The organism is Pseudonocardia sp. CA-142604, assembly GCF_050948475.1.
GTDB lineage: Bacteria > Actinomycetota > Actinomycetes > Mycobacteriales > Pseudonocardiaceae > Pseudonocardia > Pseudonocardia alaniniphila.
In genome coordinates this window covers 9,029,266-9,083,185 of sequence record NZ_CP192045.1, presented here as the reverse complement: position 1 = coordinate 9,083,185, position 53,920 = coordinate 9,029,266, and the positions used below count along the sequence as shown (strand labels likewise).

General features: G+C 69.9%; 60 protein-coding genes, 2 tRNA genes, 2 pseudogenes and 2 riboswitches (1 of these 66 cut by a window edge). Of the genes and pseudogenes, 33 read left to right on the top strand and 31 right to left on the bottom strand.

Annotated elements, in window-relative coordinates; translation table 11 throughout:
• The first annotated feature begins 206 nt into the window (after window positions 1-206).
• Window positions 207-1,283: an ABC transporter substrate-binding protein gene (locus ACQPZQ_RS41345; protein WP_433289935.1), complete on the top strand. Its 1,077-nt coding sequence runs from the start codon at window positions 207-209 to the stop codon at window positions 1,281-1,283.
• 61 nt (window positions 1,284-1,344) lie between these two features.
• Here ACQPZQ_RS41345 and ACQPZQ_RS41340 read toward each other — a convergent pair whose 3' ends face one another.
• A complete protein-coding gene (locus ACQPZQ_RS41340; protein ID WP_433289934.1) occupies window positions 1,345-2,124 on the bottom strand; it encodes a phosphotransferase enzyme family protein in 780 nt (259 codons plus the stop codon).
• 408 nt (window positions 2,125-2,532) lie between these two features.
• Between ACQPZQ_RS41340 and ACQPZQ_RS41335 the strand changes: the two genes are divergently transcribed.
• The 3 genes from ACQPZQ_RS41335 (at window position 2,533) to ACQPZQ_RS41325 (ending at window position 5,078) form a co-directional block, all read left to right on the top strand.
• Window positions 2,533-3,150, top strand: a complete 618-nt coding sequence (locus ACQPZQ_RS41335) for a GyrI-like domain-containing protein (protein WP_433289933.1) — start codon at window positions 2,533-2,535, stop codon at window positions 3,148-3,150.
• Between the two features lie 77 nt (window positions 3,151-3,227).
• Window positions 3,228-3,737 (top strand): hypothetical protein, encoded by a 510-nt coding sequence (locus ACQPZQ_RS41330; RefSeq protein WP_433289932.1) that lies wholly within the window; start codon window positions 3,228-3,230, stop codon window positions 3,735-3,737.
• Window positions 3,738-3,911: 174 nt separating this feature from the next.
• Entirely contained in the window at window positions 3,912-5,078 is a 1,167-nt protein-coding gene (locus ACQPZQ_RS41325) for a copper resistance D family protein (RefSeq protein WP_433289931.1), read from the top strand.
• 182 nt (window positions 5,079-5,260) lie between these two features.
• Here ACQPZQ_RS41325 and ACQPZQ_RS41320 read toward each other — a convergent pair whose 3' ends face one another.
• The 3 genes from ACQPZQ_RS41320 to ACQPZQ_RS41310 all read right to left on the bottom strand — a co-directional run bounded on the left by ACQPZQ_RS41320 (window position 5,261) and on the right by ACQPZQ_RS41310 (window position 8,720).
• A complete protein-coding gene (locus tag ACQPZQ_RS41320; RefSeq protein ID WP_433289930.1) occupies window positions 5,261-6,607 on the bottom strand; it encodes an amidase in 1,347 nt (448 codons plus the stop codon).
• Window positions 6,608-6,777: 170 nt separating this feature from the next.
• On the bottom strand, window positions 6,778-7,689 hold the full coding sequence (locus tag ACQPZQ_RS41315) for a helix-turn-helix domain-containing protein (RefSeq protein ID WP_433299631.1): 912 nt from the start codon (window positions 7,687-7,689) through the stop codon (window positions 6,778-6,780).
• 302 nt (window positions 7,690-7,991) lie between these two features.
• Entirely contained in the window at window positions 7,992-8,720 is a 729-nt protein-coding gene (locus ACQPZQ_RS41310; protein WP_433289929.1) for an SDR family oxidoreductase, read from the bottom strand.
• A gap of 163 nt (window positions 8,721-8,883) precedes the next feature.
• Window positions 8,884-8,965, top strand: a riboswitch (ZMP/ZTP riboswitch).
• A gap of 12 nt (window positions 8,966-8,977) precedes the next feature.
• On the opposite strand from ACQPZQ_RS41310, the gene ACQPZQ_RS41305 reads away from it, so the two are divergent.
• Window positions 8,978-9,859 (top strand): bifunctional 5,10-methylenetetrahydrofolate dehydrogenase/5,10-methenyltetrahydrofolate cyclohydrolase, encoded by an 882-nt coding sequence (locus tag ACQPZQ_RS41305; protein WP_433289928.1) that lies wholly within the window; start codon window positions 8,978-8,980, stop codon window positions 9,857-9,859.
• 25 nt (window positions 9,860-9,884) lie between these two features.
• On the opposite strand, the gene ACQPZQ_RS41300 is transcribed toward ACQPZQ_RS41305, so the two are convergent.
• From ACQPZQ_RS41300 to ACQPZQ_RS41280, 5 genes and pseudogenes are all read right to left on the bottom strand, one after another.
• Window positions 9,885-11,618, bottom strand: coding sequence for an amidohydrolase (locus ACQPZQ_RS41300; protein WP_433289927.1), 1,734 nt, complete (start codon window positions 11,616-11,618; stop codon window positions 9,885-9,887).
• 37 nt (window positions 11,619-11,655) lie between these two features.
• A pseudogene (locus tag ACQPZQ_RS41295) lies at window positions 11,656-12,945 on the bottom strand (MFS transporter); the annotation flags it as partial.
• A 275-nt stretch (window positions 12,946-13,220) separates the two neighbouring features.
• The gene (locus ACQPZQ_RS41290) at window positions 13,221-13,922 is read right to left on the bottom strand and encodes a class I SAM-dependent methyltransferase (protein ID WP_433289926.1); all 702 of its coding nucleotides are present in this window, start codon (window positions 13,920-13,922) and stop codon (window positions 13,221-13,223) included.
• A 64-nt stretch (window positions 13,923-13,986) separates the two neighbouring features.
• Window positions 13,987-14,532 (bottom strand): GNAT family N-acetyltransferase, encoded by a 546-nt coding sequence (locus ACQPZQ_RS41285; RefSeq protein WP_433289925.1) that lies wholly within the window; start codon window positions 14,530-14,532, stop codon window positions 13,987-13,989.
• 4 nt (window positions 14,533-14,536) lie between these two features.
• Window positions 14,537-16,105: an FAD-dependent oxidoreductase gene (locus tag ACQPZQ_RS41280; RefSeq protein ID WP_433289924.1), complete on the bottom strand. Its 1,569-nt coding sequence runs from the start codon at window positions 16,103-16,105 to the stop codon at window positions 14,537-14,539.
• A 278-nt stretch (window positions 16,106-16,383) separates the two neighbouring features.
• Here ACQPZQ_RS41280 and ACQPZQ_RS41275 point away from each other — a divergent pair, with 278 nt between their 5' ends.
• Window positions 16,384-16,878 (top strand): DinB family protein, encoded by a 495-nt coding sequence (locus ACQPZQ_RS41275; RefSeq protein WP_433289923.1) that lies wholly within the window; start codon window positions 16,384-16,386, stop codon window positions 16,876-16,878.
• Window positions 16,879-17,048: 170 nt separating this feature from the next.
• Here the strand turns inward: ACQPZQ_RS41275 and ACQPZQ_RS41270 are convergent, their stop codons facing one another.
• Complete coding sequence (locus ACQPZQ_RS41270) at window positions 17,049-17,450, bottom strand: YidB family protein (RefSeq protein ID WP_433289922.1); 402 nt, start codon at window positions 17,448-17,450, stop codon at window positions 17,049-17,051.
• A gap of 344 nt (window positions 17,451-17,794) precedes the next feature.
• Window positions 17,795-18,712, bottom strand: a complete 918-nt coding sequence (locus ACQPZQ_RS41265; RefSeq protein WP_433289921.1) for a GntR family transcriptional regulator — start codon at window positions 18,710-18,712, stop codon at window positions 17,795-17,797.
• Window positions 18,713-18,838: 126 nt separating this feature from the next.
• Here ACQPZQ_RS41265 and ACQPZQ_RS41260 point away from each other — a divergent pair, with 126 nt between their 5' ends.
• From ACQPZQ_RS41260 to ACQPZQ_RS41235, 6 genes are all read left to right on the top strand, one after another.
• Window positions 18,839-19,399, top strand: a complete 561-nt coding sequence (locus ACQPZQ_RS41260) for a GNAT family N-acetyltransferase (protein ID WP_433289920.1) — start codon at window positions 18,839-18,841, stop codon at window positions 19,397-19,399.
• Window positions 19,396-20,562 (top strand): C45 family autoproteolytic acyltransferase/hydolase, encoded by a 1,167-nt coding sequence (locus tag ACQPZQ_RS41255; RefSeq protein ID WP_433289919.1) that lies wholly within the window; start codon window positions 19,396-19,398, stop codon window positions 20,560-20,562. Before ACQPZQ_RS41260 ends, ACQPZQ_RS41255 begins: the two co-directional genes overlap by 4 nt.
• 222 nt (window positions 20,563-20,784) lie before the next feature.
• Entirely contained in the window at window positions 20,785-21,159 is a 375-nt protein-coding gene (locus ACQPZQ_RS41250) for a VOC family protein (protein WP_433289918.1), read from the top strand.
• A 159-nt stretch (window positions 21,160-21,318) separates the two neighbouring features.
• On the top strand, window positions 21,319-21,927 hold the full coding sequence (locus tag ACQPZQ_RS41245; RefSeq protein ID WP_433289917.1) for a GNAT family N-acetyltransferase: 609 nt from the start codon (window positions 21,319-21,321) through the stop codon (window positions 21,925-21,927).
• 39 nt (window positions 21,928-21,966) lie between these two features.
• A complete protein-coding gene (locus ACQPZQ_RS41240; RefSeq protein ID WP_433289916.1) occupies window positions 21,967-22,962 on the top strand; it encodes a methyltransferase in 996 nt (331 codons plus the stop codon).
• Between the two features lie 41 nt (window positions 22,963-23,003).
• Entirely contained in the window at window positions 23,004-23,621 is a 618-nt protein-coding gene (locus tag ACQPZQ_RS41235) for a class I SAM-dependent methyltransferase (RefSeq protein ID WP_433289915.1), read from the top strand.
• 11 nt (window positions 23,622-23,632) lie between these two features.
• Here the strand turns inward: ACQPZQ_RS41235 and trpD are convergent, their stop codons facing one another.
• The 6 genes and pseudogenes from trpD to ACQPZQ_RS41205 all read right to left on the bottom strand — a co-directional run.
• Window positions 23,633-24,745 (bottom strand): anthranilate phosphoribosyltransferase, encoded by a 1,113-nt coding sequence (trpD, locus tag ACQPZQ_RS41230; RefSeq protein WP_433289914.1) that lies wholly within the window; start codon window positions 24,743-24,745, stop codon window positions 23,633-23,635.
• A gap of 265 nt (window positions 24,746-25,010) precedes the next feature.
• Window positions 25,011-26,159: a methyltransferase gene (locus ACQPZQ_RS41225; RefSeq protein ID WP_433289913.1), complete on the bottom strand. Its 1,149-nt coding sequence runs from the start codon at window positions 26,157-26,159 to the stop codon at window positions 25,011-25,013.
• A 128-nt stretch (window positions 26,160-26,287) separates the two neighbouring features.
• Window positions 26,288-26,656 (bottom strand): fluoride efflux transporter CrcB, encoded by a 369-nt coding sequence (gene crcB, locus ACQPZQ_RS41220; protein ID WP_433299629.1) that lies wholly within the window; start codon window positions 26,654-26,656, stop codon window positions 26,288-26,290.
• A gap of 5 nt (window positions 26,657-26,661) precedes the next feature.
• Window positions 26,662-27,174, bottom strand: a complete 513-nt coding sequence (locus ACQPZQ_RS41215) for a fluoride efflux transporter FluC (RefSeq protein WP_433289912.1) — start codon at window positions 27,172-27,174, stop codon at window positions 26,662-26,664.
• A gap of 9 nt (window positions 27,175-27,183) precedes the next feature.
• Window positions 27,184-27,492 carry a DUF3040 domain-containing protein gene (locus ACQPZQ_RS41210; RefSeq protein WP_433289911.1) on the bottom strand — a complete coding sequence of 103 codons (309 nt, stop codon included), beginning with the start codon at window positions 27,490-27,492 and terminating at the stop codon, window positions 27,184-27,186.
• Between the two features lie 118 nt (window positions 27,493-27,610).
• Window positions 27,611-27,673, bottom strand: a riboswitch (Fluoride riboswitch).
• Window positions 27,674-27,865: 192 nt separating this feature from the next.
• Window positions 27,866-28,129: pseudogene (locus tag ACQPZQ_RS41205) on the bottom strand (SDR family NAD(P)-dependent oxidoreductase); the annotation flags it as partial.
• Between the two features lie 145 nt (window positions 28,130-28,274).
• Here ACQPZQ_RS41205 and ACQPZQ_RS41200 point away from each other — a divergent pair.
• Complete coding sequence (locus ACQPZQ_RS41200; protein WP_433289910.1) at window positions 28,275-28,895, top strand: TetR/AcrR family transcriptional regulator; 621 nt, start codon at window positions 28,275-28,277, stop codon at window positions 28,893-28,895.
• A gap of 21 nt (window positions 28,896-28,916) precedes the next feature.
• On the opposite strand, the gene ACQPZQ_RS41195 is transcribed toward ACQPZQ_RS41200, so the two are convergent.
• The gene (locus ACQPZQ_RS41195) at window positions 28,917-29,984 is read right to left on the bottom strand and encodes an NAD(P)/FAD-dependent oxidoreductase (protein WP_433289909.1); all 1,068 of its coding nucleotides are present in this window, start codon (window positions 29,982-29,984) and stop codon (window positions 28,917-28,919) included.
• 110 nt (window positions 29,985-30,094) lie between these two features.
• Here ACQPZQ_RS41195 and ACQPZQ_RS41190 point away from each other — a divergent pair, with 110 nt between their 5' ends.
• Window positions 30,095-30,688: a helix-turn-helix domain-containing protein gene (locus tag ACQPZQ_RS41190; RefSeq protein ID WP_433289908.1), complete on the top strand. Its 594-nt coding sequence runs from the start codon at window positions 30,095-30,097 to the stop codon at window positions 30,686-30,688.
• 9 nt (window positions 30,689-30,697) lie between these two features.
• Here the strand turns inward: ACQPZQ_RS41190 and ACQPZQ_RS41185 are convergent, their stop codons facing one another.
• A complete protein-coding gene (locus ACQPZQ_RS41185; RefSeq protein WP_433289907.1) occupies window positions 30,698-31,390 on the bottom strand; it encodes an alpha/beta hydrolase in 693 nt (230 codons plus the stop codon).
• Window positions 31,391-31,458: 68 nt separating this feature from the next.
• On the opposite strand from ACQPZQ_RS41185, the gene ACQPZQ_RS41180 reads away from it, so the two are divergent.
• The 5 genes from ACQPZQ_RS41180 to ACQPZQ_RS41160 all read left to right on the top strand — a co-directional run bounded on the left by ACQPZQ_RS41180 (window position 31,459) and on the right by ACQPZQ_RS41160 (window position 35,584).
• A complete protein-coding gene (locus ACQPZQ_RS41180) occupies window positions 31,459-32,013 on the top strand; it encodes an NUDIX hydrolase (protein WP_433289906.1) in 555 nt (184 codons plus the stop codon).
• Between the two features lie 250 nt (window positions 32,014-32,263).
• Entirely contained in the window at window positions 32,264-32,992 is a 729-nt protein-coding gene (locus tag ACQPZQ_RS41175) for a hypothetical protein (RefSeq protein WP_433289905.1), read from the top strand.
• A 41-nt stretch (window positions 32,993-33,033) separates the two neighbouring features.
• Entirely contained in the window at window positions 33,034-33,645 is a 612-nt protein-coding gene (locus tag ACQPZQ_RS41170; RefSeq protein ID WP_433289904.1) for a class F sortase, read from the top strand.
• A 116-nt stretch (window positions 33,646-33,761) separates the two neighbouring features.
• Window positions 33,762-34,322, top strand: a complete 561-nt coding sequence (locus ACQPZQ_RS41165; protein ID WP_433289903.1) for a helix-turn-helix domain-containing protein — start codon at window positions 33,762-33,764, stop codon at window positions 34,320-34,322.
• On the top strand, window positions 34,319-35,584 hold the full coding sequence (locus ACQPZQ_RS41160; RefSeq protein WP_433289902.1) for an MFS transporter: 1,266 nt from the start codon (window positions 34,319-34,321) through the stop codon (window positions 35,582-35,584). Before ACQPZQ_RS41165 ends, ACQPZQ_RS41160 begins: the two co-directional genes overlap by 4 nt.
• On the opposite strand, the gene ACQPZQ_RS41155 is transcribed toward ACQPZQ_RS41160, so the two are convergent.
• From ACQPZQ_RS41155 to ACQPZQ_RS41145, 3 genes are all read right to left on the bottom strand, one after another.
• Window positions 35,526-35,948: a hypothetical protein gene (locus tag ACQPZQ_RS41155; protein WP_433289901.1), complete on the bottom strand. Its 423-nt coding sequence runs from the start codon at window positions 35,946-35,948 to the stop codon at window positions 35,526-35,528. The genes ACQPZQ_RS41160 and ACQPZQ_RS41155 overlap by 59 nt on opposite strands.
• A 153-nt stretch (window positions 35,949-36,101) precedes the next feature.
• Entirely contained in the window at window positions 36,102-37,817 is a 1,716-nt protein-coding gene (locus ACQPZQ_RS41150; protein WP_433289900.1) for an FAD-binding dehydrogenase, read from the bottom strand.
• Between the two features lie 57 nt (window positions 37,818-37,874).
• Window positions 37,875-38,861 (bottom strand): patatin-like phospholipase family protein, encoded by a 987-nt coding sequence (locus tag ACQPZQ_RS41145; protein WP_433289899.1) that lies wholly within the window; start codon window positions 38,859-38,861, stop codon window positions 37,875-37,877.
• 171 nt (window positions 38,862-39,032) lie between these two features.
• Here ACQPZQ_RS41145 and ACQPZQ_RS41140 point away from each other — a divergent pair, with 171 nt between their 5' ends.
• Window positions 39,033-40,265, top strand: a complete 1,233-nt coding sequence (locus ACQPZQ_RS41140) for a serine hydrolase domain-containing protein (protein WP_433289898.1) — start codon at window positions 39,033-39,035, stop codon at window positions 40,263-40,265.
• Between the two features lie 6 nt (window positions 40,266-40,271).
• On the top strand, window positions 40,272-40,667 hold the full coding sequence (locus ACQPZQ_RS41135; protein WP_433289897.1) for a phage holin family protein: 396 nt from the start codon (window positions 40,272-40,274) through the stop codon (window positions 40,665-40,667).
• Window positions 40,668-40,671: 4 nt separating this feature from the next.
• Here the strand turns inward: ACQPZQ_RS41135 and tenA are convergent, their stop codons facing one another.
• Window positions 40,672-41,355: a thiaminase II gene (tenA, locus tag ACQPZQ_RS41130; RefSeq protein WP_433289896.1), complete on the bottom strand. Its 684-nt coding sequence runs from the start codon at window positions 41,353-41,355 to the stop codon at window positions 40,672-40,674.
• Between the two features lie 278 nt (window positions 41,356-41,633).
• On the opposite strand from tenA, the gene ACQPZQ_RS41125 reads away from it, so the two are divergent.
• The gene (locus tag ACQPZQ_RS41125; protein ID WP_241037276.1) at window positions 41,634-41,849 is read left to right on the top strand and encodes a hypothetical protein; all 216 of its coding nucleotides are present in this window, start codon (window positions 41,634-41,636) and stop codon (window positions 41,847-41,849) included.
• 6 nt (window positions 41,850-41,855) lie between these two features.
• On the opposite strand, the gene ACQPZQ_RS41120 is transcribed toward ACQPZQ_RS41125, so the two are convergent.
• The 7 genes from ACQPZQ_RS41120 to mrf all read right to left on the bottom strand — a co-directional run bounded on the left by ACQPZQ_RS41120 (window position 41,856) and on the right by mrf (window position 50,206).
• A complete protein-coding gene (locus tag ACQPZQ_RS41120) occupies window positions 41,856-42,110 on the bottom strand; it encodes a hypothetical protein (RefSeq protein ID WP_433289894.1) in 255 nt (84 codons plus the stop codon).
• A gap of 249 nt (window positions 42,111-42,359) precedes the next feature.
• Entirely contained in the window at window positions 42,360-44,054 is a 1,695-nt protein-coding gene (locus tag ACQPZQ_RS41115; protein ID WP_433289892.1) for a class I adenylate-forming enzyme family protein, read from the bottom strand.
• A complete protein-coding gene (locus ACQPZQ_RS41110) occupies window positions 44,051-45,340 on the bottom strand; it encodes a cytochrome P450 (protein WP_433289891.1) in 1,290 nt (429 codons plus the stop codon). The genes ACQPZQ_RS41115 and ACQPZQ_RS41110 overlap by 4 nt, the downstream gene beginning before the upstream one ends.
• 64 nt (window positions 45,341-45,404) lie before the next feature.
• Complete coding sequence (locus ACQPZQ_RS41105; protein WP_433289889.1) at window positions 45,405-48,470, bottom strand: helix-turn-helix transcriptional regulator; 3,066 nt, start codon at window positions 48,468-48,470, stop codon at window positions 45,405-45,407.
• On the bottom strand, window positions 48,467-48,715 hold the full coding sequence (locus ACQPZQ_RS41100; protein WP_433289888.1) for a hypothetical protein: 249 nt from the start codon (window positions 48,713-48,715) through the stop codon (window positions 48,467-48,469). Before ACQPZQ_RS41100 ends, ACQPZQ_RS41105 begins: the two co-directional genes overlap by 4 nt.
• A 100-nt stretch (window positions 48,716-48,815) precedes the next feature.
• Window positions 48,816-48,983 carry a 50S ribosomal protein L32 gene (gene rpmF / locus ACQPZQ_RS41095; protein ID WP_433289886.1) on the bottom strand — a complete coding sequence of 56 codons (168 nt, stop codon included), beginning with the start codon at window positions 48,981-48,983 and terminating at the stop codon, window positions 48,816-48,818.
• Complete coding sequence (gene mrf / locus ACQPZQ_RS41090) at window positions 48,983-50,206, bottom strand: ribosome hibernation factor-recruiting GTPase MRF (protein WP_433289885.1); 1,224 nt, start codon at window positions 50,204-50,206, stop codon at window positions 48,983-48,985. Before mrf ends, rpmF begins: the two co-directional genes overlap by 1 nt.
• A 90-nt stretch (window positions 50,207-50,296) precedes the next feature.
• Between mrf and rpmG (ACQPZQ_RS41085) the strand changes: the two genes are divergently transcribed.
• The 11 genes from rpmG (ACQPZQ_RS41085) to ACQPZQ_RS41035 all read left to right on the top strand — a co-directional run bounded on the left by rpmG (ACQPZQ_RS41085) (window position 50,297) and on the right by ACQPZQ_RS41035 (window position 53,213).
• Entirely contained in the window at window positions 50,297-50,461 is a 165-nt protein-coding gene (gene rpmG, locus ACQPZQ_RS41085) for a 50S ribosomal protein L33 (protein ID WP_433289883.1), read from the top strand.
• Between the two features lies 1 nt (window position 50,462).
• Window positions 50,463-50,702, top strand: a complete 240-nt coding sequence (gene rpsR / locus ACQPZQ_RS41080) for a 30S ribosomal protein S18 (RefSeq protein ID WP_433289881.1) — start codon at window positions 50,463-50,465, stop codon at window positions 50,700-50,702.
• A 5-nt stretch (window positions 50,703-50,707) separates the two neighbouring features.
• Window positions 50,708-50,944, top strand: coding sequence for a 50S ribosomal protein L28 (rpmB, locus tag ACQPZQ_RS41075; RefSeq protein WP_433289880.1), 237 nt, complete (start codon window positions 50,708-50,710; stop codon window positions 50,942-50,944).
• Window positions 50,944-51,249, top strand: a complete 306-nt coding sequence (rpsN, locus tag ACQPZQ_RS41070; protein ID WP_433289879.1) for a 30S ribosomal protein S14 — start codon at window positions 50,944-50,946, stop codon at window positions 51,247-51,249. Before rpmB ends, rpsN begins: the two co-directional genes overlap by 1 nt.
• 81 nt (window positions 51,250-51,330) lie before the next feature.
• Window positions 51,331-51,403 (top strand) — tRNA-Thr (locus tag ACQPZQ_RS41065).
• Window positions 51,404-51,431: 28 nt separating this feature from the next.
• Window positions 51,432-51,504: transfer RNA gene (locus ACQPZQ_RS41060), tRNA-Met, on the top strand.
• 34 nt (window positions 51,505-51,538) lie between these two features.
• Window positions 51,539-51,706, top strand: a complete 168-nt coding sequence (rpmG, locus tag ACQPZQ_RS41055; RefSeq protein WP_241037302.1) for a 50S ribosomal protein L33 — start codon at window positions 51,539-51,541, stop codon at window positions 51,704-51,706.
• Between the two features lie 2 nt (window positions 51,707-51,708).
• Window positions 51,709-52,155: an FAS1-like dehydratase domain-containing protein gene (locus ACQPZQ_RS41050; protein WP_433289878.1), complete on the top strand. Its 447-nt coding sequence runs from the start codon at window positions 51,709-51,711 to the stop codon at window positions 52,153-52,155.
• On the top strand, window positions 52,152-52,589 hold the full coding sequence (locus tag ACQPZQ_RS41045) for a MaoC/PaaZ C-terminal domain-containing protein (protein ID WP_433289876.1): 438 nt from the start codon (window positions 52,152-52,154) through the stop codon (window positions 52,587-52,589). The genes ACQPZQ_RS41050 and ACQPZQ_RS41045 overlap by 4 nt, the downstream gene beginning before the upstream one ends.
• 71 nt (window positions 52,590-52,660) lie before the next feature.
• Window positions 52,661-52,951: a DUF6400 family protein gene (locus ACQPZQ_RS41040; RefSeq protein WP_433289875.1), complete on the top strand. Its 291-nt coding sequence runs from the start codon at window positions 52,661-52,663 to the stop codon at window positions 52,949-52,951.
• The gene (locus ACQPZQ_RS41035; protein WP_433289874.1) at window positions 52,944-53,213 is read left to right on the top strand and encodes a hypothetical protein; all 270 of its coding nucleotides are present in this window, start codon (window positions 52,944-52,946) and stop codon (window positions 53,211-53,213) included. The genes ACQPZQ_RS41040 and ACQPZQ_RS41035 overlap by 8 nt, the downstream gene beginning before the upstream one ends.
• Before the next feature lie 25 nt (window positions 53,214-53,238).
• Here the strand turns inward: ACQPZQ_RS41035 and ACQPZQ_RS41030 are convergent, their stop codons facing one another.
• Window positions 53,239-53,920: the 3' portion of a pyridoxal phosphate-dependent aminotransferase gene (locus ACQPZQ_RS41030; protein ID WP_433289873.1), read on the bottom strand. Its footprint extends 539 nt past the window's final position; only the last 682 of its 1,221 coding nucleotides appear in the window; its start codon lies off the right edge, out of view — the gene reads right to left on this strand; it ends in the stop codon at window positions 53,239-53,241.

The following is a 53,920-nucleotide window of genomic DNA, read 5'->3' as shown; positions in this document are numbered from 1 at the left end:
GCTTGCGCCGTAGCGTCGAGACCGTGGCTCTGGCCGGCTCGGGCACGGCCCGACGCGTGTGGCCTGGGCAGAGGGTTGACGGCACTTGCCGGATCCTGCACCGAGACCCGAACCACCCTGTGCCGAGGGCCGCGAGCCGTCGGAACTCGTCGCCCTCTTGGCATCTCCGGTACCGGGTCCGCATCACACGACGAAGGGCTGAATGCATGCGCGAATCCCGTTTGCGCCGAGCCCGGCTTAGTGTCTGGCTGGGGCTGGCCATGGTGCTCGCCTGCTCAGCGTGCACCGCGACCGGACCGGGCCCGACGCCAGATCGCGCGCCCGGCGCCGCGCAGAATCTGACGCCAGTCAGCGTCTCGCTCGGTGATGTCTCCCTGAACAAGGTCGCGTTCCTGGTCGCCGCCGACAACGGCATCTACCAGAAATACGGGCTGGACGTGCATGAGTCCATTACGGCGGGCGCGGCCGACCGCATCCGGCGCAGCGGCATCACCGTGCCCGACGACTTCGTCGGCAAGACCAACGGGGACGACGCGCAGATCTCGGTCGGCGGTGGTAGTCCGTTGATCAACTCGATGACGACGGACCCTCTAGCGACACAGCGCGTCATTCTCGCCACCACCGACAGCGAGGCGGGCTTCCACGTCGTCAGCAACCCGGCCGTGGCGTCCATCGACGACCTCAAGGGTAAACGCCTCGGCTTCACCACTCCCGGCTCGGTGAGCAACCTGATCGCGCTTGCACTGGTGCGGCAGAAAGGCTGGACCCCGGGCCGCGACATCTCACTGATAAGTGACGGCGCGGACTACTCGGCCCTCAAAGCGGGCAAAGTCGACGCCTTCATAGGCAGCGAGATCTACTACACCATGGCCGAAAAGAACGGTGCAAAAGACCTGGCAGACCTGTCTGACTACCATATTCCGATCGCGGGCTCCGGCATCAACGCGAAGGCCGGTTGGTACGAGGCTCACAGGGACACTGCGGTGCGTTTCCTCAAGGCGACGATCGAGTCGTACGCCCTCATGAGGAAGAAACCGGACGTCGTCTACAGCGCGTTGGCCAAGTGGTACGGCGTCACCGACCCTCGGCAGCAGCGGGACATGTACAGCCAAGTCGCCCGGTTCCCGGAGAAGCCTTACCCCGCGGTCGATGGCATCAAGCTGGTCATGCAGCTGTTCCCCCACTACGGGCTGCAGCGCCATACCGCAGAGGACTTCTACGACAGCAGCGTGGTCGGCGAGCTCGACCGAAGCGGCTTCATCGACAAGGCGAACGCGACCTAGTGTCCTGCGTCGCAAGTTCGAGGGTTAATTCGTCGGAGCCTCGGGCGGCGGGACCGGTCCGCTACGTGTCGAGTAGAGCGGCACGCCACTGCTCGGCGTTGTTGGTGATGTAGTCGGTGTTGGCGCCCCAGGTTCGACCGTGGCCTTCGCGCCACAGCGTCGCCCACGGCTCGGTACCGATGTCGGCGCCGTGGGCAAGCAGGTCGTACATGGCACGTGTGCGCTGGGGGAGCAGGTCGAGCAGTCGGTGCCGCTGGCTCTCGTCCAGGTCGTAGGCGTCGACGAGAACGCGGAGACGGCGTGCTGGGTCCGGTCGTGTTGCCGATGGGTCGGCGGTGAGCGGGACGAAGCCGTGGGCGGCGTAGGCGAGATCCCAGAGCCGGGTGCCCGGCGCAGCGAAGTCCCAGTCGATCAGAGTCCAGGAGCGGTCGCCGGAGCTGATGAGGTTCCACGGGGCGATGTCGTGGTGGACGATCAGGTCGGCGCCGACATCGGGGATCGCAACCCGCCAACACGCGTCCGGAGGCGGAACGAACTCGGCGGCCGCGTCGTGGAAGGCGCGGATCAGCCTGCCGATCTCGCTGAGTGACCGATCGGAGTCGAGCAGGTCGAGCCGGTCGGGGTGCACAGGCGAACCGGGGATGTAGGAAAGGACTTCCCGCCCCAGATCGTCGACGCCGAGCGGTCGCGGTGCCCAGGTGAACCCTGCCTCGTGCAGATGTTCGAGAAGGGCGTGGACAGCTGGTGTGTGCGGGCCGGCTGGTCGGCGGACGGTGTTGCCGATGCGCACGACTCCGGCCGTCACGTTGCCGCCCGGCAGGCGCTCTTCCTGGTCGCTCACGCAGCAGTCGTCCATTCGCGTCGTCATGGGCCCGCATCTGCGAGCAGCATGCCAAGCGTCAGGCGCGGGAGCACGGCTACGACGACGCCCATCGCGCCGCACTCGCCCAACTCCAGCGCGCTCCTGGCGCATCGAGACGGCAGGGACGAGCCGATGCGCTGCCTCCGGCGGCTACTCCGGCCGAGGTGGCTCGCCTGCTACACCTCCCAGCCTCTCCGCGGCCGCCGGGTCCCGTAGACAGAGGGGCGTTGACCGGCCGAATGCGTCAGCGCGCAGACGAGCGCGGCCACGTTCGCGATCCTTCGACGACCGCCTGCCGCTCCTCGGTTCGACTCGTGACAGGCGTGCCGTGACACGGAAGGCTTCGAGGCCCCACTTCATCGTGACTCTGTCGATCCAGGAGAACTCGTGACAGCCAAGCTCGACTTCAAGCAGGAACTGGAGTGCTACAGGGCGAAGCGCAACTCACCGCAGGTCACCGATGTGCCGGACTTGCAGTACCTCATGATCGATGGCCACGGTGATCCGAACACGCCTGTCTACATGGACGCCGTCTCGGCGCTCTACCCGGTGGCCTACAAGCTCAAATTCGCCAGTAAGAAGGACCTTGACCGTGACTATGTCGTGATGCCGCTGGAGGGCCTGTGGTGGGCCGACGACATGGACACTTTCACCACCGTTCGGGACAAGACGAAGTGGGACTGGACCTTGATGATCATGGTCCCCGACTGGATCACGGCAGAGATGGTCACTGATGCGGTCGAGCAGGTCGGCATGAAAGATCGACCCATACGACTCGACGATCTCCGCTTGGAGGCCCTGTCGGAGGGACGCTGCGTCCAGGCTCTCCACGTCGGGGCCTACGACGATGAGACCGAACTGCTGCGGTACATGCACGAGGAGTTCATCCCTGATCAGGGCCTCAAGATGGTCGGAAAGCACCACGAGATCTACCTCAGCGATCCGCGGAGAGCGGAGCCCGCCAAGCTGCGCACGATCTTGCGACAGCCCGTAGCTGACGCATGAGCCATCTCATCTGAGCGTGTCGGCGCGGGGTAGACGCGAGGGCGCAGTTGACTCTCGACCTGGATGAGGCTGGACCCTTGAATGAGATCGACACCCGTCAGACAGGGGCGCAGATGAATGATGACGTGATGGCTCGCTTGACCGCTGCTGTCGAGCGTGGGCGCACGGGTGACAGGGCGGACGCTCGGGCTGCCCTCGAGGCCCTTTGGACCGAGATCGGGGAGGACGACGGCGATGCCTTCCACCGGTGCGTGATCGCACATTTCACAGCTGATCTCCAGGATGACGACCGTAGCGAGCTGCTATGGGACGAACGAGCGTTGGCTGCCGTTGCCGCGGTGACCGACGAACGCGCGCAGAAGTACGACGAGTCGTTGCAGGTCCGTAGCTTTATGCCGTCGCTCTACCTGAGTCTTGCCGACGACCACCGGCGCCTTGGCGACGCGGATCAGGCCGCCGATTTCCTTGCTCGGGCTCGGTCTGCAAGTGATGCACTCGGTGATGATCCCTACGGGGCGATGGTCAAGAACATAATGGAGAACATTGCGGCGGCGCTCGCCGCCGGGTCGACAGAACGTCTTTCCTAGTCCGTGAAGAAGGCGGCCAGGCAGTTACCGATCGTTGGCCAGGCGCGGACGGGCTCCAGGGGGAGTCGGAGCCTCCTCGCCGGCTTTCGTTTCAGGAAGATTGCGTGACACGTTCGGTTTGCGTGTGACCCAGTTCGCAGAGCGAATCGGGAAAGGTAAGGCTAACTTCACTACATGGTTGTCGTTTCAACGTTCGCGGCCGCAGCGCCTGCGCCCGCCGCTCCGCCGACCTGGCGAGTGCTCCCGGAGTTCCTCTACTTCGCCGCACTGAGCGGAGCCACCGGCGGCGCCGGGGCTTACGTGCTCGCCGTCGGTCCTGCGCTGCGACACGGCCCGGCCGCCGCGCCGACGATCGCCCGGAAGGCGGCGACCGGCCTCGGTGTGCTCGGCCCCGTGCTCGTCGTGGCGCTCTGGCTGCAGCTCGCGGTGACCGTCGCGGGCGCCGGCAAGGGGATGCCGTTCGGGTCGGCGCTCTCGCCCGGCGCGATCGCGACGTACATCGGCAAGCCGGCCGACGACGGCGAGTGGCTGGCCTCGGGCGTGCTGACAGCCGTGCAGTTCGCGTTTTACCTGGCGGCGGCGCTCGTGCTCGCCGCGCTGCTCGTTCCGGCCGCCTGTACGCGGGTGCGGAGACTCGCCGGCAGCGCCGCCGTCCTCGCCGTCGTCGGCACGGCGGCCGCGGCGGTCCCGACGAGCCCAAGCGGCGTCGCGAAGGAGCTCGGCGGCGTCTTCACCCAGCTACACGTGCTGGGCGGGACGACCTGGCTCGGCGGGCTCGTGATGCTGGCTGGGCTCGCCCTGGCCGCCCGGCACACCCCTGGCGCCGGGGATGTCTGGGCCGCGGTCTGGGCATCGTTCAGCACGCTGGCGATGGCCGCCGTCGGGCTGGTGCTCGTGTCCGGGCTCTGGCTGCTGTGGATGCATGTCGGCAGCCCGGCCCAGCTGCTCACCACCACCTACGGCCGGTTCCTGCTGATCAAGCTGGTGCTGGTGCTCGCGATGCTGATCGCAGGCGCGCTCAACCAGCTCTCGCTGCTGCCCCGCATCGCGAGGGTGCGCCGACTCGAACCCGACGACACATCGCTGCTCCGCCTCACACTGCGGCACTTCCCGCGGGTCGTCGCCCTGGAGGCGCTGCTCGGGCTGGCGGTCCTCGTCATCGTGCCGCTCCTCAGCGGATCGGCTCGCAAGCAGGCCGGCGAGACGGGCAGCCCTGAACTGGACGTCAGCGTGCTGCTGATCGGGGTGCTCTTCGCCGCAATGCTCGTCATGTCGTTCGTCGCGGCCGCCCGGCTGGGTGACCGTCTCGGGCGGCGGGTCCCGGTGGAGTCCGCGATCTGAGCTGCTGGGCTCGGCGGGACGGCGTCAGCCGACAAGGGCGTCGATGTTCGAGGCGTCGGAAATGGCGCTCACCCGGAGATCCTTCCCGGACTGCGCGTTGCGCTCGGTCGGCAGCTCCCGCCGACCGCGCGGTAGCGCCGGGGGCTACCAGCAGCTCCTCGGCCGGCAACTTGGTGATCACGTCACACCCGTCGGGCGAGCGCTGATGCCACGCACAGCACGCCGCGCTCGTCGAATCCGACGCCGACGACCTGTACCCCGGCCGGCAGGCCGCCGTCGGTGACGTCACCTGGCACCGAGACGGCCGGCCACCGTGTGAGGTTGAACGGCAGTGTGAGAGCGGACAGCGCAGCCCTGACCGGCACCGCAGTACCAGCGATGTCGACCTCAGGCATTCCGATGCGGGTGGCACGCAGCCGAGTGGTGGGCAGGACGAGGACGTCGACGTCTCCGACGGCCTGCCGCATCGCGCTCGCGAGCCGGCGGCACGTGCGCAGCGCATCGACGTACCCGCGAGCGGGATGTTCTTTCCACGGCAGGAGGCGCTCGCTGGTCACGCCCTGGTAGTCCGCCAGACGGTCGGCGAGCCACATCGCGTGGGTGGCGTATGCCTCCGTGCCGACGATCACGCTGTAGGTGGCAGCGAGTTCGTCGATCATCGGTGTCCGAACCTCGACGAGGGACGCACCGCGGGCGCGCAGCGATTCGAGTGCGGTGTCTACCGCAGCCGTCAGCACGGGGTCGAGGGGTCGCCAGTAGTCGTCCACGGGCACCCCGACGCGGACGCCGGCGACGTCGGGGGCCTGGACTCGGCCGCCGGTGCCGTGGGTCTTGCTGAGCACGTCCCAGGCCACGCCGGCGGCGTGCGTGTCCGCGGCGAGCACCCCGACGTGGTCGCAGGTCTCCGACAGCGGGAAGACCCGCTCCGTGGGCAGCGTGCCGAAGGCCGGTTTCAGCCCGACCACCCCGCACAGTGCGGCCGGCGTCCGTGAGCTCGCTCCGGTATCGGTGCCCAGTGCCAGCGTCAGATGCCCGGCGGCGATGGCTGCGGCAGAGCCCGACGACGACCCGCCGGTGATGCGGGTGTGGTCATGCGGGTTGAGTGCGGGGCCGGTCGCGGCGGCGTCCCCGGTGGAGCCGATGGCGAACTCGTGGGTGTGCAGCTTCGCCACCACCACCGCACCGGCCTCCCGGAGCCGGGTGACCATGGGTGCGTCGGCGTCGGCCGCCGGTGCGTCCGCGAGCACGTTCGAGCCCGCCCTCGTGGGTAACCCCACCACGTCGAACAGGTCCTTGACCCCCACCGCCACGCCGTGCAACGGCCCGCGCCACTCACCGCGCGCCAGCTCCTCTGTCAGCACCCGGGCCTGCTCGACGGCACGCTCGGCGTCGAGCGTGATCACGGCGTTGTGGGTGTCGGCGGCGAGACGGCTGAGGGTGTCGGTGACGTGCTCGACGGGCGAAAGCGCGCCCGAGCGCAGTTGCATCCCGAGCTCACGAAAGGAGACGATCACGCGTTCGCTCGTCATCAGGTCCTCTCCACTGGTGTCCGGTCCGCCGCCGTGACGAGCGGGGCCCCTCGGACCAGGGATCAAGCGTTGACGCGCCGAGCGGTCCCCGACCCCGATTCGCGTCTGCCTGACCCCTGGTCGGCTTGGACAGTCGACCAGCCCAGGGCTTTCACGATGTAGGGCGATTCCTACTCGGCATCATGCGTTTCCTCGAGCACGGTCACCGAAGGGGAGGAAAGGTGCTCACGTCGCCAGCCGGCCGGCGTCGTCCCGTATTGCCGCCGGAATGCCCGTTCGAACGTACTGAGGTCGTGGATTCCGACGGCAGCCGCGATGTTCGACATCGTGAGGCGGTGGTACCTCGGGTCGGACAGCATCGCCTGTGCTGCGAGCAGCCGCTGTTCGCGAAGGTAGGCACCGGGCGTGGTCCCGATCCGTTCGAACAGGGTGTACACACGGCCGACCGACACGTGGTGGCGCCGCGCCAGCTCCGTGACTCTCAAGCGCGGGTCGGCCAGGTGTTCGCGGACGTGCATCCGCATCATGTCGAGCAGCACCCCTTCTGGGCCGTCCCCGTGCGGTACGGACGGGGTGACGTCCCGCAGCGCCATCGCCAGCAGATCGATCGCGGCCTGCCCGGCGTCGAGCCGCTGGTCGCCGGTGAGGTCGTCGGCTGCCTCGAACAGCCGTCGCAGGTAGCTGGACAGCATCTGCATGGCCGGGTATGCGGGGCCCACGCTGCGTGCACAGGCGCCGGTGATCTCGACGGTACGGAGCGGAAGCAGCTCGCGGGAGAAGCACAGGTTCATGCACCGGACCTCGGTCGGCGTGACCCGCTCGTAGCGGCTACGGGCCTCGGCTAGCACTCCCGTACCGGCTCCCATCTCGACGAGGCGATCGTGCTGGCGAACGAGGCCCTGGCCAGACGTGTAGACGCAGAAGAGCATCACGTCGTCTGCGGACTCTTCCGCGGCCATCCGATCGGTCCGGAGCAGCGACATCGGCCCCCAATGCGTCCGGGAGAGTGTGAGGGCCTCGCCCAGCTCCTGAAGCATGGCGCATCCTCGGAAGTCGGGTTGCGGCCGGGCGATCACGGGCATGAACCACTCACTGGCGACTTCTCTCAGGTCCTCGCCGGAAAATTGGTGGATCCGCACGGCCCGAGGCTAGCTCCGAGCATTTGCCCAGCTGAGCGCATCGTCCGTCGACTGTGACGAAGCACCCAGTGCGTGGTGACACGGTGTGGCCGGGGCGAGGCTCTGGGCCCGATATGGCAAATGGATGTCCACGTGCAGCCAAGAGCGCATGTATTCGGTGCGCGCAATGCGCGCTGACGCCACTTCAGCTGAGACGTGGGCGGCCCGGGCCGTACGCCGGGGGAGACGAACCCGAAGCGACACGGTTACACGCGCGGGACGGGTGCTGCCGGTTGACTCCCGGCGACGGTCGCGCGGACCTGATCGACCACGGTCTCACGCCATTCCTCGGGCAGGATCGCGAACGTCCCGTCCTCAACGGTCCCCAGCGCCTCCTCGGCAACGAGAGCAGGCGAGACGCCTTCGGGTGACATCCCCGTGGCCACCAGAGCAGGGCAGACCATGCTGATGCTCACCGGAGTACCGGCCAACACCATCGCCGCGTGCTTCACGACAGCGGTCACCGCGTGCTTGGACGGTCCGTACGCGCCACCACCGGGAAACACCGCGAGGCCGGCAAGTGAGGCGGTGACCAGCACGTGGGCCGGTTTGTCCATCGCGAGCAGCCGCGGCACGAAGGCCCTCAGACCATTGACGACACCGGACACGTTCACCGCGAACACCCGGTCCCATTCCTCAGCAGGCACCTCCCATGGCGCACCGAGCGATGGTCCGACGATGCCGGCGTTGAGGCAGATCAGCCGGGCCTGCGGAGCGCGGTCCGCGAGGGCCTGCATCGCCACAGGATCGGCGACATCGCCGGTAACCGCGGTTGCACCGAGGCGCGTCGCCGCTGCCGTGACTCCGACCGCGTCGACATCGACCAGGACAAGCTCGACCCCCTTGGCATGGAGCGCCTCCGCCAAAGCCAGCCCGATGCCACCAGCGGCTCCAGTGACTACCGCTTCCAGAGGACCATCTCCCAGCCTCTTCATTCCGTGGGGGCTCCCGAGATCGCCGGCAAAAAGGTCATCCGCGGGACCCTAGAGACCTCGGCCCGAGGCCTGCACGCCGATATGGAAGCTCGCGCCCGGCGTCGCATAGGTTCGTTCGGTGAGCCGTGGGGCTCGACGGTGGACGGGCGCTGCGGGCATGCTGGTCGCAGCGCGCGACTGGCGGGACGAGGATGGAGCACCATCGGGAAGCCTGATCGCGGGAGCCGACCGCCTGGGCTCTCGCCCAAGGCGGTTCCATGTCGATCGCACAGACCTCCACCGCTCGCCTGCTCCCTGGAGCACCGGTCGCGGACGCAGTCCTGAACGACGTCCGGTCCCGGGCACAGGCTCTCCGCGACCGCGGAGTGACACCCTCGCTCGCGACCATCCTCGTCGGTGACGACGATGCGAGCGCCGGCTACATCAGGATCAAGCAGCGCCAGGCGGCCGAGCTGGGATTCCGGTCCCCGCATGTCCATCTTCCGGCCGATGCGACCCAAGAACAGCTCCACGACGTGATCCGCGCCTTCAACGGCGATCCCGCGGTGCACGGGCTGCTCATCCAGTTCCCGATCCCAGGACACCTGGACTACGGCGAGGCGCTGATGCTGGTCGATCCGGACAAGGACGTCGACGGCATGCATCCGATGAACCTCGGTCGTCTGGCCGCCGGCCTTCCTGCGCCCGTTCCGTGCACCCCGGCAGGGATCGAAGCCCTGCTCGCCCATTATGAGATCCCCGTCCGGGGTCGTCACGTCGTCGTCCTCGGCCGTGGTGCCACCCTCGGACGGCCGTTGTCGATCCTGCTCTCGCAGAAGCGCAGCACCGCCGACGCCGCGGTCACCGTCGTGCACACCGGAGTTCCGAACTGGGCCGATTACACGCGGAACGCCGACGTCCTCATCGCCGCAGCCGGGGTGCCCGGCATCGTCCGCCCCGAGCATGTCCGCCCGGGCAGCGTGGTGATCGGTGGCGGGGTGCGCTACCAGGGGCGGCGCCTGCTGCCCGACGTCGAGGAGTCGTGTGACCAGGTGGCCGGCGCCATCACTCCACGAGTCGGCGGAGTGGGGCCCACAACCGTGGCGATGCTCTTTCGGAACGCTGTTGCTGCCGCGGAGCGGACGGTGGAGAGAACCTGAGCGAGCCCTGCCCACACCCGCTTCATCACCCTGAGCGCGGTGAGCCGGGGAGCGCGCCGGTGACGGTGCGACCTGCGACGACGGTGGCCACCACGCGGGTGTCCGGCAGGTCGTCGAGCGCGCAGGTGACCGGATCACGATCCAGGAGGACCAGGTCGGCGTGGCTTCCCGGTCGCAGGTCGCCAACCTCGCGCCAGCCGAGTACCTCCGCTGCCTGGCGGCCCCACATCGCGTAGGCCTCTCGCCTGCTCACCACCTGCGCGGGGCCGTCGTTGCGCGACGGTCCCGCTCCGATCCGGTGCGTGGTCGCGAGCGCGATGCATTCGAACGGGTTCTTGGGACCCCAATCGCTGCTCCCGGCTACGGTGAGGCCGGAGTCGATCATTCGACGGAACGCGTTCAGATGGCCCATGACCTGCTCGCCCACGCGATGCCGGATGCGCGCTCCCTTGCCGGTGGTGAATCCGATGCTGACCGTGACCTGCAGGCCGTGCTCGGCATAGCGCGTAGCCTGACGTTCGTCGAGGAAATAGGCGTGCTGGAGGATCCAGCGCTCGTTCCCGTCGATGCTGCCTTCGGCCCGCATCTCGTCGAGGATTCCGAGGATCACGTCGTGCTCGCCGAGGCCGCTCGCACACAGGTTGACTCGCAGCCCCTCGCTTGCCGCCTGGCGTAGCGCTGTGCCGAGCAGGGACGGCGACGTGTGCCATTCGCCGGTCGTCCGCTCGCCGAAGGGCCCGATGTAGGGCTCCCGCATGACCATCTTGCCGTTGCTGAAGGGTCCTGCGGGCTTGATGGTGAAGCCGTCGACCCGCAGGAAGTCACCGTGATCGCCCTCGATCGCTTTGGCCAGAGCGAGTTGGTCTCCCAGCGTCGCTGCGTCGGCTAACCCGACTTGAAGAGCGGCGCCGAGCACCTCGGAGGCCGCGAGCACTCGGACGGTGAGTGCGCCCTCCTCGGCCAGTGTGCGGTAGACGGCGATGTGCTCGGGTTCCATCGCGTGGCCCTCATAGATGGTGGTGACGCCGAGTGCGTTCTGCGTCGCGAGGGCCTCACGTGCCGCCCCCGGGATCAACGCAGGGCGCACGAAGGGTATCTGCGCCCATTTCGCTGCCCAGAAATCGTCGTGGTTCAGGTTGTAGTAGTTGTTCACCGCGCCCCGCAGCCGCCCGGTCGGCCGACCGTGGTCGTCCTTCTCGACGACGACGTTGCCGTGATGATTCGGGGTGTCGCGACCGATCCCGAGAACGGCGAGCGCTGCCGTGTTGAAGGCGGCGTGGTTCGGCAGATTGGGTGCCCACGCCTGGATCACGACCGGGTGATCCCGCGTGCCCGCATCGAGCGTGACGGCGTCGGGTAGCACGCCTTCGGTGAGGTCGCGCCACGTCCGGCCGATGAAGTAGTGCGGTTCACCGACGGGAGTTGTCATCACCCATTCCCGGGCCGGCGTTCGCGCGGCCTGTCGGCGAATCGCGCCGATGATGTCGGCGTGGTCTCGAGCGTCGCTGACGTCGACGGTGGGCGCGGCGAAGGCGGCGAAGTGCAGAGCGCGCGGATGCGTGTCGACGAGACCAGGGGCCACGACGAGACCCGGCACGTCGACCTGCTCGGCGTCCGGACAGGCCCGGAGAACCTCCTCCAGCTCGCCCGCGGCGACGACACGGCCGTCGCGGATTCCCAGGGCGTCGACCACGAGTGTCTCGTCCACCCGGACGGTGCCGCCGGTCAGCACGACAGTGGCGCCTTCGGCTTCGGTCATCGCAGGCCCATTCAGTTGCAGCCGTCGTCGCTGGACCGGCGGCCTTGTCATGGCTGGTCTCCTGGAGCATCAGCACGCAGCCCAGACTGATCACCGCGGTCACGAATACGTACACCGCCACCGTCGTCGTTCCTCCGGTGAGAAGGAAGCTCGTGGCCAGCACGGGGGCCAAGCCACCTCCGATGGTCGCGCCGAGCTGGTAGCCGACCGACGATCCGCTGTAGCGGACCCGCGTCGGGAAGAGCTCCGCGATGCCTGCTCCCATGGGCCCCGCGAGCGGTGCCACGCCCGCGAACGCCACCGCCAGCATGACGGCCATGAGCAGCGGGTCTCTGATCTCCAGCACGGGGAACCACGCGAAGGCGAACAACGCTGTGAAGCCGGCACCACCGATCATGACCACACGCCGCCCGACCCGGTCGCTCAACGCCGCGAACAACGGCTCGCCCGCGGTCATGGCGAACGAGCCGACGACGGTCGCGATCAGGAACTGCTCGCGCGGCAGTCCGAGCTCGAGTGTCCAGTAGTAGAGCAAGAACGTCGCCAGCAGGTAGCTGGTCGTGTTCGCCCCGAGGCTCATCCCCGCCGTTACGAGGACCTCTCGCCAGTAGCCCCGCAACACCTCCACGATGGGCGGCCGGCTCGTCGCCCCCGTGGCTTCGGCCTCGGCGAGCTCGGGGGACTCCGCCAAGCGCAGACGGATGAACAGGCCGATGCACACCACCAGCGCGCTGGCGAGGAACGGGACGCGCCAGCCCCACGATAGGAACGCGTCCGGGCTGAGCGAGCTCAACGCCAGGAAGACGAGGGTGGCGAGCATGACTCCGGCCGGTGCGCCCGCCGCTGCCCACGATCCCATGAGGCCCCGGCGCCGCTTCGGCGCGTGTTCCATGCCGATGAGAACCGCGCCGCCCATCTCACCGCCCGCCGAGATGCCCTGCATGATGCGCAGGACGACCAGCAGGATCGGCGCCCAGATCCCGGCGGCGGCGTACGTCGGCAGAAGTCCGATGAGGACCGTCGCGGATCCCATCATGACGAGGGTGATGGACAGCGTGTTGCGCCGTCCGATCCGGTCCCCGAGGTGACCGAAGACCACGCTCCCGAGCGGGCGGGCCAGGAAGCCCGCAGCGAAGGTACCGAAAGCGAGAAGTGTGCCGACAGTGGGATCAGCGGCCGGAAAGAAGAGTTTGTTGAACACCAATGTCGCCGCAGTGGCGTAGATGAAGAAGTCATACCATTCGATTGCCGTGCCGATCAGTGCGGTGATCGCCAGTCTCGCTGTCGATGGGCGGGTAATGGGCGGCTGGTCACCGAAGTCGTTCATGTGTATCCCGATCGGCGAGCTCTGACCGTGGAACGGTAGGGCAGGCATTTCATACAGCTGTGCCTCTCGGGCGCATGTGGTCATCGATAGGACATGTGGGCCACCGCCCTGGGCGGTGTGACCTGCTTCCTTCGGTGAGGCAGCCGGCCGCTGCTGTCCTGGCAGCGCTCATCGCTGGATGATGCGGTCGCGGGCTTCAGCGACATCGTTCCGGAAATTCCTGCGGTCGGCAGGTGGTGTTGTGCTATCAGTCGTCTCGCGTCAGGTGCGGCGGCTCAGGCCGACCGCTCCGCACGGACGAAGAGGAACACGGGAGCCGTCTTCAGTGTCTGCATCAGATCGTCAGGTATGGGTGCGCCCTCGTCCGGCTGCGGTTCCTCCACCGCATCGATCGTGAACCCGGCCGCCCGGAGCGGGCCGAATACCTCGGAGAATGACCGGCGGTACATCGAGGCCGTGACCTCGTGGCCGTCGAGATCCCACCGTTCGCGGATCAGCTCCGTCCGGTGGTAGTCGGTCTGGTCCGACAGCCGCCACCCCGTGATCGGGTGGTGGAGAGAGAAGACGAGCGCGCCGCCCGGGACGAGACACCGATCCAGCTCCGCCAGAAGCGGGCGCCAGTCGGCGATGTAGTGCAGGACGAGCGAAGCGATCACGAGATCGACCGATGCGGTCGGAACCATGTCGAGCGGTTCTTCCAGGTCAGCGACCACAGCTCGGCCCCGTTGCCCGATCCGCTGCTGGGCCAGCTCCACCAGCCGTGGCTCACGATCCACGGCTGTCACGTCGGCTCCACGGTCGATGAGCATCTCGGTCAGTACGCCCCCCGCACAGCCCAGTTCCAGAACGCGCATGCCCGCCAGCTCGCCGGCCAGCCGCAGGATCGCCGGGCGCTCGTAGTAGGCATTCGGGCCGCTGTGTGTGGAGTGCTCGGCGTAGATCTCCGTGTGGTCGCTGAAGAGAGAGTTGCCCGGCACCACACGCACGCTACGACACCGCGAGGACCCCGTATGGGGCGCTGGAACCGGTCCGACGTGCTCATCACGAGTCGCCGGCGAGCACGCCCATGACGAGCTCGTCGTGCCACTCGCCTTCCCAGTACAGGGCGTCGCGCAGTCGGCCCTCCAGCACGAACCCGCACTTCTCGTACACCCGCCGCGCGCGGGGGTTGAAGTCGTACACACCCAGGCTCAGCCTGTGCAGGCCCACGCCCAGGGCGTAGTCCACGACGAGACGCGTGATCTCGGTGCCGTAGCCCTGGTTCAGGTGTGGGCCACCGAGGAGGATCCGGTAGTTGGCCGAGGCGTTGTGGGCGTCCAACTGGTTGATCACGGCTTCGCCGAGGAACACGCCGTCGGTGATGCGGATGGCGGCCCAGTCGGCCCGGTCGTGGTGATCTTGTCGGGTGGCGAGCCACTGCGCGATGTGGTCCGGTTCGTGATGCTCGTGGCTGCCGGTGAGCCGCTGCACCTCTCGGTCGTCCAATGTGGCGAGATAGTCGGTCAGGACCGCGGGGGTCAGCGGCTCGAGTCGTACGCGCTCGCCCGTGAGCGTCGGCTGGTTCCGGAAGACGTCCGCGTCGATCATCGGATCATGATGGTTGATCGATGAGCGGCACCGTCGTTGTCGTTCTCAGCGGTGCGCCGAACCAGCCGGAGAGTGCTTCTCGCAGCGTGGACGCGGCGGTGTCGGCGGGTTCGTTGATGGTTGCTGCCCAGGCGATGTGGCCGTCGGGGCGGATCAGTAGGGCGTCGGCCGGGCGTTGATCGGTTTCGGCGGTGTGGATGTCGACGCGATGTTGCCAATCTCGGGCGGTCTCGCGGAGGTCCAGGCGGTCGGCGAGGTCGACCAGGATGGGCCGTGCCGTGTGCATGAGCGCCGCGACGCTGGTTGTGCCCTGGTCGGTGCGCAGAGCGAGGTCGGGGGTGAAGGTGCCGGTCAAGGCGTGTCGGTCGGCGCCGGGTATCGGGTAGCGGATGTCGGTGCCGGCGACAAGAGATCCCAAGCGGCGCAACGGCTGCTCGTCGACGAGCAGTTCCCGGAAGACCTCCCGAAGTGCCTCGGCGGCTGGGTCCTGCCCGCGCCTCAGCGCCACCTGAGCTTGGGTGTGCAGCAGCGTACGTGCGCCGGCGAGGTGACGTTCGTCGTGATACGTGTCCAGCAGGCCGGCCGGCGCCCAGCCGTGGACGGCCGCGGCCAGCTTCCAGGCAAGGTTGACCGTGTCGAGCATGCCGGCGTTGAGTGCCACGCCCGTGGCGGGGAACAGGTGAGCCGCATCGCCGGCCAGCAGGATCTGTCCGTCGCGGTAGCGCTCGGCCTGCCGAGCCTTGAAGGTGAAGCGCGAGAGCCGGCGCGGTTCTCCCAGCGGTAGATCCGCGCCGAGCACGCGACGGATGCTGTTCTGGAACTCGGTCAGGGTCATCGGCTCGTCGTCGTCGTATTCGACGGACTCGTCCTCGGTGGTGAAGAGCATCAGAACCTCGGGGGTGAGCGACCCGAACGCGAACACCCCACGGTCCGTCCGTGTGAAACCGGCACGGATCCTGCCCAGCCCGGGAACGTCGAGGTCGCCGTTGTCGAGCCTGGTCACCGAATCGGGCATCGTGACCTGGGCCAACCGGTTGACCTCCGGGTACGTGGTGCCCGGGAACGGGATGCCGACCATGTCGCGGATCCGGCTGCGCCCACCGTCGCAGCCCACCAGGTATCGGGCGGTCACGTGGTACGGCCCGTCCGGGCCGTGCACCTCCGCGGTCACCGTGGCGTCGTCCTGGGCCAGCCCGACCACCTGGTGCCCCCGGCGTATGTCGGCGCCGAGTTCGCGGGCGCGTTCGTCGAGCACGCGCTCGAGCCGCGGTTGTGGGATCTGCAGGGCGTGAAGCGGGGGATCCGTCAGGTGCGTCAGGTCCAGATCCACTCCGCCGAACGGGAACCCGGGAGCCGGGTCGGGATCGGTACTGGCGGCTCTGAAACGTTCGAGCAGACCTCGGCAGCGCAGCAGTTGCAGGATCTGCCCACTGAGACCGTTGGCCTTCGAGGCCTCTCCAGGCCGCGGGCGCCGCTCCAGCACCAGCGGTCGCACTCCGGCCAGGCGCAGTTCACCGGCCAGCATCAGGCCTGTCGGGCCGGCGCCCACGATGATCACGTCGGCGTCCGTCACCGGCCATTCCCCGCGCAGTCTTTCGGTCGTCGACAACGGCACACGCACTCGTTACTCCTATTTCCGCAGGTCCTGGCCTCGACGGAGGATCTTGCTGCACGACCCGGGTCTTGCCACAAGCCCCCGGGTGCGCTATAGGTTGAGTACGGGAAAGGAGTAAGTGCTCTTTCCTCATGGCGTCCGCTGTGGACGGACCGCCTCCTCGGAAGCTCCGGCGCGCGCGTCGCGGCTTTCCCGCGTGCTCTTCAGTGGCCAACGAGCCCGTTACGGTGGCGACCGTGGCAGAGACGCAGCGCCAACCCGTCCCGCGGAACGACGGGGGTGAGCTTGATACGGCAGTCGCTTTCCTGACGTTCGTACGGCAGAGCGTCATCAAGAAGACCGATGGTTTGAGCGATGAGCAGCTTCGCCGTGCGCTGGTGCCGTCGGGTACCTCGCTCCTCGGACTCGTCCAGCATCTGACGGTCACGGAAAGATATTGGTTCGGCCATTATCTCGTCGGGTCGTTCAAGGACACGGCGTGGGACCTCAGCATGGCGATCCCGGCCGGACGAACCACCCGGCAGATCATGGACGACTATGTTGCGGCAATCGCTGAGAGCGACAAGGCCATCGAAGCCGTGGGTGATCCGAGTGCGCTCGCTGTCGGGTCTTTCGACGGCGAGAGTCGCACGCTGAGGTGGGTGCTCGCGCACATGACCGGAGAGACGGCGCGTCATGCCGGCCACGCAGACATTCTCAGAGAGCAGATCGACGGAACTACCGGTCGCTAGACGTTCGGCGATCACGACAAGAGGATGTGTTCGACGAAATGCCAAGAGCTTCGCCATCGGCGACCGCTAGGGAAACAACGCCTTCGACAGCGGAGGCGACCGGCTGAGCCGGGACAGGCCGGCGAACGGCGGCCTCCGCCATCGGAGTCGAGCCGAACGTTCAGGCGAACCTACTTCATGCTGCCCAGGAGCTTGGCGAGCATCTCCTGCAGGCTGCCCGTGTCGGGCAGCTCGCCTTGCGGCGTGACCTTGTCGACGACCTTCGGAAGGACTTCGGCCATCCCTTCTTTTGCCTCGTCATGGGATACGCCGGCCTTCTGCGCCAGCTCGTCGACCTTGTCGCTACCGAGGGCCTGCTCCACCTCGTCGCCGCTGATGGCTTCGTTCTTTCCGGTGCCGACCCACGATTCGGCCTTGTCCCCGAGGCCGGCGCCCATGAATTGATCGAGCAGGCCTGCGAGGCCGCCCTGTTTCGCGGAGCCTTCCTGGAACATCTGCAGCGCAGACTTGATGAGGTCGCCGCCCTTACCGCCGAGCAAGCTGCTCAGCATGCCACTCAGTCCTTCGGTCATGATTCCTCCTTAGGTCGAGGGGGCGCCCGTCATCGGCATCTGAGCGCCAATTGACCGTAGCTACCCGAGCCTAAGGTCACCAGGACGAACTGTTTGGATGTGCTCGGCCATTCGGGTTGGTGACACTCGGCTTACGGCTGAGCGGGGCGGCGGCTGTCGCGCGTTGTAGCTCGATCCACAAAGGTCTGTCCTGCATTCCTTGTTGCCGCGGAAGATCCGATTGTGGCCCACTCGTTCTGCAAGGTCCGGCTGAGTCTCGATGGCTGGCATGCGCGTTGCAGGTATATCGAACCCGCGCATTGCATCCAATGGGTGGACGCCTCTCGGGCTCGATCGGCGCTCGCCTACCGCGCCGCGGCGAGCCGCGCCGCCAGCCCGTCGAGATGCCGGGCGAGTCCGTGCTCGAACAGCCCGTCGAGGTCGTCGACGACCCCAGGGGCCACGGTCGCGAGGTGCGGGAACCGCCCGGAGCCGAGCTGTTCCTGCACCTCGTGGTCGATGGCTTGCCACCACTGCAGGTTGGTCATCCCGGTCTCGCGTTCGGCCTCGGCCTCGGCGCTCATCGTGAGCGCCATGCCCCGCACGAACGCGGGCAGCGTGATCGCCTCCCGGGCCATCTCCTCGGGCGAGAGCCCGAGCCCGTACAGGGCGCCCAGGACCCACTCTGAATGCGCCATCGCTTCCGGGAGGAGCAGGGGGCGGGTCATCGACATCACCCCGGCCAGCCAGTGGTGGGTCCTGTAGAGATCCCATTGCAGCCGGCACACCAGTGCGAGCGCGGCTCGCCAGTGCCCCGGCCCGGACGGGGGCAGCGGGCGGGCGGCCATCAGCTCCCGCACCATCCCGTGCACCAGTTCGTCCTTGCCCGCGAAATAGCGGTAGAGCGTCATCGGACCGACACCCAGTTCCGTGGAGAGGTGGCGCATGGACAGCGCCTCGATGCCCTCGGCGTCGGCTATCGCGATCGCTGTGGCGACGATCCGGCGCCGGTTGAGTGCCGGCGGGCGGCCGCCACGGCGGTGCGGCGCTCGGGTGTGCTCGCTCGCCCGCACCACCGTGCCCATGCCGGGCCGGGCCTCCACGAGTCCCTCGTGCTGTAGCACGCCGAGCGCCTTGGCGGCGGTCACCATCGCCACGCCCCACTCCTGCACGATCGCCCGCGTGGAGGGCACCCGATCGCCCGGCCGCAGTTCCCCGGCGCGGATGCGCTCCCGGATCGCGGTGGCGATGCGCTGGTAGGGCGGTTCGGCGGCTGAAGGCACGGTGTTAGCGTACTAGTACGCTGACGCTCGTTTGGTCTGGCGTACCGGATGGGCGCAGGTGGGGAATTCCCCCGTATTGCCCGAGTTTTGTTGCCTTGCTTGGCAGGTGATCCCTAGCCTCGAGGCATGACAGTCGTACAGTGTTCCGAAACAGATCGGGCGGTCGCGATCCTCACGGAGGCCTTCGCGGGCGACCCGGTGGGGCGCTGGCTCGTGCCCGGCGACGGAGCCGAGATCTTCTCTCGGCCGGCAGCGGAGTCGGCGGCGGCGGGTGAGCTGGCGTTCGCCGGGAACGACGCCGTGGCCGTCTGGCTGCCGGTGTCGGCCGAGCAGCGTGTGGTCGAGGAGTTCGACCCGCGCGAGGCCGTCCCTGAGCGGGTGCGGATCTTCGTCGAGCTGATCGCGGCCCGCCATCCGTCCGGCCGGGCGCACCTCTACCTGCCGTTCCTCGGCGTGCGCCCGCAGCAGCAGGGCCGCGGCCTCGGTGGACGGCTGCTGGCCGACCGGCTCGCCCGTGCCGACGCCGACGGCCTGCCCGCGTACCTGGAGGCCAGCTCTCCGCGCAACGTGCCGCTCTACGAACGCCACGGGTTCCGCCCCACCGGCGACCCGATCCACCTCCCCGACGGCCCATCGGTCCTGCCGATGTGGCGTGAACCCAACCCCTCACGAGGAGAACTCCGATGACAACAACAACCACCGGCTCCGTCCGCAGCGAGATCGTGGCCGGGAGTACCGCCGACTTCATGCTGGTGCGCCACGTCAGCGCCAGTGGTTCGCAAGCCGAGATCGGGCGAGCGCTCGCCGAGGAGGCCCGCTCCACATACGGCTGGTCGCCCGTGCCCACGGGCGACCGGCTGCTGGCCAGGGCGCGCAGGCGGTGGTTCGAGCGGAACTGGCCACAGCACCACGCGCGGCTGCAGGGCGTGGCCGAGGCGGCGGGCGTCGACTACGAGGCCGACGCGTTCCACCTCGACGGGCTCACCGGCGTGCCGGACGGCTCGGCCTGCTCGGCGGCCTACTGCCCGCCCGGCTCCACGGCCGAGGGCCACGCGCTGCTCGGGCGCAACTACGACTTCTTCACCACCAGCCAGGCGGCACTCTTCGCGATGCTTGCCGGCCATCAGGTGGAGGACTCGGGGCCGCCCATGGCCGCCCGCCCGTACGTGCTCGCGAGCGTGCCGGACGACGGTCCGGCCACCACCCTGATCACGATGAACGAGCTGGACGGGTGCATGGAGGGCGTCAACGAGCACGGGCTGGCCGTCGCCCTGCTCATCGCCGACGGCGAGAACGCGAGCGCGCCGATCGACGCCTGGCCGCAGGTCGGCCTGGCCAGCGCTCAGCTACCGCGGTTCCTGCTCGACACGTGTGCCTCCGTCGAGGACGCCAAGGCCGCACTGCTCGACGCCAAGCAGTACGACCTCGGCACCCCGCTGCACTACCTGGTCGGTGACGCGAGCGGCGCGGCGTTCGTCTGGGAGCGCGGGCCGGGCGGCGACGAGCACATCACCGAGTCGGACGGGGCGCTCTGCGTGACGAACCATCTGCTGCACCGCAACCCGGACGTGGCCGCGCTGCCGGAGGACAACGAGGAGTCGATGCTCTCCTACCAGCGCTACCGCACCCTGCACGGAAGTACCGGCGGTGCGATGTCGGCCGTGCGGCTGCGGGAGTCGCTCGACGAGATCCGCTTCGACGCGGCCATCGCCGAGCCGTATCCGGTGCGCACGCTCTGGCGCACGGTCTTCGACCTGCAAGAACGCTCGATGTCCACGCACTTCTTCCTCGGCGAGGACGAGTCGGGCCTGCGCTACAGCGAGGAACTGGTGTTCACGGCCGTCCACTGAGGCCGGACGGGCGGCGTGAGCGCTTCGACAAGCTCTACGAGACCGGGTAGCTTGCGCGAGGTGATCACCGGGACGGCTTCGAGCCACGCACGGATCGGCGACCCGGTGGGGGGCTGATCGCACCGCGGGTGCCGGCAGGGCGCCCGTCAGGTTCGACGCGGGGACCCCCGGGTGTGCGTAGCACCGCACACCCACCCCACGTACGAACGCGAGGACAGCCGAATGAGCGTCACCTTCAACCACACCATCATCGCCGCCACGGATCGAAACGAGTCCGCTCGGTTCTTCCGTGAGCTGTTGGAACTCCCGGAAGCCCCGTCCTGGGGCCCGTTCACCAACGTCCAGCTCGACGGAGGGGTGCTGCTGCAGTTCGCGGAGCCGCCCGTCGAGATCCAGATGCAGCATTACGCGTTCCTGCTCGACGACGACCTCTTCGACCGGGCGTACCGGCGGCTGTGTGAGGCCGGCGTCGAGCATTGGGCGGATCCGCAGATGACCCGCCCTGGCGAGACCAACACGGAGCACGGCGGCAGGGGAGTGTATTTCAAGGACCCCGCTGGTCATGCGATCGAGCTGATCACCCGGCCCTACCTCTAGCCGTGATCGCATCTCCTCGGGCGCACATGTCGCGGACTCTGTGAAATCCCTCGCCGTCGCCTGTCGCGCCCTGTAGATACGGCCCCTGACCTGTGGAAAAGCAGGGCAGGGGCCGTATCGCCGGGTCGCAGGCGCTGTCGACGGGGCCTGCGTTGCTCGATGATGATCGCCATGCCGCGTCTCGTCGGTCCCGCCATCCCACCCGGTCGCCTCGCGCGACTGGCTCAACCGGTTCTCGACCTCACTGACATGGCCTTGCGGCCCTGGCAATCGTCAGACGTGTCTGCTGTGGTGGCTGCTTACTCGGACCCTGACATCCAGTACTGGCACGCGCGCTCGATGACGGAGGCCGAGTGTCGAGTGTGGATCGACTCGTGGCCTGTCCGCTGGGCCGAGGAGAGTGGGGCAGGCTGGGCGATTGCCGACGAGGCAGGGCTGCTCGGTCAGATCAGCCTGCGGAGGCTGTACCTTTCCGACGGCATCGCGGAAGTCTCTTATTGGGTGGTGCCTGCAGCGCGTGGCCGCCGAGTCGCCACAAGAGCCCTGTCTGCGCTCACTGCCTGGTCTTTCGCCCGCCTCGATCTGCATCGATTGGAAGTCAATCACTCCACGATGAATTCGGCCTCGTGTCGCGTGGCAGAGAACGCCGGCTACGCGATGGAGGGAACGAAACGAGGCGAGGCGCTGCACCCTGACGGATGGCATGACATGCACCTGCACGCTCGCTTGAGCATCGATCCGCCTCGTGAGGGCAGGCCGTCCAACTGAGTGGACGGCGCGGCCCGATCTCGGGGAGCGTCCACCCTCATGGACGACGTGGAGATCCGGAAGCTGCGCGGGATGGCGGGGTTGGCGACACCGATGGCGTTGCGGGTCGCTGTCACATTGCGCCTGGTCGACCGCCTGAGCATCGACGGCGCCGCCGCCGCGGACCTCGCTGCGCAGACCGAGACCGACCGGGCAGCCATGGCCCGGTTACTGGACCACCTCGTGACGGTGGGCGTCCTCGATCTCACGGACGATCGCTACCGGACCACCGCACTCGGCGACCACCTGCGGGAAGACGCCGACAACGGGCTGCTCGACGAACTCGACATCACTTCCGCCATCGGACGCGCAGAACTGGCGTTCGTGGAACTCCGCCACACCGTCGAGACCGGGCGGGCCGGCTACCCGGAGCGCTACGGAAAGGACTTCTGGGCCGACGCCGCGACGACCCCCGCGTTGCAGCGGTCCTTCGACGCCAAGATGACCCGCCGATTCCGGGAGCACGCCCCGGCAATCGCCCGCCGGTTCGACTGGAGCCGCTTCGGCACCATCGTCGACGTCGGCGGCGGACAGGGCACCGTCCTCAGCGCCATCCTCCGTGAGCATCCGGCCGTTCGCGGAAGGCTGGTCGATCTCGCCCTCACCGCAGCGCAGGCCACGAAGGAGTTCATCGCCGCCGGGCTCGACGGTCGCGCCCGGGCGATCGCCGGCAGCTTCTTCGAGCCCCTTCCGGAGGGCGCCGACGCCTACATCCTCTCGGACATCCTCCACGACTGGGACGACGAGCACGCTCACCGGATCTTGGGTCGTTGCGCTCAGGCCGCAGGATCCGACGGGGTCGTCCTGGTCATCGAGCCCGTCCGCGGGCACGGCGCTGACACGGCCATCGATCTGTCGATGCTCGTCTTCTTCGGTGGCCGTGAACGGAGCATCGAGGAACTCTCCGAGCTGGCCGCCGACCATGACCTGAGGCTCGCATCGACCACGCCGGTCGCAGATGGACGCACCCTGCTCGAGTTCGCTTCCGCGACATGACAGGCCGCCAGGAGACGAGGCCGCCTGCTGGAGCCGCCGACGTGCCGAGCGAACCGAAGGAGATCGTCCGCCGGGGATACGACGCCGTCTCCGAGCGCTACCGGGCGGATGACGACGAGCCGCCCGCGTACACGGCCTGGCTCGCCGACCTCCGTGCCTGGTTGCCGCCCATCGCGTCCGTCCTCGATCTCGGCTGCGGCTGCGGCGTGCCCATCTCGCGGACGCTCGCCGATCTCGGGCACGACGTCCTCGGGGTCGACATCAGCGCGGTCCAGGTCGAACGCGCCCGACGGCTCGTTCCCGCCGCGCGGTTCATCCAGGCCGATGCAGCGAGCTTCTCCGTCGCCCCGGGCTCCTTCGACGCGATCGTCTGTCTGTACATGCTGATCCACCTGCCACACGGTGAGCAGGAAGCGCTCATCAGGAATCTCGGCACATGGCTGAAGCCCGGCGGCGTCCTTCTTGCGACCGTCGGCGCCACGGCCTGGACCGGCGAGGAGGAGGACTGGCTCGGCGGGGGTGAGCGCATGTGGTGGAGCCACCCAGGGGCGGAGACCTACCGCCACTGGCTGACCTCGGCGGGACTGATCATCGAGCGTGACGAGTTCGTGCCCGAAGGGAGCAGCGGACACCAGATGGTGATGGCTCGCAGAGGGTGACGCTCCCCGCGTCAGGTGCTCGATCGCTCATCGGCGGCGCCGGCCTGGATCCAGTTCTGCAGGGTGCGGGCCGCGGCGCCGGAGTCGATGGATCGAGCTGCGAGGTCGAGAGCCTCCGGGAGGGCGCCAAGGATCGCGGCGGGCGACAGTGGACGGTTGGCCACGTCATGGGCGACGATCGCGGCGGCGGCGTTGATCAGCGCCGCATTGCGGACCGGTCCGCGCTCCCCGGCGAGGACGTGGCGGACGACCGACGCGTTGTGGACCTGATCGCCTCCGCGAAGCGCGCCGACGGGAGCGGGGGGAACGCCCAGCACCGCCGGATCGATGTGCAGTTGCTCCACACGCGAGTCGCCTGCGATCCACATCGTCGAGGTGGTCGTCGTCGTGAGCTCGTCGAGGCCGTCGTCACCACGCACGACGAGCGCGGTGACGCCGCGGTCGGCGAACACCTGCGCCAGCAGCGGGGCCTTCGCGAGATCGGCGCAACCGACCAGCGAGGCAGGCGGGCGAGCCGGGTTGATCAAGGGCCCGAGGAGGTTGAACACCGTGGGGACACCGATCTGTCGGCGCGGTACGGCGGTGTGGCGAAGCCCGGGCTGGAAGGCCGGGGCGAAGCAGAAGCCGATCCCACAGGCTGCGACCGTCCTGGCCACTTCGTCCGCCCGCAGGTCGATCCGAACGCCCAGCTCCTCGAGGACGTCGGCGGCACCGCATGCTGACGAGGAACTGCGTGCCCCGTGCTTGATCACGCGTCGCCCGGTGCCGGCCACCACCAGCGCCGCCATCGTCGAGATGTTCACGGTGTCGGCTCCGTCGCCACCGGTGCCCACGATGTCCACCGCCGCTCCCGGGAGCAGTACCGGGGCAGCGTTGCGCATCAGCGAGGCCACCAGCCCGGCGATCTCGCCGGCCGTCTCTCCCTTGGCCCGCAGCAGTACCGCGAAGGCGGCGATCTGGGCCGGTGTGGCCCTGTCGGAGACGATCTCGTCCATCACCTGCTCCGTGAGCGGCGCCGGTAGATCCTCGCCGCGGAGCAGAGCAGCGAGCACGGTCGGCCACAAGCCCGTGACCGCCCGGGCGGGACGGGGAATCTGCGGTGCGGGCGGTGCGGAGCGGGACATCGGGGTGGTCCTTCCGGATCTTCTGGATACCGGCCGCCTCGCGTGGAGCGCCGGGACCCGCGATCAGGAAGGCGGGGTGTCGTTCTGCTCGGCCGCTCGTGCGGGCGGCCGAGAACGGTGCAGGCTCACGGTCGCCAGGAAGGCGACCACCACCAGAGCTGCACGGACGACATCACCCGCACATCAGAGCACCCTCACCGCCGGCACGGCAACGGTTTAGATCACGAGGCAGGGTTCACCGCGGGCTCTGTCGCGGCCGATCAAGCTACGTCCGGCCCTGCGAGGGGCAGCCGAACGTCCACAGGCTGATCGTCTCGCGGGACCTGATCGCCGCGAGAGGATCAGGTCGGCGAGTGGTGGTCCGGGTGGCGCTCGTCGCGGCACGTCGGCCGCGGATGACCAACCCGGCCGCGGTGGCGCTTCTGCGGAGCAGGTCCGGATCTCGCAGCCCGAGCTGCTCCGGAAGGTCGGAGAGCAGGAGCCAGCCTTCGCCGTGCGACGTGAGGTGGTCAGGCAACTGCCGCAGGAACCCGGCCAGCATCGCATTTCCCCGGTCGAACACCCCGGCATCGAGTGCCGAGGTCGGAGTGCCGGGCACCCAGGGTGGGTTGCACACGACCAGGTCTGCGCGACCGGCCGGAAACAGGTCGTGGCGGATGACCGTTGCCCGCTCGGCGTATCCCAGCCGATCGAGATTGTCGCGGGCGCACGCCACCGCGCGGTCTTCGATATCCGTCGCGATCACCCGGGGGATTCCGCGACTCAGGAGAATCGCGGCGAGCACGCCGGTGCCGGTGCCGATGTCGAACGCCGTCCGGGCGGGCGGGAGTGGGGCCTCAGCGACAAGATCCAGATAGTCTGTGCGCGTCGGCGCGAAGACCCCGTAATGCGGATGAATGCGGGCCCCGAGAGCAGGGATCTCGATGCCTGTGCGACGCCATTCGTGTGCCCCGAGCACGCCCGCCAGTTCCTGCAGCGACACCACCGCCTCCGATGCAAGGTCGCCGTAGACCTCCTGGCATGCCCGGTCGATCGACGGGGCCCGCCGCAGGTCGAGCACAAATCCAGGGCCCAGCTGAACGAGCACCGCTCCCAGCAGCCGCGACTGCCTTGCCCGGTCCTGGCGTTGACGGCGGAACTCCTCGGCGGGCGCCAGCTCGCGTCTCCGCGAGGAGCGATCGATACGTCGTCGCATTGCGGCAAGCAAGTGGCGGGCGTTGTGGTAATCACCTCGCCACAGCAGGCCCGTTCCCTCCGCCGCCATCCGGCAGGCCTTGTCGGCGCTGAGATCGTCGCCGACGACGATCACGCGGCATGGCGGTCGATGGCCGTCGGCAGTGAGCCAGCGCGCACGCATATTCGTGCCGTGCTCTCGCCAGCTCAGGATCTGATCGTGTGACGACGTGTCGAGCATGGGAGGACTCCCGCGAGTCCAAGCGGACCGGCATCGTATCGGGCGGTTCCCGAATTCACGGCACTCCGCCGATCAGAAGACCCGGAAGGGGAATCCCCGTCAACGGAGATTGCGAATGCCGATCTCCCTCACGACACCAGCGCGCGCGCGGCCCACCAGGCCAGCACGGCCAGGCCCAGCCCGGCGACGACGCTGCCTGCCACGTAGGCGACGGCGACCCCGCGGGCCCGGACCTCCAGCAGGGCGAACGCTTCGTAGCTGAAGGTGCTGTACGTGGTCAATGCACCGCAGAACCCGACCGTGGCGGCCGTCTCCAGCGCCGGGGGGAGCGCGCCGCTGGCTCCGACCAGCGCGCCCAGCACGAACGAACCGATCATGTTGACGGTGAAGGTCCCCCACGGGAACCGTGTCCGGTGGCGGGTCTGCACCGTGCGGTCGACGACGTATCGCAGCGGCGCCCCGATCGCCGCACCAAGTGCCACCCACAACACCTCCATCGCCGTCACCCCCCGCTTCCGGGGCGCGGCACGCCCGCAAGGCGGGCGGCCAGCCGGGTCGCGCCCGCGCCGAGTGCGCATGCGAGCACCGCGAGGACCGGAGTGATGACGAGGTAGGCCACCGCCAGACCGGGCCGGGCGCCGTCAGCGAGTGAGATGGCGTCGACCGTGTAGGTGGAGAACGTGGTGTAGCCGCCCAGGATCCCGACCCCGAGGAACGGGCGAGCGAGGCGATGCGGCTCGACGAGCTCGGTGATGACCACCATCAGCACGCCGATCAGCAGGCAACCGGAGAGGTTGATCAGCAGCGTCGCCCACGGCCATCCGCTGGGCCCGTGCGGCCACGCCAGCCCGATTCCGTAGCGCGCTTCGGCACCGATCACGCCGCCGACGGCGATCGCTCCCAGCACGTCCAGCGGATGCCCCGCGAGTTCGCGTCGCTGCGCCGGTATGCCGATATCGACGTCCGGGTCGATGCCGCTCGCGGGCTCAGGGTCGTGGGGAACGTCGGCGCTCATCGCACCCGCTCAATCCCGTAGCCGGCGAGCCATGTACTGGTCGTGGGAGGTGACCCGGAACGCCGCCGCCAGAACGAGGATCAGCGGCGGGAACACGGCGAGCAGCAACGTCGCACCCCTCAGCAGGCTGGTGTCGTCGAGCACGAACCCGGACGCCATGAGGGTGATCGACACCGCGAAGTACGTCCAGGCGATCCGGTCGAGCACCGTGGCGGGCGCCGGAGGTGCCCCGTGGTGCAGTCGTCGGGCCAGCGATGGGTCCTCCTGTGCGAGCCTCCGCGCGATCGCGCGCAGTGCGCGCCGCTCCCGCCGGTTCATCGACGTCGCCGTTCATGATGACTCCACCGGTACGGATGGAGTTGACGACAGCCGCAACTCATAGCGGCAGTAGAAACGGATAGGGCTGACATCACCACCTCCTACCCACAGAACAGCCCTGTCGGTAGGAGCCATCAGCCCAGCCGGGCGGTTGTAGGCGAGCCCCATCACCTGTGTGCGATCCCAGACTACCCGTTCGCTCGACAGTGCGTAGAGAGCGGCGACGAGCAGGACGTCCGCCCCTGCCCGGAATTCAGCCTTCGACCACCTCCCGCGAGACGTCCCAGAGGCGGCCGGCGAGGTCGAGGTCGAGTGCATAGGACGAGACACCCAAGGTGTCAGGGTTCTGGGCGGCTCGCGCCGGGTCGTAGGCGAGGTCGAGAGGGGCCGCTGCGACGTCGGCGTTGCCGGTACCGGCGACGATCTCGGCAGCTACGCTTTCGCCTGCTTCGATGTTGCGCACGGCGAGAGTCACCTCGGCCCCGGCCGCGGCCAGCGCACGGGCGGTCTCTCTGCCGACCCCGGAGGCGCCGCCCGTGACCACGGCCCGCTTGCCGGTGAGGTCGACTCCGTGGAGGACGTCCTGTGCGGTGGTTTCGCGACCGAACGGGGTGGCGATCCGAGTCGTAACCGTCATGATTGTCCTGTTCTGAAGCGCGGCGACGGTCGACGCGCTAGCCTGAAATGGAGGAAGCTCCGGTCTTCAGACCCAGCCGGATGATCCTCCACTTGGCAATGAGTGTGTGCGGCCTCACTTCGGCAGGCTGCAGGAGGAGGAGCACGTGGACGACCCCGCCGGACGGCCCCTTCGCGCGGACGCCCGACGCAATCGCGATCTGCTGCTCGCGTCCGCGGTGCGCGCGTTCTCCGAGAAGGGGCTCGACGCGTCGCTGGACGCGATCGCCAAGGACGCCGGAGTGGGGATCGGCACGCTCTACCGCCATTTCCCCACGCGCGAAGCGCTCATCGAGGCCGCCTACCGCAACGAGCTGGCTGCCGTCTGCGACGCGGCGTCCGATCTGCTGGAATCGCTCCCGCCGGTGGAGGCCACCCGCGCCTGGATGGACCGCTTCATCGACTACATGACCGCGAAGATCGGCATGGCCGATGCGCTCCGCGCGGTGATCGCCTCGGGTGCCAACCCCTATGCCCACAGCCGCGAGCGGCTGAACGCCGCGATCGAGCAGTTGCTGTCGGCCGCCGCCGCAACCGGCGAGATCCGGTCCGACGTGAAGCCGGACGACGTGCTGATCGGCGTCGGGGGCGTCGCCCTGTCGGCCGGCGATCCGGCTCGGCGTGAACAGGCCGGGCGTCTCCTCGACCTGCTCATGGACGGCCTGCGCTACGGGGCGCCGGCGGCCCGCGCCGCACAGCCGGACCAGACCGCAGCCGCCGCGCGCTGAGCGTCCCCGGGGTCCTCGCCGTCAGAGTCCGTGGCGGCGAACCCCGAGAACGCGTTCACTCACCCCGGCCTCCACGAGCGCGGAGAACGGCTCCGCCGTCGTTGCTCCGACACCGCGGTCGTCGACCCCCTCGCGGCGGGCGTGGCCCGTCATGGCGAGGCGGACGTCGTCGGCGACGAGGTCGGCGTTGATCGCGACGGCTGCGCTGTAACCGGCCGCGGCGGCGTTGATCACTCCCGCCTGCAGGTCGGCGACGTTGCCGGCCACCCACACCCCGTCCACTGCCGTGGCCCCGGTGCGGTCGGCCGGCACCACGGTGCCCAGGACATGGTCGCCGAACTTCTGCTCCACGGTCTGCAGGCCGAGGGTGGTGAGCAGCTCAGCGCGGGCGACGAAGCGGGGGGCGACGACAACGGCCTGACGAGGAACGACCCGGCCGGTGTGCAGGCGCAGGCCGGTGATCCGGTCGTCGGCGACCTCCACCGCGGTGACCTCACCGTCCACCACGGCGATACCGCGGGCAGCGAGCCGGGTCCACTGCTCGCGGTCGAGATCGGGCGCGGTGTGCAGGAACAGCGTCACGTCCGGGCTCCACTGCCGGAGCAGCTCCGCCTGGTGTGGCCCCGCCGGGCCTGTCGCGAGCACGCCGATCGCCTGGTCGCGAACCTCCCAGCCGTGGCAGTAGGGGCAGTGCAGCACGTCGCGGCCCCAGCGCTGCGCGAGCCCCGGAACGTCGGGCAGCTCGTCGACGAGGCCGGTGGTCACCAGCAGCCGTCGCGATGTCACCTGCGTGCCGTTGTCGAGGGTGAGCTCGAAGCCCTCGCCGTCGGACGGCCGGTGGGCGGCGATCACGCGACCGGGGATGACCGTCCCGCCGTACCCGGCCACCTCCGCCCGCCCGGCGGCCGTCAGGTCCGCGGGCGGTGTTCCGTCGCGGCCGAGATAGTTGTGTACGCCGTCGGCCAGGGCGTTTCGTGGCCTGCCTTCGTCGACCACCAGTACCGAGCGCCGGGCCCGCGCCAGGGTCAGCGCGCCGTTGAGTCCCGCGGCGCCACCCCCGACCACCACGACGTCATAGTTCTTGTCCACCTGCGATCCCTTCCCACGTCCGGGCGGCCGACGGTGGCCACCTCGTCGGAACTCTGTGACGGGGATGCGGATCCGACAAGTTCCTTTGCAGGTATGGCAAACTGGGGCGGGTGCGCGAGGACACCGCTGGGTTGGACCACGTCCTGCACGCCGTCGGGCCGCGGCTGCGGACCTTGCGTCAGCAGCGCGGGGCCACACTGACCGAGCTGTCGGAGTCCACCGGCATCTCGATCAGCACGCTGTCACGGCTGGAGTCCGGGCAGCGCCGTCCGACACTGGAGCTGTTGCTGCCCCTGGCCAGGGCCCATCAGGTGTCGCTGGACGAGCTCGTGGACGCGCCGCCCACCGGAGACCCCCGTGTGCAGCTGCGCTCGTTCCAGCGGTGGGGCTCCACCTTCATCCCGCTCAGCAGGCGCCCGGGCGGCCTGCAGGCGTTCAAACAGGTCATGCCGCCGAACTGGCCCGACTGCGAGCCCGACCCGCGGGTCCACGAGGGCTACGAGTGGCTCTACGTCCTCTCCGGGCGGTTGCGCCTGATCCTCGGCGAGCACGACGTGATCCTCACGCCCGGCGAGGTCGCCGAGTTCGACACCCACATCCCGCACTGGTTCGGCAATCCCGGTCGGGAGCCGGCGGAGCTGCTCAGTCTCTTCGGCCCGCAGGGGGAACGTCTTCACATCCGGGCGCGTCCGACCGGTAGGTGAGACGTGGCGTCAGGCCGTGATCGAGGCGACCTCGGCGCGCAGGATCGATGCCACGTCCGCGGGGCGGGACAGGAACGGCGAGTGCGAGGTCTGCAGCCGCAACACCCGTTCGGACCGCTGCGCCATCGCCTCCTGGGCGGGCAGGGGGATGGCGACGTCGTTCTCGCACACCACGTAGGTGCTCGGGATCGCGTGCCATGCCGCGCGCGTGAGGGGCTGGGTGATCGCCGGCCAGGACTGGTGGCCCAGCCGTGCGACAGCCGCCTGTGTCGCTGCCTCGTCGACGTCGGCGAAGAACACCTCCTCAGGACGCAGCGCGTCGAAGTAGCCCTCGGCCTCGTGCACGTCCCACCAATCGACGTTCTTGCCGCCGGCGGCGCTGAAGAGTGAGTCGCCGACGTCGAGTTGGAAAGAGGCCAGGTAGACCAGACGGGAGACCTGCGCGAGGCCGGCGAGGCCCTCGGTCGCCGGGACGCCGCCGTAGGAGTGCGCCATGACCAGGACCGGAGCCTCGATCGCCGTGACCGCCTCCCGGATCGCCGCCGCATCGCTGTACATGTCGCCGAGCGTGGCGGGGTCGTGGCCTGACGACGGAAGTGCCACCGTCCTCGTCGGCAGATCGGGCAGCTCACGGATCACCGCGTCCCAGGCCCAGGGTCCGTGGAAGGCGCCGTGGACGAAGACGATCGTGGGTTGGGGCATCCGCGGAGCATATGTACGCGCCGGGGATTCGGCCGTGACGCTCCTCACCGCGCTCGTAGGGTGGGCTCGTGTCCACCTCCCGGCAAGCCAGTCTCGACCTCCTCGCGCAGTTCCGGCCGCGGAACCCGGCTGAGGCCGCCGACGTGGCCAGAACTCGTGAGCTGCTGGAGACGGCGGAGGATCCCTGGCTGCGGTCGATCCCGCTGCACGTCACCGCGTCGGCCATGATCGTGCACCCGAAGAGCCGCCGGGTCCTGCTGCGCTGGCACCAGCGGCAGCGAGCTTGGTTGCAGGTCGGCGGCCACGGCGATCCGGGGGAGATCGATCCGATGCAGGTCGCGCTGCGCGAGGGAGGCGAGGAGACGGGCCTGCACGACCTGGTTCCGTGGCCGGACGCGAGCCTCGTGCAGGTGGCGATCGTTCCGGTCAACGCCAAGGGCGACGAACCTGCGCACGAGCATTCCGACCTGCGCTTCGTGCTGGCCACCGCGGAACCCGGTGCGGTTCGCCCGGAGAAGCCGAACGCCCCGCTGCGCTGGCTCACCGTGGCGCAGGCGCACGAGGCCACCGAGCCGAACGTCCGGGAGATGCTGGCGCGCGTCGAGGGGCTGCTCGCCGGCTGACCCGGCCCCGGTCGGGCGACCGGGCGCCACCGCACCGCGAAATGTTCACGCACTGTGGCCGCGATCCAGAATTGATCTTCCCTCGAACGGGTATTTGTGAACGCTCGGGTGAAACACCGGTAATCGTTGCTCCGCGCCGTTTCTTCACGCCGCCGGGTTCGTTGTACCTCGCTGAGGAGCCAACTCAGTTTCCCGGCATGTCCGAGCTTTTCGGGATCAGTCCGGGCGTTCACCGAAAAGGGAGAAACTCGTGGCATCGGCACACAGGTCGGCTCGTACGAAGGCCTTACGGCCCTGGCTCGGGGCGGCACTCGCAGCCGGGGCCGCCACCGCCATGGTGGTGATGGTGGGAGCGGCGACAGCCTCTACGTCGTCGGCCACCGCGTCCTCGGCGGCGGTCGCGCAGCAGGCCGAGCCCGCACCGCCTGGTGGGGGCGCTGCGCCCGCTCCCGCGCCGCTCGGTCCGCTGGGTGCCCTCGTGCCACAACTCCCGGTGCCGCAGCTCCCATTGCCGCAGGTCAACCTAGGCCCCGTGGCTCCGGTCCTCGGTCTGCCGATCTCCCACGTCGACGACGAGGCGAAGGCCGACGAGAACGGCAGCGTCAAGATATACAACGCGGGCCTCGTGAACGACGACGAGAACAAGAACTCCGAGGACGACGGGGATTACGACAAGTCCTACGAAGCCAACGGCGACAACGAGAGCAACGACGACGCCGACAACAAGGAATTGAGCAAGGACTACAAGAAGGACTACAACAAGGACGACGGCGGCGACCCCAACGACAACGACGACAACAACTCCGGCCCGGCCCCGCAGGTGTTGAGCACCCCGGTCGGTGGTGTCGCGGCCGGTGACGGGACCACGTCGCCCGCCGGCTATGTGATCGGTGCCCTCGCTCTGGCCGGTATGGGTGGAGCGGCCGCCGTGACCGCGCGCCGCTCGTCCCGCCGGCGCATGGGACGTCACGAGGCCTGATGCGCCACCGTCTCGTACGCCGGCGCCCCCGTCGGATCCTGGTGAGGGTCCTGACGGGGGTGGCAACGGTCTGCGCCGTGTTCAGCCTCGGTCTGGTCGCGTGCGGGCTGGAGCCGGAGCTGGATCAACCGCCGTTGAGTGTTCCTGCGCCCGGGGCCCCTGCTCCTGCGGGAGGGTCAACGGTTGCGCCCCTGGCGCACTCCGAGCCGGTGCGGCTCGAGATCCCCATCCTCGGAGTGAAGTCCGACCTGATGGATCTCGGCCTGAACCGCGACGGGACGATGGAGACGCCGCCGGAGGCCTATCCCGCCGGCTGGTACACGGGAGCGCCGACGCCCGGCGAGATCGGTCCGGCGATCATCGCCGGGCACGTCAACTGGTCCGGCGATGCCGGCGTGTTCGCGAAGCTGCACGAGCTCAAGCCCGGTGATCAGGTCGCCGTCGTGCGGCGAGACGGTGCGACGGTGCTGTTCCGCGTGGACCGGGTGGACAGGTACCCGAAGGACCGGTTCCCGACCAAAGCGGTGTACGGAGACATCCCCTACTCCGGCCTGCGGCTGATCACGTGCGGCGGCGACTTCGACCGCGCCGCGCACAGCTACCTCGACAACATCGTCGTCTACGCCAGCATGGTCGGCTCCGCGAAGGTCTAGCCGCCCTCGCCGCCCGACTATCTGAAGTCGTGGCTTGACATCGTGACCCCGGTGACCCCAATCTGAAGCCCTTCCTTCAGATTGGGGTCACCGTGCCCGACCTACCCTCCCGTGCCGTGGTGAGCAACGCGGCCCTCGCTGCCCTCGCTGTTCCGGCCCGGTTCGCGTTGCTCAACCACCTGCTCGCAGCGGGGCCCCGTACTGCCAGCCAGTGCGCAGAGGTCATCGGCGAGACGCCGTCGAACTGCTCGTGGCACCTGCGCGCACTGGCGAAGGTCGGGCTCGTCGAGCCGGCACCGGAGAAGAGTGCGGACGGACGTACGCGCCCCTGGCGGGCCACCGCGGTCGGCTTCGACTTCTCGGGCGAGCCGGGTCCGGCGGGAGCCATCGCCAGGAACGCGCTGGCGGTCATGTCCGCGGAGTACGGCGACGATCTCTACCGCCGTTATCTCGCGCGGCAGGAGCTGCTGCCCGAAGAGTGGACCGAGGTGTCCGGCACGAGCAGCTACTCGCTCGAGCTCACACCCGACGAGCTGCGGGCGCTTGCTGACGCCCTCGATCAGCTGATCCGGCCCTACGTGCGGTCAATCCGCGACGATGCCCCTGCGGGGAGTGCTGTCGTCCACGTCTCGCTGCGCGCATTCCTCAACCCCGACGCGCAGGAGCCGCAGCCGTGAACGCGGTCGCCGTGCTGCGCTCGCCGGGTGTTGCCAGGCTCGGTGGTGCCGGTCTCCTGTCCGAGGCAGGCGACTGGATGCTCTTCATCGCCCTGCCGGTGTTCGTCCTGCAGCTCAGCGGCTCGCCGCTGATCACGGCTGCCGTGTTCGCCCTCGAGCTCCTGCCCACCGTGCTGGTCGGTCCGCTCGCGGGGGTGCTCATCGACCGCGTCGATCCCTGGCGGCTGATGTCCGGCGTGGCCGTGCTGCAGGCGCTTCTTCTGCTGCCGCTGCTCCTGGTCGACTCGGCTGCGGACCTGTGGTTGGTCTACGTCGTCGTGGTTGCCGAGTCGGTGCTCGGAACGATCATCGAGCCGTGCCGCACGGCGACCGCTGCCTCGCTCGTGCCCGTCGGCGACCTCATGGCCGTCAACCAGCTGATGGCCGTTCTCTCCAGCGCCGCGCGGCTCGTCGGCGGGCCGGTCGGTGGGCTCGTGCTCGCACTGGGTGGCATCGACCTGGTGCTTCTCGCCGACGCAATGACCTTCCTCGCCGCTGCCGCATTGCTCGTGCCCGGCTGCCGGGGCGCCGGCCGACCTGCGGCGTCTGCTCGGGTGCGGCTCTTCCGCGACTGGGCGGACGGCATCGCCGTCGTGGCGAGGGTGCCCACCCTGCGCCGGGCGATGGGCGTCACCGCGTGCATGGCGCTCGCACAAGGCGCGTTCGTCGTGCTGTTCGTGCTCTTCGTGTTCCGCGACCTGCACGGCACCGAGACCGAGGTCGGACTGCTTCGCGGGGTGCAGGCCGTCGGTGCGATCGCGGGTGGAGCGCTGCTCGGGCTCGTGAGCAGGAGGTCGGGGGTTCCCCGCCTCGTCGCGATCTCCCTGGCGGTGTTCGGTCTCGTCTCACTCCTGACGTGGAACGCGCCTGCGGTGACCACAGCCCTCGGCGTCTATGTCGGCCTCTTCATCACGGCCGGGATACCCGGCCTGGCTGCGATGACCGGCCTGGTCGCGCTCCTTCAGACGCACTCCCCGGAAGAAGCCAGGGGCCGGGTGATGAGCACCTTCTTCGCGGTCTTCGGCGGGGTGCAGGCCCTCGGGATGCTCCTGGCAGGACTCGCGGGCACCGGAACGGGCCTGACCGTCGCCCTGCAGGTGCAGGCCGCGCTGTATCTACTGGCGGCCGCGCTCGCCACGCGTCTCGGCGCCGGTGCGCCACGGGTCACCGCCGACGGCGGGGGTCCGGCGCGCTCACGATCCACAGCAGCGTCGACCGGCTGAGCGCGCAGGCGACGATCACCGCCTGCAGCCCGACGAGGACCGCGCCGGTCGCGACGTCGACGAGCAGGCCGGACACCGGTGGATTCAGGACCAGCAGGATCACCAGGCCGACCGCGACTGCGACGGCCGCGACGGACAACAGCACCCGGCCGATCGGCATCCTCCGGGCCATCGCCACGGCGCCCCAGAGCAGCACCAGCCCGCTGATCAGGGCGATCGCCGACGGAGCCAGGTCGTCGGCACCGCTGCGCAGCATGGCCGCGGTGGCGAACCCGATCAACAGCAACCCCTCGCTCGCACCCAGCGCGGCCGCGGTGAGCGGAGCGGCACGGCCGGGCCGCTTCCGGAGCGAACGATCGCTCATGCCTGTCCCTGTCGTCGGCGCCGCCACATCAGGGTGGTCGACGAGGCGCCTGCAATCGCTACGCGGCTCGCGATGATCACGGGCAGTTGTAGCTTAGGCGCGCCGAGCGGCGATCACGGACTGTTCGCGTTCGCGCCCGGGGGAGTTCGGCGGTCAGCCGGTCGAGATCGCGGCCGCACGACCGGCCTGGCGGCCCGAGAACAGGCACCCGCCGAGGAACGTCCCCTCCAGCGACCGGTATCCGTGCACCCCGCCGCCGCCGAACCCGGCGACCTCCCCCGCGGCGTACAAGCCGGGCACGGGCTCGCCGCCGGTGCCCAGCACCCGGCCCGCCAGGTCCGTCTGCACCCCGCCCAGCGTCTTGCGGGTGAGGATGGCGAGGCGCACGGCGATCAGCGGACCGTTCGCCGGGTCGAGGATCTTGTGCGGCGTCGCGATCCGGGACAGCCGGTCGCCGCGGTAGCGGCGGGCGGCATGGATGGCGGCGAGTTGCATGTCCTTCGTGAAGGGGTTGTCGATCTCTCGGTCCCGGGCGACGATCTGCCGTTCCAGGTCGGCGAGGTCGATCAGCGGCCCACCGGTGTCGAGGTCCGCGGTCTCTCCCGGGTCGCGGATCGCTCCGAGCTTGTTCATTCCCGCAACGAGCTCGGCGAGCGTGTCGGCGACGACGAAGTCGACACCCTTGTTCTTGAACGCCTCGACCGGCGCCGGCGCCCCCGGCCGGATTCTGCCCAGCGTCGCCCTGATGTCCTTCGCGGTCAGGTCGGGGTTCTGCTCCGAGCCCGAGAGAGCGAACTCCTTCTCGATGATCTTCTGGGTGAGCACCAGCCAGGAATGGTCGTAACCGGTGTCGGTGATCGCCTTGAGCGTGCCGAGGGTGTCGAAGCTGGGGAAGTTCGGAGCGGGGAAGCGCCGGCCCCGCGCGTCGAACCAGAGCGACGAGGGCCCCGCAAGGATGCGGATCCCGTGCCGCGCCCAGATCGGGTCCCAGTTGTGGACGCCCTCCGTGTAGTGCCACATCCGGTCGCGGTTCACGAGCCGGGCACCCGCGCGCTCGCTGATCGCGAGCATCCGGCCGTCGACGTGCTCGGGCACGCCGGAGATCATGTGCCGCGGCGCCGGACCCAGCCGGGACGGCCAGTAGGCGCGCACGAGATCGTGGTCGGCACCGATCCCGCCCGAGGTCACGATCACGGCCTGCGCGTGCAGTTCGAACTCGCCGACCTCGGTGCGAGAACTGGCCGTTCCCCGCGCGGCGGTGCTCGGTTCGAGGACGGCGCCGCGCACTCCGTCGACCACGCCGTCGGTGACGGTCAGGCCGTCCACCCGGTGCCGGAAGCGCAGCTCGACGAGCCCCTTTGCCACCGCCTCGCGCACCCGGCGCTCGAACGGGGCCACCACACCCGGGCCGGTGCCCCACGTGATGTGGAAGCGCGGCACGGAGTTGCCGTGCCCGTCGGCCAGGTAGCCACCTCGCTCGGCCCAGCCCACGATGGGGAACCAGCGCACCCCCTGCGCGTGCAGCCAGGACCGCTTCTCCCCGGCGGCGAAGTCCACGTAGGCGGTGGCCCATTGACGGGCCCAGAAGTCCTCGCCCGCCGGGTCGTCGACGCCGCGGTCGAATCCCGCTGTGCCCAGCCAATCCTGCATCGCGAGGTCGAACGAGTCGTTGATGCCCATCCGGCGCTGCTCGGGGGAGTCGACGAGGAACAGGCCACCGAACGACCAGAACGCCTGCCCGCCGAGCCCCGTCTCGGGTTCCTGGTCGAGCAGCACCACCCGCTTGCCTGCATCGGCCAGTTCGGCGGTGGCGACGAGACCCGTGAGGCCCGCTCCGACCACGATGACATCAGCGACATCCGCGTCCACGCGGCAACACTCCTGGCGCAGGCGGATCGGGTCAAGATTGCCGCAGCGATCGCCCGCTCAGGATCTCTGAGCGGGTATCCGCATCCGGGCCAGGGTCGCGGCGACCGTTGCGTACCCGGCTGCGGCCGCCCCTGCCACCCGCGGCACGTCGATCGTCAGTCCGTGGACGTCGAGGTCGTGCTCGGGGGTCAGCGCCAACAGGTGCGCGTCGCCCCGCGACGGATGGGTGACGTCGTCGAGGACGGCGAGGGCGGGGCCGTGGCGCAGGCTCTCCTGGGTGATCTGCCCGAGGCCCGGCGCGAGCCGGTCCAGCGTGCGGGCCCACCGCCCCGGTCCCGCATCGGGATAGGGCCGGCGCAGCTCGGTGCCGGTGCGGTTGAGCAGCACGAGCACGTGGGTGGCGCCGTCTCGCAGCGCGCGGAGCACCGGCACAGGCTCCGCGACCGAGCCGTCCATCCAGCGGCGACCGTGGAATTCGACGGGCGGCCCGGCGAGCAGCGGAATCGCCGCCGTCGCCCGCAGCGCCACCTTCCACTCCTGTGGTGTCGCGGGATTGAGCGCGTAAGGCCGCAGGTCGTCGGCCGCGGTCGCCACCACCCGCAGCGGTACAGGGGACGCGGCGAGCCGCTCCCAGTCCATCGGTTTGGAGTGCACGAGGACGTGGTCGATCAGGTGGTTCAGCGACACCACCGGACGACGGGTGCCGAGCCGGCGGGGGTCGATGAACGCACGGCAGGCCAGGTCCTCGAAGAAGATGTGTCCCGCACCGTGGCCGCAACCCAGCAGCAGCGAGGCGCCGATGTAGGCGCCGGCCGAGCTGCCGTAGATGACGTCGAAGCAGTCCCCGAGCCCCGCGTCCTCGAGCGCATGGGCCATGCCGCCGGCGTAGGCGGCCCGCATGCCGCCGCCGCTGATGACGAGCGCGACCCTGTTCCCGTCAGCCCGGCTGCCCCTGGCAGCGCGGCGCTGAAGCACGCGGAGTACCTCGCCGTCGCCGCGGGGCGAAGGCGGGGCGCCGAGGATCGGTATCGGGTGCGTGGTCACTCTTCGAGCATTCCTCGTCACATTCCGTACGCAGATACTTACGAGCGGGTACCGCACGAGAGTGGGACGTCGTTCGCACGACTGGGTTACATCGGTTGACCGCTTTGCCGTACGGGCTTCGCGGGAACGAGACTCGGCACTGGGAGATCACGCGCATGTAGTGTCGGCCACGTGGCGCAGCTCAAGGTGGACACGGAGCCGGGCGAGGTCGGGATCGACGGGACGCGCCTTCAGCGCGTCGACTCGCACTTTCGGCGTTATGTCGATGACGGACGACTTGCGGGCTGGACGATCGCCTTCGCGCGGCGTGGCCGGGTGGTGCATCTGAGCCACTACGGTCTGGCCGACATCGAGGCGCAGCGGCCCGTCGCCGACGACACGATGTGGCGCATCTACTCGATGACCAAGCCCATCACGTCCGTCGCGGCGCTGATGCTGGTGGAGCGGGGAGCGATCGAGCTCACCGACCCCGTCTCGCGCTATATCCCGGCCTTCGCCGATGCGCGCGTCTACGTGAGCGGCTCGGCTGCCAACCCCGGCACCGTGGCCGCCACCGAGCCGGTTCGGGTCTGGCACCTGCTCACCCACACCTCCGGGCTGACCTACGGCTGGCACCACGCCCACGCCGTCGACGAGATGTACCGGGCGAAGGGCTTCGAGTTCGGAGCCCCGCGCGGGATGGACCTCGCCGGTGCGTGCGAGGTGTGGGCCGGCCTGCCGCTGTTGTTCCAGCCCGGCACCGAGTGGAACTACTCGGTGGCCACCGACGTGCTCGGCCGTGTGGTCGAGGTGGCTTCGGGGAAGTCGCTGGACGCGTTCTTCGCCGAGGAGATCTTCGCTCCGCTCGGCATGCAGGACACGGCCTTCTCGGTGGCGCCGGAGGACCTCGACCGGCTCGCCGCCCTGTACGTGCCCAACCCCGCGGGTGGGCTGACTCGCAACTCGGCGATGGGCGACAACGCGACGCGGACGCCGACGTTCCTCTCCGGCGGAGGCGGGCTCGTCTCCACCGCCGCCGACTACCACCGCTTCACCCAGATGTTGGCGCGCGGTGGCGAGCTCGACGGCAACCGGTTGCTCGGCCCGCACACCGTGGCGTACATGGCGCGCAACCACCTGCCCGGCGGCGCCGACCTCGACCAGGTGGGACGGCCGATGTTCTCGGAGTCGCCGTACCGAGGCGTCGGCTTCGGCCTCGGTTTCTCCGTGGTCGTCGACGCGGCGCAGGGTAAGGCGATCACCCACGACGGCGAGTACGCGTGGGGCGGCCTGGCGAGCACGGCCTTCTGGGTCGACCCTGCCGCCGACGTCACGGCGTTGTTCTTCACCCAACTCATGCCGTCGAGCACCTACCCGATCCGCCCTCAGCTCCGCACGCTGATCAACCAGGCCCTTCTGGACTGATTGCCCATGTCGAACGCGCTAGCACTCACGATCCGCGTGATCGTGATCGCCGTCAGCTTGTGGGTGGCCACGCTGATCGTGCCGGGGATCGACAACACCGCCGGCACCAGCAGCAGCCGGGCCGGCACCCTGGTTGTCGTCGCCCTGATCTTCGGGCTCATCAACGCGGTGCTGAAGCCCCTGATCAAGGTGGTGGGCTGCCCGTTCTACGTGCTCACCCTCGGTCTGATCGGGCTCGTGGTCAACGCGCTGCTCTTCATGCTGGTCGGCTACATCGCCGAGGGGCTCGGGGTGCCGTTCCGCGTCGAGGGGTTCGGCGCCGCGTTCGTCGGTGCCATCGTGGTGGCGGTGGTCGGGTTCGTCCTCCACTTCCTCATCCCCGACCGCCTGGACCACCGGTAGAGCGCTACACCGGCCACGTCTCGCGGCGGTAGCCGGCGTCCCAGAACATCCACTCGTAGCGCGACGTCGTGTGGAAGTGCCGGCGCATGCGGGTGCGCTCGCCCTCGGACATCCCCTCCCCGATGCGGTCGGTGAGCGCCAGCACCGAGTCGACGACGGCCTGGAAGTCCTCGCTGCCGTACATCGCGATCCAACGGGCGTACAGCGGGTCGGGGGAGCTGCGCGCCAGCAGTTCCTCCCCGACCCGCGCGTAGATCCAGTAGCACGGCAGGACCGCGCCCACCGCCTCGGCGAACGACCCGCCGAGAGCCGACGCCATCATGTAGCTCACGTACGCCTGCGTCGTGGGGGCGATCGGCTCGAGCGCCGCCTCCTCGGACGTGGTGCCCATCTCGCCCATGAGGGCCGCGTGCAGGTCCCGCTCGGCGGCGATCGCCGCGGCGGCGTGCGAGGCGAACATCACGGTGCCGTCCTCGTCGGGTGCCTTGGCCGCGCACACCGCGAGGGCCTTCGCGTAGCCACGGAGGTAGTGCGCGTCCTGCACGATGTAGTGGCGGAACGACTCCCGGGGAAGGGTGCCGTCCGTCAGCCCCGCGATGAACGGGTGGGCGAGGATCGCGGCGTAGATGTCCTCGATGTCGGACCAGAGCACGTCGCGAGTGCGCTCGGCGGAGCGGGTCGGGGTCATGCGGATCACGCTACGGGCGTAGACGAGTGGTGCGGAACAACTCGTTTCGACGCCGCGATGCTGGGGACACCTCAACCTCAGGCTTCAGCGCACGGATGTGGCACACACCACGGGACGCCGAGTCACCTTCCGGACACCCGAGGTTCGTCGCGACGTGAGATGTCAGTCACTCTTCAGTTTCGATCGACCGGGCGGGTTCCACCATGGTTGCCTTACCGGGTGGCGACTCAGCGCTGAGAGCGCGCCGGACCGCACTTATCCCCGGAGGAGAGCACAGCATGGTCCCCGTTCCCATGGATCACCACGACAAGATGCGGCTGCGTGCTGCCGCATTCCGTGCCACTCGGCTCTACCCCGGCCCGGTCGGCGAGCTGCTCTCGCGTGAGTTGCTCACGTGGGAGGAGTTCGGATACCGGCTAGGCGGTAGCCAGCTCGTGATGCGCCTGGTCGACCATGTGCTCCAGTCCCCGATCACCCAGACCGAGGCGGCCTGATCAAGGTCAGGGCCCGCTCCGGTCGTACGTGGCCGTGACGGTCGCGTTCGCCCCGGCCGGGATTCCGTCGACCAGCGCGCCGGCGGTGGCCGCCACCACGAGCAATGCCGTGAGCATCACGAGCGTGCCCACGCGCCCGATCACGTCGAGGGCACACGCCAGCGGCGTGAGCTTCCGGCGGTGCCTGCCACCCGGCTCGCCCGGGAGGGGGCGCGGCCCGACGGTGGCGCCGCCGCCGTCGTCGGAGGATGCAACGGGCATGCGACCACCGGCTTCGTGAGCAGGGACAGGTGACGACCGCCAGGCCGCTGTTGCGGTGGCGGTCGGGTGTCCGGTCCGGTGCGCGCATGCCGGGTGTCCGTACGAACGGGACATCGCTGCTGGCGGGCCATCCGTTAACGACGGGTCACTCGTCAGTGGCGCTGCGCTGCTGCTCACCCCGGGTTGCAGTAGTGCCACTCCGCTGTGACCACAGCGAGTGAGAGTGGCCCTGCTGCACTCGCGGGTGCTTCAGTGGAGCCGGTCGCGCAGCTCCCGCTTGAGCACCTTGCCCGCCGCTGACACCGGGATCTCGTCCACGAGGTGCACCTCGCGGAGCCGCTTGTACGGCAGCACCTGCTCGTTGACGGCGTTCATGAGTGCGGCGGCGCCGTCGTCGTCCAGCCCGGGGGCCACGACGAAGGCGACCGGCAGCTCACCGACCAGCGGGTCGGGTCGCCCGACCACCGCGGCGCCCACCACGCCGTTCTGCATGAAGAGGAGCTCCTCCAGCTCCCGCGGGTACACGTTGTAGCCCTTGTAGAGCAGCATGTCCTTCTTACGGTCGACGATCGACAGGTAGCCGTCCTCGTCGAGCACACCGATGTCGCCGGTGCGCAGCCAGCCGTCCACGAGCGCGGTGGCGTTCTCCTCCGGCCTGTCCTTGTAGCCGATCATCACCTGCGGGCCCCGGATGCACACCTCGCCCGCCTCGCCCGTGGGAAGCGGCGCGACGTCGGCGCCCGCGGGGTCGACGATGCGGATCTCGGTGTCGGCCACCGGCGTGCCGACGGTGCCGACCTTGCGTACGCCCGACCGCCAGCCGGGCCCGATCGTGGCGCCCATCGTCACCTCGGTGAGCCCGTAGCCCTCGCAGATCACGACGTCGTCGCCGAACCGGCGCTGCAACGCCTGGATCATCTCGACCGGGAGCGGCGCGGCTCCGGAGGAGAGGCCGCGGACGGAGGACAGGTCGCGCGTGGCGAATTCGGGATGGCGCAGCAGGGCGCCGAACAGCGGCGGAGCACCGCCCATGCCCGTGATGCGGAACCGCTCGGCGTCGGCGAGGTAGGCGCCCGGGTCGAAGCGCTCGTGCAGCACGGTGGTGCTGCCGCTCAGCAGCGGGACGTTGAGACCGCCGATCGTGCCCATGGCGTGGAACCAGGGCGTGAGGTTGATGCCGGTGCCGGTGCCCAGGCGCACCGGGTACTCCTCGGCCGGTGCCTGCTGGTCGAGCACGACGCCGCCGAGCTCGTCCAGGGCAGGTAGCGAGCCGCTGCCGCGGCAGGCGTACTGCAGCGAGTTGACCACCACGTTGCGGTGCGGCAGCTGCACGCCCTTCGACCGGCCCGTGGTGCCGCCGGTGTAGGCGATGTGGGCCAGGTCGTGGTGGATGTCGATCGGCACGCCGGGATCGGTGGTGGGCGCATCGGCGTGGAAGGCCTCGAAGTCCTGCGCAGCGGCGACGGCGTCGAGCGACACGCGGTGGGTGGGGTCGATCGCCTGTTCGCGATCGGTGATGAGGACGAGCCGGACCGCGGTGTGTGCCTGCACCGCGGCCAGCGCCGGAGCGGCAGGCGCCCATGTCACCGCCGCCACCGCACCGCAGTCGGCCAGCTGGGCCGCGAGGTCGGCAGGCGGGAGCAGGGGGTTCGTGGGCGAGAACGTGGCCCCGGCCAGCAGGATGCCGTAGTAGGCGATGGGGTACTGCGGGCAGTTGGGGAGATGGATGGCGACCACGTCGCCCCGGCCCACCCCGGCCGCGCGCAGCGCGTTGGCGAACGCGCAGGCCCGCTCGTAGAGCTGGGCGAACGACAGCTCGCGGCCGACGAAGTGCACGGCGGTGCGATCACCGAAGCGACGCGCGGAGCCGGCGAGCACCGCCCCGACCGGCACCTCCGGGTAGTCCAGCGTGGCGGGGGTGGGATCGAGAGCGGCTTCCGTCATCGGACGCCACCGGGCGTGAACGCGACCGGCAGCCGCTTGATGCCGTTGATGAACATCGACTGCAGGCGATCCGGCTGGGCGGTGGCGTGGATGTCGGGAACCCGGGTGAGCAGCTCGCGGAACATCACCGACATCTCCCGGCGTGCCAGGTGGGCACCCAGGCAGAAGTGCGGACCGGGGCCGCCGAACCCGACGTGCGGGTTGGGCGAGCGTCGGACGTCGAACACGTCCGGATCGGCGAAGTGCGCAGGGTCGCGGTTGGCCGCCCAGTAGAAGAGCACCACCTTGTCACCCTTGCTCATCGCCTGGCCGCCGAGCACCGTGTCGGAGGCCACGGTACGGCGCATGAAGATCACCGGAGACGCCCACCGCACGATCTCCTCCACCGCGGTGGGGGTGACGCCGTCGATGTCGGCGAGCCACGCGGCGCGCTGGTCGGGATTCTCGGTGAGCAGGTGCAGACCCCAGCTGATGGCGTTGCGGGTGGTCTCGTTGCCCGCCACGACCAGGAGGATGAAGAAGGACGCGAGCTCGTCGGGCGTGAGCCGCTCGCCGTCGATCTCGGCGTTGACCAGCGCGGACGTGACGTCGTCGGTGGGCTTCTCGGTGCGCAGCCTGCCCAGGTCGCGCATCAGCTCGGCCAACTCTCCGCCGGCCGTCAGGATCGCGGTGACGATGTTGTCGGCGTCGGGGACGTAGTCGGGGTCGCCGGCGCCCAGGATGATGTTCGACCGGTGGTAGACGAACTCGTACTGGCTCTCCGGCACGCCCATCATGTCGCAGACGATCTTCAGGGGCAGCCGAGCGGAGATCGCCGTGACGGCGTCGCACTCGCCTGCGTCGATCACGTCGTCGACGATGGTGCGCGCCGTGCGCTGCACGTCGTCGGTGAGGGCGCCGAGCCGCTTGGGCGTGAACCCGCGGGAGACGATCCGCCGTAGTCGGGCGTGGCGGGGGTCGTCCATGCCGATCATCGACCCGAAGAACTCGATGAACTCGGGCGGGAAGTCGGCGATCGACGTGGAGCCCTTGCCCGACGTGAACAGGCCCGGAGTACGGCTGGCCGTCAGGAGGTCGTCGAGCCGCGTGACGGCCCAGAAGCCTGCTCCGCGTGGAAGGTACGCCTGCTGTGGCTCCTGATAGAACGCGATCGGCTCCTGCTCACGGAGCGCGGCGAAGGCCGCGGCCCGCTCCGCGACCGGCAGTGTCCAGAAGCCCGAGATGTCGGACAGGTCGGGGCGTCCGGTCCAGGTGCTGCCCTCGGCGGCAGTGCTCGTGGGTGCCAACGCTGAGCCTCCTCACGGATGGGTGAGCGCGATCACCCACACCCTAGAGATCGTCAACATCGGCTCAAGGGTCCACCCGCGCCATCTCGCGGTCTGCGGGTGCCAGCAGGCCACGCGCATACGCGACGCTGACTGCCTCCGTGCGACTGCTCGCTCCGAGCTTGGCCATCACGCGGGACAGGTGGACGCTCACCGTCTTCTCACTGATGAAGAGCTCGGCGCCGGCCTGCCGATTGGTGCGCCCGGCCGCGACCAGCCCGAGCACGGCCCGCTCCCGCGGCGTGAGGGGGTCGGGATCGACGGACGCGGGACTTGCGTCGGGGGCGTCCAGCCGGACGCCGGCGCGGGCGGCGAGCTCGCGGACGGCCGTGGCCAGCGGCCTGGCGGCGAGCCGTTCGGCGGCAGCCAGCGCGGCACGCAGGTCGGGCGCCACCTCACCGTGCGGTGCCCCCGTGGCGAGAGTGGCCTCGGCCCGGCGCAGCAGCGCATACGCCTGTCGATAGCCGTGGACCTCGTCGGCGGAGGGCTCACCGTGCGGCGTGCACGTCTCGTAGGAGAAGGCGCTGACCAGGCTGCTCCACGCCGAAGGATCGGGTGGCCCGATGACCCTGGTGAACTCGGCCCGCGCCCGGCACAGCCATGCCCTGCCCTCGGGGCCGAGGGTGCCTGCCCGCGGCAGGCCGTTGGCCGCCGTGTGTTCAGCGGTGGCCAGCAGCGCGCGTGCGGCTGCGGCCACCTCATCGGCGGGCATCTCGCCGGAGGCGGCGATCTCGGCCTGCGCCGCCACTCCGAGCGTGGCCAGCATGATGCCGCCGAGGTGCGGGGCGAGCTGGGCGGAGGAGGGACCGCTCTGAAGCCCGGTGAGCGCCTCCGTGACGAGCTCCGCCGCCTCTGCCGGCCGCCCCTGCCAGAGCGCGGCTTCCGCCCCCGTCTGGCCGACGAGCATGATCACCTGCTCGTCGACCGGAGAGGAGTCGCGCAGCTCCGCCAGCCGCCTGCCGGCGGACTCGAAGCGGCCCCGGGCCACGGCGGTGAGCAGCCCCGCAGCTGCGAGCCTGCTCGCGACCGTGGCTGACACCGACTCCCCGGCGAGCTCCGCTGCGGCCTCCGCCGCATCCCAGTCGCCGCGCTGGAACCGGGCGATGACGTGGGCAACCCGCAGCTCCAACCCGTAGCCGCCCCACGTGGTGCCGGTGGCGGCGGCACGCTCCTCGCCCGCGGCGAACTCGTCGCCCGCCTCGGCGAGCCGCCCCTCGTCGAGCAACGAGATGCCCAGCGCGTAGTACGCGCGCAGCTCCACTCCGAGGTTGGCGGAACGTCGGGCAAGAGGCTTCGCTTCGCCGAGCAGCCGGCGGGCCCGCTCCGGGTCGCCGCCGTACTCCGCGCACACCGCGAGCGTGACGAGCGCGTCGGCGGTGGCACCGGCGGCCATGACGTCATCAGCGGGTCTTCCGCGGGCGACCTCGAGAGCCGATTCCGCCTGCTCTCGGGCCTCCGCGAGGTGGTCGAGCCTGCCCAGCACCCGGGCCAGTACCGCGTGCGCCCAGGCCAGTGTGCTGGACGGTGGCAGATCGGCCACGAGCTCGAGGGCGTGCCTCGCCACCTCGAGCGCCTCGTGCTCACGGCCACTCAGATCGAGCAGGCGCCAGGCGTAACGCCGGGCGATCGCCGAGGTGAGCTTCGGATCGCCGCGCTGCTCGGCGAGTTCGAGCGCCCGCCTCCCGAGCGCGATGCCCCGGTCCGGGTCGCCGGTGGCGCTCGCAGCCCCCGCGGCCCAGCGGGTGACCGTGCCCTCGTCGATCCCGGCCACCGTCTCGGCGTCGGGCACGACGGGCCAGAGCTCCATCGCGCGCTCCGCGTGGAGCAGCACCTCGGCCGGTGCCTCGCGGTCGTTGGCCTCGTTGGCCGCCTGTACGGACGCGGCGAGCGCGAGTGGAAGATCGTGGCCCGCCATCGCGTGGTGGGCGAGCTCGGCGGCGTGGCCGGGCGCGGCGGCCCGCTGGGGAGCGTCGGCCTCGGCGAGCAGCCCGGCGTAGGCGGCGTGGAGCCGGCTGCGCTCGCCGGGCAGCAGCTCGTGGTAGATCGCCTCGCGCAGCAGGGCGTGGCGGAAGACGTAGGCGTCGTCGGTGGTGATCCCGTCGGATTCGCCGCCTGCCACCAGCACGTGGTGGGCCACGGCCTCGCGCAGTGCCTGTTCCAGCTCGTCGACGGCGAGTCCGGACACCGCGGAGAGGCGGCCGTGGTCGACCCGCCGCCCCGCGACGGACGCGACGCGCAGAACACGCTGGGTGGTGGGGGCGAGGCCTTCGACACGTGCCAGCAGCACCTCGGCGAGCCCGTGGGGCAGCCCGTCGGAACACGCGGTGACGAGCTCCTCGGCGAAGAACGCGTTGCCCTCGCACCGGCGGGCGACCCGGTGGAGCATCGGCTCGGACAGGCTCCCGTCGGCGAGCAGCCGCACCAGCTCGAGCGCCTGCTCCGGGCCGAGCGGGGCGACGTCCACCCGCTCCACCGCCGGCAGGCGCACGAGCTCCGACAGCACGGGACGCAGCGGGTGGCGCCGGTGGAGATCATCCGTGCGGTAGGTGGCCAGCACGACCAGCCGTTGGCCGGTGAGCCGCGACAGCAGGAAGACCAGCAGATCGCGGCTGGAGCGGTCGGCCCAGTGGAGGTCCTCCACCACGAGCAGGGCCGGGCTGGTGGCGGTGAGGCCGTCGAGCGCGGAGAGAACGGCGTCGAACACCCGCAGCTGGCCCAGATCGCGGTCCTCGCCGTTCTGCGCGCCGCGCGGGTAGCCGCCGGGCAGCAGGTGGCGCATGGCCGGATGGTCGGTGACCAGCTCGGGACGTGCGGTGGCGAGCGCCCCGACGATCTCGGTGAACGGCAGGTAGGGCAGGGCGGACTCGGCAGTGTCGATGCAACGGCCGAGCAGCACCGTGAACCCGGCTGCCGCGGCGCGCTCGACCGTCTCCGCCACCAGCCGCGACTTGCCCACTCCGGCGTCCCCCGACAACAGCACGCCAGTGGGCCGGCCGGCGGCGGCACGGTCGAGCGCGGCGGCGAGTGCCGAGATCTCGGGCCTTCGCCCCACCAGCCCGATCCCGACCCCCAGCCGCGCCACGCCGGTCATCGTGACATGGAGTACCGACGGTTTGCGCCTTCATTGCCGTGTGCACGATTCGGCTCAGCGCGATCATCGGCCGCCGCCTCCGGCTCGGGTGGGCGTGGTGGTTCGACCGGAGGCGGCACGGCCGCCGCGGCCCGGCGCCGAGCGGCCTTGGCCAGCTTGGCGAGCCGGAAGTTCTCGGCGTCGGCGAGCAGGGTGCGGCGGTGGTGGTCGGCGTCGGCGAGGCTGTGGGACAGGTTGATGAGCATGCATCGAGCATCGGGCTGAGGCCCCTACCCGGACATCGGACGATCACGTCGTCGTGGGCCCCTACTGGTGAGGAGCGCCGGGGTAAGGCGGCCGGGGCCCTTACCCGGGCGGGAGCAGGCCGCGCTGGTAGGCCCGCACCAGTCGGCGCGGCACCAGCATCCGGCGCCCCGCCACGGTGATCGGCACCAGGTCGGGCGGCTGCAGCTTCCACTGTGCGCGGCGGCTGCGTGTGTTCGACCGTGATGTACGGCGCTTGGGCACGGCCATCAGGACTCCTCCTTCTCCCCGTGTGCGGACGAGGCGATCAGTTCGGCAGGGGCCGAGCAGGCGGGTGCGCCCGCTGCGGTGTCCCACCAGGCGAACGGGTCGGGGAACGCCCGCCACCCCTCCTCGCCCGCCGCCAGTTCCGCGTCGGTGAGGAGTGCCGCGTTCAGCGCGGCGGCGATCTCCGCGTGGTCGGCGTCGTACGTGATCGCCACCACGTCCTGGGCGCGGTCGCCGAACTGCGGATCCCAGGCCAGCGACGCCAGGGCCGTGCGCTCGGGTGGCGCCTTCTCCCACGCGGTGGCGTCGGCCGCGGCCAGCCACTCACCGGCGTACCCCAGCTGGAGCCCGCCACCGGCCGACTCCAGCCACAACACCGCCTCCGGCCGGGTCGCGAGCCAGACGCGGCCCCGCGTGCGGACGACCCCGTCGAGCAGCACGTCCATCGCCTTGTGGAGCCGCTCGGGGTGGAACGGTCTGCGCGCGCTGAAGAGCAGCAACTGCACCCCGCAGTCGCGGGAGAGCGGCGGGTGCCCGCGCAGCAGCGGCGCGTGGACGTCGTCGGGGCGGCCGCGGCGCGCAGGCCGGACCGCTCCGGTCAGGAACACCCGCTCGTCGAGGTCGGCCAGCCGCAACCGCGGAGCTGCCGGGGCGAGCCGGGCCAGCACGGCTTCGGTCCTCGCCAGCGTCCACGCGTCCGCGGTACCGGTGTGCACGAGCAGGTCGGCGAACTCGGCCTGCCCGACCGCCACCTGCGCGACGGTCCGCTCGTCGTCGGGCAGCTCGCTCATCCCGCGCTCGGCGAGCCCGTCGTCGCCCGTGGCGTCGGCGAGCCAGTTGCCGCTGTCGATGCACGTGACGACGCCCAGCAGATCGGGGGCGTCGGCGATCGTGCCCCCGTCGGCCACGTGCAGCAGCGACCAGCAGACGTGCTCGGGCTCGAGCGCCGGATCGAGGTGCAGCACGACCCGGCGGGCCGGTCCGGCCAGAACGCGCAGCAGATCCTCGCGCACGGTGCACGACAGGCAGCCGTGGACGAGCTCGAGCTCGGTGCTCACGTCCGTGTCGCCGGCGCGCAGCCGCCGGTGGACGACCCCCGAGCCGACGTCGCGCAGGTCGTGATGCAGGACGGCGACGGTGGGGTCGAGGACGCGGATCCGTGCGATCACGGCGTCGACCCCTGATGTGTGCAGTCCGGCGAGCACCAGGAGCTCTGGTCGTGTCACGGGCTTCCTCCTCCGGTCGGTGGGCATGTTCGGCGGTGCGCTAGCGTTAGCTTAGATGAAAATGAATGTCGTTTACTGAAAGGGGTGGGCATGGCCCGCAACGAGCTCCGGCCGGTCGTGAAGATGCGGTCGACCGCTGGCACCGGCACCACGTACGTCACGCGCAAGAACCGGCGGAACGACCCGGACCGGCTGGTGCTGCGCAAGTACGACCCGGCCGTGCGGCGGCACGTCGAGTTCCGCGAGGAGCGCTGAGGTGGCCGTCCGATCGCAGCGCCCGCCCAGGCGCAAGGTGAACCCGCTGCACGCGAAGAAGGTGACGGAGGTCGACTGGAAGGACACGGCGCTGCTGCGCACGTTCATCTCCGACCGAGGCAAGATCCGTGCCCGGCGGGTGACCGGCCTGACGCCGCAGCAGCAGCGGCAGGTCGCCGTCGCGATCCGCAACGCGCGCGAGATGGCCCTGCTGCCGTACCCCAACTCAGGGCGCGGGTGACGGCCGTGTCGCGACGCTGCCAGCTGACCGGTCGTGAACCCGGGTTCGGCAACTCGGTCTCCCACTCCCACCGGCGCACCCCGCGCCGGTGGGATCCGAACATCCAGAGCAAGCGCTACTGGTTCGCCGCCGAGAACCGGTTCGTCCGGCTGAAGCTCTCGACCGACGCCATCAGGACGGTCGACCGCATCGGCGTCGAGGCGGCGGTGGCGAGGATCAGGGCGCGGGGGGAGAAGGTCTGATGGCGACCAAGGCCAAGATCGCTCGCAACGAGCGCCGCAAGGAGATCGTCGCCCGGCACGCGGCGCGCCGTGCCGAGCTCAAGGCGATCATCGTCAGGCCGGGCACCCCGGACGCCGAGCGTGCCGCGGCCCAGCGGGAGCTCGACCGGCAGCCGCGCGACGCGAGCGCCACGCGGGTGCGCAACCGTGACTCCGTTGACGGGCGGCCGCGGGGCTTCCTGCGCAAGTTCGGGGTGTCCCGGGTGCGGATGCGCGAGCTCGCGCACGACGGCAGCCTGCCGGGGGTTCGCAAGTCCAGCTGGTGACGGGAACCCCTTTCCGGGGTCGCGGAGGCGGTGTGTAGCATTGTCCGCGGCCGTTCGGAGTGACCAACCGCGCGGTGTGCCGCCCCTTTAGCTCAGTCGGCAGAGCGTCTCCATGGTAAGGAGAAGGTCTACGGTTCGATTCCGTAAAGGGGCTCGGCGAGCTGGTGTGACCAGCTTCGCGAAGCGGTGTAGCTCAGTCGGTAGAGCAAGCGGCTCATAATCGCTGTGTCGCCGGTTCAAGTCCGGCCACCGCTACAGACCGACAAGAGGAACGCAGGAGGCACCCGCGATGGCCAAGGCCACCGACGTACGGCCGAAGATCACGCTGGCGTGCGAGCAGTGCAAGCACCGCAACTACATCACCAAGAAGAACCGGCGGAACGACCCCGACCGGCTCAGCATCAAGAAGTTCTGCCCGAACTGCGGCGTCCACCGCGAGCACCGCGAGACGCGCTGAGCGTGCCGGACGAGTCTTTCGTCGGGCGGGCGCTGGCCCCAGGGGCTCCGTACCGCGTCGGCCGGGAGAAGATCAGGGAGTTCGCCCTCGCCATAGGCGAGGGCGCTTCTGTGTGTCACGACCTCCAGGCCGCGCAGGCAGCCGGATATCCCGACCTGGTCGCCCCGCCGACGTTCCCCGTCACCTTCACGATGCCCGCGATCGAGGCGTTCCTTCGTGACCCCGCCTTCGGCTGGGACTACTCGCGCATGGTGCACGGCGACCAGTCGATCACGCTGCATCGTCCGATCCACGGCGGCGACGACCTCGTCACCACCATCCATGTCGAGGACCTCACCACGCGCGGCGGTAGCCACATGCTGAAGTTGCGATGCGAGGTCGCCGATCTCGAAGGCGCCCCGGTGGCCACCACCAACGCGCTGCTCGTCACGCAGGCGGCCGGATCGTGAGCGACCTGAGCGATGTCTCCGTCGGCGACGAGCTACCGCCGCTGTCGGTGCGGGTCACCCGCGCCGACCTCGTGCGCTACGCCGGGGCGTCCGGCGACTTCAACCCGATCCACTGGAGCGACCGCGTAGCCGGCAGCGTCGGGCTGCCCGGCGTGATCGCCCACGGGATGCTGACCATGGCGCTGGCCAGCAGGGTGGTCACCGAGTGGGTGGGCGATCCGGGCGCGGTCTTCAGCTACGGCGTGCGCTTCACCCGGCCCGTGGTCGTGCCCGACGACGACGAGGGCGCTCTCGTCGAGCTGTCCGGCTCGGTCTCCGAGGTCACGACCGGCGACGACGGCTGCCGTGTCGCCCGCGTCGCCGTCACGGCCCGGTTCGAGGGCCGCACCGTGCTGAGCCGGGCCGTCGCAGAGGTCCGTCTTCCACAGAAGTGATCCGCCCCACAGTCGTGAGGTAACTCCCGAATCCTGGGGAACGGGCTCGCCGCGGCGTACCCGTGGAATCGATGAATCCGATGAACGACGGCGGCGGGACCGAGCGCGTCCACCTCCTCCCCGCAGACGCCGGCCGAGCCACCCACTCGTTCGACCTCGGTGCGCATGAGCAGCGCAGGCTCGCCGCGGTGCTCGCGGCCTCGCCGGACCTGGACGTCCTGGCTGTGCTGGAGTCGGAGGCGCAGGCCCACCGCATGCTCTACAGCGGTCTGGATGCCGAGCAGCAGGCGACGTACCGGCTGCTGGTCGAGGCCGGGGTGCTCGACGCCGGACTCGACGACAGCGGAGCGCTCGATGCGTGACGCCCAGGCGGACATCGGCCGCCGCGTCTGGACGGCGTGCCCGCGCTGCGCCGACCAGGACGGATGCCCGAGCTGCGCCGCCGGCGGCACTTGCGAGGTGCACTGGCGCTTCCTGCTTGCCGTGGAGGGCAGGCGGCTGTTCGTGCAATGCCCCGGCTGCTGGCACCGGTGGTGGCACGACACCGGTTTCGGTGCCGGCGACCGCCCGCGCGATCTCGATGCCCTGCCCGACTTCCCGGCGCCGGGCCGCGCGATCGTCTGAGCGCTCGCGCGGCCCGCGCGTCGGACTACTTCGCCTCGGCGAGCAGCGCGCCCATCCGCTCCACGCCGGTGCGCAGGTCGTCGTCGCCGAGCGCGTAGGAGAGCCGGAAGAAGCCCGGGGTGCCGAAGGCCTCACCCGGCACCACCGCCACCTCGGCGTGCTCCAGCACGGCGGCCGCGAGATCGACGCTCGTCTGCGGACGGGCGCCCCGCAGCTCCTTGCCGAGGATCTCCTGCACCGACGCGTAGGCGTAGAAGGCGCCGCGCGGCGTCGGGCACTCCACGCCCGGGATCGCCCGCAGCAGCTCCACGATCGTGCGGCGGCGCCGGTCGAAGGCCGACCGCATCTCCGCCACGGCGTCGAGCGGACCCGAGACGGCCTCCAGCGCGGCCCGCTGCGCCACGTTGCAGACATTGGACGACAGGTGCGACTGCAGGTTCGTGGCGGCCTTCACGACGTCGGCGGGCCCGGCGAGCCAGCCGACCCGCCAGCCGGTCATCGCGTAGGTCTTGGCGACGCCGTTGAGTACCAGGCAGGTGTCGGCCAGCTCGGGCACGACCACCGGCATGGAGGGGGCCTCGGCGCCGTCGTAGACGAGGTGCTCGTAGATCTCGTCGGTGACCACCCAGATGCCGTTCTCGACGGCCCAGCGGCCGACGGCCTCGGTGAGCTCACGGGACGCGACGGCGCCCGTCGGGTTCGAGGGG

Coding starts and splice junctions, on each gene's coding strand:
- ACQPZQ_RS41345 (WP_433289935.1), top strand. CDS start 207: ATGCGCGAATCCCGTTTGCGCCGAGCCCGGCTTAGTGTCTGGCTGGGG.
- ACQPZQ_RS41325 (WP_433289931.1), top strand. CDS start 3,912: ATGGTTGTCGTTTCAACGTTCGCGGCCGCAGCGCCTGCGCCCGCCGCT.
- ACQPZQ_RS41320 (WP_433289930.1), bottom strand. CDS start 6,607: ATGACGAGCGAACGCGTGATCGTCTCCTTTCGTGAGCTCGGGATGCAA.
- ACQPZQ_RS41315 (WP_433299631.1), bottom strand. CDS start 7,689: ATGCCCGTGATCGCCCGGCCGCAACCCGACTTCCGAGGATGCGCCATG.
- ACQPZQ_RS41310 (WP_433289929.1), bottom strand. CDS start 8,720: ATGAAGAGGCTGGGAGATGGTCCTCTGGAAGCGGTAGTCACTGGAGCC.
- ACQPZQ_RS41305 (WP_433289928.1), top strand. CDS start 8,978: ATGTCGATCGCACAGACCTCCACCGCTCGCCTGCTCCCTGGAGCACCG.
- ACQPZQ_RS41300 (WP_433289927.1), bottom strand. CDS start 11,618: ATGACCGAAGCCGAAGGCGCCACTGTCGTGCTGACCGGCGGCACCGTC.
- ACQPZQ_RS41285 (WP_433289925.1), bottom strand. CDS start 14,532: ATGATCGACGCGGACGTCTTCCGGAACCAGCCGACGCTCACGGGCGAG.
- ACQPZQ_RS41270 (WP_433289922.1), bottom strand. CDS start 17,450: ATGACCGAAGGACTGAGTGGCATGCTGAGCAGCTTGCTCGGCGGTAAG.
- ACQPZQ_RS41260 (WP_433289920.1), top strand. CDS start 18,839: ATGACAGTCGTACAGTGTTCCGAAACAGATCGGGCGGTCGCGATCCTC.
- ACQPZQ_RS41255 (WP_433289919.1), top strand. CDS start 19,396: ATGACAACAACAACCACCGGCTCCGTCCGCAGCGAGATCGTGGCCGGG.
- ACQPZQ_RS41250 (WP_433289918.1), top strand. CDS start 20,785: ATGAGCGTCACCTTCAACCACACCATCATCGCCGCCACGGATCGAAAC.
- ACQPZQ_RS41245 (WP_433289917.1), top strand. CDS start 21,319: ATGATGATCGCCATGCCGCGTCTCGTCGGTCCCGCCATCCCACCCGGT.
- ACQPZQ_RS41240 (WP_433289916.1), top strand. CDS start 21,967: ATGGACGACGTGGAGATCCGGAAGCTGCGCGGGATGGCGGGGTTGGCG.
- trpD (WP_433289914.1), bottom strand. CDS start 24,745: ATGTCCCGCTCCGCACCGCCCGCACCGCAGATTCCCCGTCCCGCCCGG.
- ACQPZQ_RS41225 (WP_433289913.1), bottom strand. CDS start 26,159: ATGCTCGACACGTCGTCACACGATCAGATCCTGAGCTGGCGAGAGCAC.
- crcB (WP_433299629.1), bottom strand. CDS start 26,656: ATGGAGGTGTTGTGGGTGGCACTTGGTGCGGCGATCGGGGCGCCGCTG.
- ACQPZQ_RS41215 (WP_433289912.1), bottom strand. CDS start 27,174: ATGAGCGCCGACGTTCCCCACGACCCTGAGCCCGCGAGCGGCATCGAC.
- ACQPZQ_RS41210 (WP_433289911.1), bottom strand. CDS start 27,492: ATGAACCGGCGGGAGCGGCGCGCACTGCGCGCGATCGCGCGGAGGCTC.
- ACQPZQ_RS41185 (WP_433289907.1), bottom strand. CDS start 31,390: ATGCCCCAACCCACGATCGTCTTCGTCCACGGCGCCTTCCACGGACCC.
- ACQPZQ_RS41155 (WP_433289901.1), bottom strand. CDS start 35,948: ATGAGCGATCGTTCGCTCCGGAAGCGGCCCGGCCGTGCCGCTCCGCTC.
- ACQPZQ_RS41135 (WP_433289897.1), top strand. CDS start 40,272: ATGTCGAACGCGCTAGCACTCACGATCCGCGTGATCGTGATCGCCGTC.
- tenA (WP_433289896.1), bottom strand. CDS start 41,355: ATGACCCCGACCCGCTCCGCCGAGCGCACTCGCGACGTGCTCTGGTCC.
- ACQPZQ_RS41125 (WP_241037276.1), top strand. CDS start 41,634: ATGGTCCCCGTTCCCATGGATCACCACGACAAGATGCGGCTGCGTGCT.
- ACQPZQ_RS41120 (WP_433289894.1), bottom strand. CDS start 42,110: ATGCCCGTTGCATCCTCCGACGACGGCGGCGGCGCCACCGTCGGGCCG.
- ACQPZQ_RS41115 (WP_433289892.1), bottom strand. CDS start 44,054: ATGACGGAAGCCGCTCTCGATCCCACCCCCGCCACGCTGGACTACCCG.
- ACQPZQ_RS41105 (WP_433289889.1), bottom strand. CDS start 48,470: ATGACCGGCGTGGCGCGGCTGGGGGTCGGGATCGGGCTGGTGGGGCGA.
- ACQPZQ_RS41100 (WP_433289888.1), bottom strand. CDS start 48,715: ATGCTCATCAACCTGTCCCACAGCCTCGCCGACGCCGACCACCACCGC.
- rpmF (WP_433289886.1), bottom strand. CDS start 48,983: ATGGCCGTGCCCAAGCGCCGTACATCACGGTCGAACACACGCAGCCGC.
- rpmG (WP_433289883.1), top strand. CDS start 50,297: ATGGCCCGCAACGAGCTCCGGCCGGTCGTGAAGATGCGGTCGACCGCT.
- rpsN (WP_433289879.1), top strand. CDS start 50,944: ATGGCGACCAAGGCCAAGATCGCTCGCAACGAGCGCCGCAAGGAGATC.
- rpmG (WP_241037302.1), top strand. CDS start 51,539: ATGGCCAAGGCCACCGACGTACGGCCGAAGATCACGCTGGCGTGCGAG.
- ACQPZQ_RS41040 (WP_433289875.1), top strand. CDS start 52,661: ATGAATCCGATGAACGACGGCGGCGGGACCGAGCGCGTCCACCTCCTC.
- ACQPZQ_RS41035 (WP_433289874.1), top strand. CDS start 52,944: ATGCGTGACGCCCAGGCGGACATCGGCCGCCGCGTCTGGACGGCGTGC.